Below are 45029 nucleotides of genomic sequence, written 5' to 3'. Positions count from 1 at the left end.
TTTTTTAAAAATTCTTGCACCGTGCAGGCTTGTTTGCTATACCTGTTTTTATTACAAACCGCTCTAATATCATTAAATTTTATAATTCTATACAACTCAAAACAAATTCAAGTTTTATTTATTAGTTTCCGTGAGTACTCTTACTTTAAGATATATAATTCTATTTATTACTCTATTTTCCTTCTAAGAATAAAAAAAATATATAAAATAAACACCAATGGTTCCCGAATCGTTGTAGCACCTTTTATTCCTAAGTCGTCACAAGTAAAAACACCACAAACTTTTATTGTTTGTGGCGTTTAATAAGAAAAATATGATTTGTTGTCTAACATTTTTTCAACAAATCAATTATTTTGAACAGTTTTATTCAAGCTTTCCATATTCAGTAATGAATTTTAAAGTTGCACATAATGTAAAAGCATCTGTAATCTTGCCCTCTCTAATCAAATTCATCAATTCATTCAAGCTACATTCTACTGCATCTATAATATTTTCTTCTGATTGAAGTTTATCATATGAAAAGGTGGTATCCCATGCAATATAATAATCAACCATTTCATCAGATATACCATTATTTGTTGCGATTGAACCTAACGACTCAAATCGTTCAGCAGTACCTCCAATTTCTTCAAGTAGTTCTCTTTTAGCTCCATCTAAAGATGATTCTCCCTCTTCTACAAAACCTCTTGGGAATTCTATTGATAATTGATTAATTCTTGAACGAAATTCTTTGATTAAAATTATTTTTTTATCTTTTGTAACAGGAACTATAACTGCTCCACCCTTGAGTGCTTCTATATAAATGATATTATTTTCATCACAAACACGATAATAACCATTCTTATATACTTCTTTTTTCAAAAGAATCCACCTACTTTAATTTATTAATTTGAAAAACTTCATTCATATCATCTAGAACAGTATTAGGGTTACTTCTTATTGTTCGTTTTACATTACGGTTAGCTTCTATTGATTTAATTCCATAATCTGATGCAATTCTATCAGTTAAAGATTTCCCTGTCATTTGTACACCTTTTGCAATCAGATAGTCAATAGGTATACTTGCTATATTTCCAAGTGGTGCTATACCTATTATCAAACTAACAACACCGCTTGACACATTTTCTGCTTTTTTTGATATTTGGATCTTAGTATGAAGTTTTTGGATTTCTTGATGATTAGCAGAAATCATATTTGGAATTAGTTGATTACACATCTCACAATATTTATAAAAGGTGTTCTCCATATTTTTTGAATCATTCTCTTTAATGCTTTTTAAATAAGTTTTAAATTCTTGTGTATTACGAATTGCTAATATGTTTTCAAATTTTAGTTGATTAATTATTGCAGAGTAAAATATTAATGGTTCATCTAAAGTTAATGTTTCCTCAGAAAACAAATCTTCTGGCTGTAAAATCCCTCCCTTTGAATCTTCTCTGTAAAAAAATACTTTTTCAGGTGATAATATTTCATTTGATAATAATCGTTCTGGATAAGCGGCAGAAATATGAAACATACTAGGCAGGTTAAAATTATATACAATGTCTGCGTGTTGCATAATCATTTTTGAATTTTTTGTAGCCATCCCAAATTTCTCATTTGCTTGATTATAAATTTCCTGTCTCGTTAAAGTATTTTTCTCTTTTAAATTTAAGATGACATCTTTCCAAACTTCACTTTCATTATCACTTAGAGCAATTGTATTATGCGAGTCTAAAATATGCTTAGAAAAGTTAGATGATACGTTGGATAGTTTCCATTTTAAAGTACTCTTAAAATTATAGTTATTTAGTATTCGCTTTATCGTATCATCTTCAATATTATCATTTAAAGTTTTACTATCTTTGTAGGAATATAACAGATCCTGTATATCTTTTATTTCTTCTCTCATAGTAAATGCTATTATACCTTTTTTAAAATAATCCAACCCTTGTTCTTCTAAGAAAAATTTGTGTAGATTTTTATTATTTACTATAAATGCATCTGGAATAATGATTCTATCATATAACAAAACATAAAATTTAATTAGATTCTTAAATTTTTCATAAGAAATTCGTTCTATAAATACATCATCTGCAAAAATAAAATATACATCTTTTAAATTTCCCATTACACATTTCCCTTCTTTATTAAAATTTAGTTTAAAACACGTTTTATATTAACTAATAAATTTATATATATAATAACATATTTTTCAAGCTGTTTATTTCTCCTAAAGGTATATTCATTCCCCAATCAATTCATATTATATCGAAATATAACATGATTGTCTAATATATCTATTATAACCGTCCCCAACACTCCCACCTTTAACATGGTATAATAAACTAAAACAGAAAGGATGTGTTTTTGTGAGTTTAAGATTTATCTACGGAGGAGCTGGAATGGGGAAAAGTACGTTCTGCTTAAAGGATATAGAAGCTAGAAGCATAACGCAAAAGGAAAAACCCCTAGTACTTTTAGTTCCAGAACAATTCTCCTTTCAAGCTGAAAAGAATCTTATAAAAGTAGTTGGATCCACAGGAATAAAAAACATCCAAGTACTTAGTTTTAATAGACTCGCCTACAAAGTTTTTAGTGAAGCTGGAGGCATAACTAAGAAACCTATGGATGGTTCAGGAAAGGCAATGCTAATTCACAGCATCCTTCAAAAAAACTTAGACCAGTTTAAGGTCTTTAGTGGAGCTGCTAGGCAAAAGGGCTTCGTGGATAATGTAGCAGGAGCTATCACAGAGTTTAAAAAATATAATATAACCCTAGAGGATTTAAATAAGGTAAAAGAAAATTTAGGAGAAAGTCCACTGTTAGTAGATAAAATAACGGATTTATCCCTTATATATGATGGATTTGATAAGGCACTAAGTAAAAATTATATTGACCCAGACGAGGATTTGACAAGGCTTTATACTGCCCTTGAAGGCTGCGATATATTTGATGGTGGGGAATTTTGGCTTGATGAATTTACAGGCTTTACGCCACAGCAATATGGAATCCTTGAAATGCTATATAAAAAGGCTGAGAGGATAAATATAACACTGCCCCTAAAAAGCTCAGCACATTCAAAAACTATAGAGGACTCGGATGCTTTTTATGCTATAAAGGTTACAGAAAATAAATTAATAGACCTTGCAGAAGAAACAGGTACTAGTTTTGAGAAACCTGTAGAGCTACAGGATAGTAAAAATCATAAATATAGTGAAAACGTGGAGCTAAGATTTTTAGAGCAAAATTATTTCGCTTTTCCATATACTAAAAGAACGCAGAAATGTGAAAATATAAAAATATTCAAAGCACTAAATGCATACTCGGAAATAGAGCATGTGGCGGTGGATATCTTAAGGCTATGTAGAGATGAAAGTATAAGATTTAATAAAATAGCAGTAGTAACAGGAGATTTACCTTCCTATGAAAAGCTAATTAAAGCTATATTTACTGAATACAATATTCCCTTATTTATAGATAATAAAAAAGACATAACAAGTAATCCATTAATTGTGCTTATAACTGGAGCTGTGGAGATCTTCACTAAGAACTTTAGCTATGAGGCGATTTTTAGATATCTTAAAACTGGCCTTTTGGATATAGAGAAAGAGCACATAGATATCTTAGAAAATTTCATAATAGCAACAGGAGTTAAGGGCAAAAAGAAATGGACAGAGCCAGAGCTTTGGCAGGAGAAGATAGAATACTATTTTAGAGACTATTACCAAAGAAAAAAAGAAGAAGCTCAAGAAGAAACACAAGAAGCACAAGAAGCACAAGAAACACAAGAAACACAAGAAACAGAAGAAGCACAACAACCAGAAAAAGAGACGCAAGATCAAAAAATAGAAGCTACAATAGAAATCCTAAATCACACAAGACATCTTGTAATAGAGCCACTGCTAACGCTTAAGGAAAAATTAAAAGGCAAAAACACCACCACTAAAATCTGCACAGCCTTATTCGAATTTTTAGAAACCATAAAGGTATATAAGACTATAGAAATATGGATAGAAAATTTCAAGAAGAATGGCGCCCAGGCAGAAGTCACAGAGTACAGTAAAATATGGAACCTAGTAATGGAACTTCTAGATCAGATGGTAGAAGTTATAGGCGATGAAACGTTAACCCTTGAGGAATTTGCATCGGTTATGTCCCTGGGCTTTAGTAAACATAAAATGGGACTTATCCCACCAGCACTTGATGGAGTGTCTGTTAGTAGCGTAGACCGTGTAAAAAGTCATGACATAACTGTCTTATATATTATAGGGGTAAATGATGGAGTGTTCCCAAAAGTAAGTAGGGAAGAGGGGATATTTACAGATGGAGACAGAGTAATTTTAAAAGAAAGTGGAATAGAAATAGCAAATGATACTAAAACGGAAGCTTTTAATGAACAGTATTTAATCTATGCAACCATAACTATTCCAAGTAAATATTTAAATATAAGTTATCCAATTGGAGATTATGAAGGTAAAACTCTAAGGCCTTCCATTATAATATCTAGGTTCAAAGCCTTATTTAAGGGGTTAATAGAAGAAAATAATATAGTAGAATATAGTGGCGAGGACCAAAATACACTAACTGATATTGAAATGCATAAGGTTTGTGCTAAAACTCCCACCTTTAACGGATTAATCTTCGCCCTTAGAAAATACTTAGAAGAGGGTCATATATCTGATATGTGGGTTCAGGTTTATAAATGGTACCAAAACCAACCTGAATTTCGAGAAAAGAGTAACAGAATGTTCGAAGGTTTTGATTATAAGAATGAAGTAAAAATGCTAGAAAAAGAAAAAGTGCACTTGCTTTATGGAGAAAAAAACTATTTTAGCGTATCTAGGATAGAAAAATATGAAGAATGTCCCTTTGCATATTTTGTGCAATATGGCCTAAAAGCAAAAGAAAGAGAGACTTTTACCTTTTCATCCCCAGATCTGGGTAGCTTTATGCACAGTGTGCTTGATAATTTTTCGAAACTTGTGGATAAAAGTGATAAAAAGTGGGCGAATCTCGAAAAAGATTGGTGTGAAGAGAATATCGCAACCATAGTAGAAACGGAAGCATCGGGAAATTCAAGTGGGTATATATTAAACAGTTCTCCAAGATATAAGTATTTTACTGAAAGATTAAAAAGAGTTTTAAAGAGAACTATCTATGTAATAGTTGAGCAAATGAAAAATAGTGGCTTTGAACCCTTTGGCTATGAAGTATCCTTTGGAGTAAAAGACGGAGATTATCCACCGATACCAGTAGAACTATCCACAGGGGAAAAAGTAAATCTAGTGGGCAGGATAGACAGGGTGGATAAATTAATAACTGAGGGAGAAGAATTTTACAGGATAATAGATTATAAATCTGGTAATAAGGACTTTAAACTCTCAGACGTATATTATGGACTTCAAATACAGCTACTTACTTATTTAGATGCTATGCTGACAAATGAAAATAAGATGTCAAAAGAGCCAGTTTTCCCAGCAGGTATTCTGTATTTCAAAATAGATGACCCAGTAATAAAAGCTAAGAATAATTTAGATGAAGAATCACTTGAAAAAGCTATAATGAAAGCGCTGAAAATGAAGGGCCTTCTTTTAGCAGATACAAAGATAATAAGAGAAATGGATAGAAATATAGAGGGGGCATCTCTAGTGGTTCCCGCCTCTATTAAACAAAATGGTGATTTAGGCGCAAATTCCTCAGTGGCAACTGCGGCTCAGTTTGAAACTCTACTGACCCATGTAAAGGAAAACCTAATAAACACTTGCGAGGAAATGCTAAGTGGGGATATAGAAATAAAGCCCTACAAGAAAAAGACTTTCACTCCTTGTAGCTATTGTAAATATACGTCTATTTGCCAATTTGACGCTACTCTTAAGGAAAATACTTATAAGATAATAAAGGATAAAAAAGATGCGGAAATTTGGGAACTGTTAAATTCAAAGGCTATCCCGGGGAGTGGAGAAAAGTTAGAAGCAAATACTTTGGAGGCGAGGAAAAATGACAATTAAAGGTTCAGTAGATAACAAGGAAATACCAGCAAAAGAAGAAGCAGTTGCAGAGGTTGCCTGGACTCCGGACCAAAAAAGTGCAATAACAACTAGAGACTGTAACCTTCTAGTAGCAGCTGCGGCAGGTTCTGGAAAAACAGCGGTACTAGTTGAGAGAATAATAAAAATAGTAACAGATGAAGCTAGGCCAACAGATATAGATAAGCTCTTAGTAGTTACCTTTACAAACGCCGCTGCTTCAGAAATGAGAGAGAGAATAGCGGAGGCAATTTCAGTGGAGCTTCATAAAAATCCAGGAAGTAAACTTCTTCAAAGGCAATTAACTCTACTCAATAAATCTAGCATCACAACAATTCATTCCTTTTGCCTAGAAGTTATAAGAAGTAATTTTCATGTAGTGGATTTAGATCCGAATTTTCGAATAGCGGACACCACAGAAGCGGTTCTTCTAAAACAAGAAGCATTAGAAGAGATGTTCGAAGATAGATATCTATCCTTAAGTGATGAAAATAAAGAGGAGAACTCTACTTTCCTACAACTAGTGGAAGCCTATAGTAACAACAAGGAAGATTTAGGGCTTCAATCAATAGTTCTAAGTCTATATAATTTCGCCATGAGTGCTACAGACCCAACAAAGTGGTTAATAGATAAAGCCGAGGACTTCAACATAAAAGAAGGTTACAATTTTAGTGACACTCCTTGGGCAGCGGTTTTAATGAGAGATCTTAAAACAGAATTAAAAGGTATAGAAAAAGTAATGATAAAAGCACTGAAAATTGTAGAGGGAAATGAAGCTATAGAAGTTTACGCTGATGCTTTTAAAGAAGATTTAGCTAATATATCAGATCTTTTAAGTGCGGCAAATAATAGTTTTGAAAATCTAGCAACCACTTTTGAACTCTTAACCTTTAAAAAACTTCCGACCATAAGGGGATGCAAGGACAAAGATAAACAAAAGATGGTGCAGGACATAAGAAATAAAGTGAAAAAACAATTACAAGTCGCGCAGCAGCAGATAAGCAGTGCATCATCAAGCGAAGCTTTAGAAGATATAAAATCTCTTTACCCACAAATGATGGAGCTATCACAACTAGTTATAGATTTGCAGGAAAAATACAGACAAAAGAAAAAAGATAGGTCCATTATAGATTTCAATGATTTTGAACACTTTTGCCTTTATATATTAACCAAAAGGGATGAGACAGGCGAGGTAGTATTAGATGAGGATGGGAAACCAGAACCTTCAAAAGTTGCCCTGGGGCTTCGATATAAATATGAAGAAATCTTAATAGATGAATACCAAGACAGCAACATGGTTCAGGAAACTCTATTAAATATAATATCCAGAGAGAAATTGGGTACGCCAAACCTATTTATGGTGGGCGATGTAAAACAGAGTATATATAGATTTAGACAGGCAAAGCCAGAACTGTTCTTGGGTAAATACAATAGTTATTCTAAAATAGATGGGGATAAAAAGAGAAAAATAACACTATACAAGAATTTTAGAAGTAGAGAACCAGTTATTAACGCAGTGAATTTTATCTTTAAGCAAGTAATGTGCAAAAACATAGGAGAGCTTGACTATACAGATGAAGAAGCACTAAATTTAGGAGCACACTTTAAAGACAACAAGGATGGATCAGAAGTAGGTGGCGCCGTGGAGCTACATCTCATTGAAAAAGCAGCTCCTGAGCTAACAGAGGATAGCTTTGATAATGAAGAGGGTGAAACAGGCGAGGAAGGCACAATAGCTGAGGAGGAAACTCCAACTAATATTGAACTGGAAGCTAGAATTGTAGCAAAAAGAATAGGAGAACTCATGAACAGAGATGTGATTCATCCTTTTAAGATATATGATAAGAAAATCAAAGATTACAGATTTGTGGACTTCAAAGACATTGTAATATTACTCCGTGCCACCTCAAACTGGGCACCTTCATTTTTAGAACAGTTGAAGCTTGAGGGAATACCTGTTTATGCAGATACGGGCACAGGATATTTTAGCACTATAGAAATTCAAATAATAATGAGCTTTCTACAAATTATAGATAACCCAAGACAAGATATCCCTATGATTTCAGTACTACGTTCTCCAATAGGTGGTTTTAATTCTGAGGAGATAGTAGACATAAGAATAGGTCAAAGAGAAATGAACTTTTACGATGCCATGGTAAACCTTGAAAAGACAGGGGGAAATGTGAAGCTAACAAAATTCATGGAAAAGTTAAACCACTTTAGGGAAATTCAATATTATATGCCCATAGATGAATTCATCTGGCTTCTTTATACTAGCACTGGATATTACGGTTATGTGGGAGCTATGCCGCAAGGAGTCCAAAGACAAGCAAATCTACGAGTGCTGTTCCAAAGGGCTAGGCAGTACGAGGAAACTAGTTATAAAGGGCTATTTAACTTTATAAATTTTATAAACAAGCTAAAAGTAAGTTCTGGGGACATGGGTAGTGCCAAGACACTGGGGGAAAATGAAAATGTAGTTAGGATAATGAGTATTCATAAAAGTAAAGGGCTAGAATTCCCTGTAGTGTTTCTAAGTGGTGCAGGAAAAAACTTTAACCTAATGGACATAAATAAAAGCATATTATTTCATCAGGAATTAGGCTTTGGTCCAGATTTCGTAGATCCAGTTAGAAGAATCTCCTATCCCACAGTACTAAAAGAGGCGCTAAAAAAGACTATAAGGATAGAAAGCCTTTCAGAGGAAATGAGAGTTCTATACGTAGCCTTCACAAGAGCAAAGGAAAAGTTAATAATAACTGGCGCAATGAGAAACATAGAGAAAAATTTAATAAGAATGAGCTCTGTGCTTTCGGAAAGCGGTGAAAAGCTTGGGGAATATGAGATATTAAAAGCCAAAAGCTATTTAGATTGGATAGTCCCTGCGGTAATAAGACATGAGGATGGAAAGATGCTAAGGCAGCTAATAGGAATAGATGATAATAGTGCAAACCTATTAAAGCATCCCGCTAGCTTTGAAACCAGGTTCTGGAATAGGGAAGAAGTAACAAACAATCAAAAGGTGATAGATTCGGTAAGGATTAGTACAGTAGATAAGTTAACCTGGCTTAATGAAAGTGAAACCCAACAGGAACTCCTAGATGCTATTGATAAAAGATTGGGCTTTACCTATAAATATGAAATGTCCACAAAAATGCCTACAGTACTTACAGTAACAGAACTTAAAAGAAAATATAATCAAGAGATTACAGAGGGTCCCTCGGATAATATGTATATGCCAAGACTTATTGTGAAACCGAAATTCTTAGAGGGGACAAAAGGTCTAAGCCCAGCTGAAAAAGGAACCGCTATGCACGCGGTTTTGCAAAGGTTAGATTTAACTAAGGTGGGAAGCATACGTGAAATTAAGTCGCAAATTGATGTTTATATTGATAAAATGTTAATTTCAGAAGAAGAGGGTAAATCAGTGCGAATAGAAAAACTGGTGAAGTTATTTAAAACTCCACTAGGTCAAAGAATGGTAAGTGCATACGGTCAAAATAAGTTAAAAAGAGAAATTCCCTTCCATATAGAAATAAGTTCTACAGAAATAGATAAAACTCTGACCAAAGATATTTATGGAGAGGAAAAAATAATCCTTCAAGGAATTATAGATTGTTACTTCGAGGAAAATGGAGTAATAATACTAGTGGATTATAAAACTGATAAGGTAGAAAATGGTGAGGTTAGTCTTATTATGGAGAAGTATAAGTCTCAGTTAGATTATTATGCAAGGGCGCTGAATCAAACACTTGAAACGCAGGTTAGCGAAAGATATTTGTATTTGTTTGGCATAGATGAAGGGGTGAGGGTATAAAAATTCTTCTGCGTGGCTTGCAATGCGAGCTTGAAACGTGAAATTACATTTGAAATTCTAAACTTTTGCTCATGAAAACTTCTCTATCACTCACATTCGCCTTCCTGGCTCAGGTTCGCTACCCCTCCGTCCTGGAGGGGTTACGAGAAGTTTGCATTGGCAAAAGAAGAATTTCTAAATGTAATTTCAATGTTTCTGCGCCTCGCATTGCAAGCCACTGCGGAGAATAGTTCATACTTGGATATATGTGTAAGACCAAGAAAGTAGCGGAACATTCGCCGTCCTGGCTCAGTTCGCTAGCCTGCCGTCCTGGCAGGCTTACGAGAATTTTGCATTCGCAAAAGAAGAATTTCTAAATGTAATTTCAATGTTTCTGCGCTTCGCATTGCAAGCCACTGCGGAGAAAGTTCATACATTTACGCAATATATGTCAAAATGGATTGTAATATACGTACCTATCTGCCACAGGGATAGGGAGAAAAGATATGGTATTATTATATTGTAAATGGAGGTAAAAATTATGAAAATATTTTTGTATTATTATTTGGCTATTAATTTATTTGGAGTGTTTATAATGTATTCAGATAAGCAAAAGTCACGAAAAGGGAAATGGAGAACTCCAGAGAATACGCTTTTTGCTATAGCTTCTGCTTTTGGTGCTTTGGGCATTTTTATAGGAATGCGTATGTTTAGACATAAAACAAAGCATAATAAGTTTGTGGTAGGAATACCTTTAATACTGGTAGTTCAGCTGTTTATATTTTTTAAATACATTTATAGTAGTCTGTAAGTTCCATAATTTATGGCTTGAAATTTATAGTCTTTTTAGGGTACAATAAAGGTAAGATTATGCAGATATATATTAAGAGGTGGTAATAGTATGGATGATAAGATGTTTGAAATGATGGAAAAGATGTATAGTGAGGTTATAGGCATAAGACAGGATTTAACTAGTGTAAAAGAGGATGTAAAAGGTCTGAATATCAAAGTTGATAAAAACACTATGTTACTAGAGAATTTAACTACTAAATCTGAAACTATAGCAGAAGTACAAAAATCACATATGGAGCAAAATGAAAATGCTCATAAGGATTTAGTAAAAAACCTTATGAGTGAAAAAATTGAAGTTATAGAATTGGCAGTAAAAGATACCTCAAAGGATGTTAAAGAAATAAAAAATGGATTAATAAATGTGGAGATAATAACAAGTAGCAATTGGAATGAAATTGCAAAGTTAAAAGCAATAAAATAAGAAAAAGGTGGTAATTGTGTGGAAGATAAGATGTTTGAATTAATGGAGAAGATGTATAGTGAGTTTTCTTCTTTTAAAACTGATGTAACTAATGAGTTTAAAGGCATAAGACAAGATTTAACTAGCGTAAAAGAAGATGTGAAAAGTCTGAATGTTAAAGTTGATAAAAACACGCTGGAGTTAGAGAGTATAAATAGTAAAATCGGAGTATTAGCTGAAGTTCAGCAGAATATGATAGTGCAAACTGAAAAGCAAATAAAGGAAGCTATAAAACCTATTTGTGAAGATATAAGTGTAATTAAAGGTGCAGTAAAAAATATTTCGAATGATGTTGTAGAGCTAAGCGATAAGATTGAATATATTGGAATGAAAGAATTCAATAATGAACGTGATCTTTTTATGATGAAAAAGAAGCTTGCTCAATAAGACTTAAATTTTCATGCCTGTGTATAACTATTCTGATAATATTAATAATTCCTCATAAAATATGGGCATATTAGTGCTTTATGGCTTGTTAGGTGTATAAATATAAAAAGTTATCCACTTTTAGTGGATAACTTTTTGTGAATTGTGGATAAATTTATAATTGTCTGAATATAATTTATAGTAAAATGTATCTTTTTAAATGAAAGTAGGCTTGTCCAGTATGGGTAGCTAAACTACATCAAATTGATAAGAAATTAAATTTTAATTTGTAGAGAAAATTAAGCCTACTGGTTTAAAATACTGTGATGAGTAATATATTATAACAATGAAGGTGAAAGTATGTAGGAATGTGATAGATAGTATATAATGAGTTTTACAGACTCTCAGTTTATGTAATGAAAAATTTCCGTGAGCAGGCCAGGACGGCCTGTTAGCACTTCTGAGACAGGACGTCGAATAAGTGCGTTAGGAAATTTTTCATGGAATAAGCTTAGAGTCTGTTAACGAATGCTCTACTATCAGAACATCCTACATGCCGAACCCTCATGTGCACAATAAATTATGAGGTGATTCTATGTTGAAAGATTTAAAAGAACTTGTTAGGAGAGCTATTGATGATGATATTACGGCTCTGGCAGCTCAGGTTACTTATTATTTATTGTTATCCTTTTTCCCTTTTCTACTCCTGCTACTCAGTATGCTGGGATATAGCGATCTAAAGAGTGATGATGTACTAGTATATTTAAGCCAAATAATGCCACAGAGTTCTTTTGATTTAATTTATACTACGGTTATAGATGTGTTTGATTCAAAAACTGTGAATTTACTCTCAATAAGTTTGATAGGTTTAGTTTGGTCAGGGTCTAGTGGTTTTAGGGCTATTATAAAGGGACTTAATAAAGCCTATGATGAGAAAGAAACAAGAGCTTACTGGAGAACGTTACTTATATCTATATCATTTATGATAGGACTTGCGCTGGTTATTATAGCGGCAGTAGCTTTAGTTGTATTTGGTCAAACCTTAGGTGGAGTTTTTGTAGACAAATTTAATGTGTCTAGTAATTTTATATTAAATTGGGATATTATAAGGTACTTGGTGACTTTATGTGGAATGGTATTTATTTTTGCAGCACTGTATCATTTTACTCCTTGTAGGCGGCTTACCTGGAAAGAAGTAATGCCTGGAGCTACGTTTAGTACACTCGGTTGGTTGATTTCTTCACTCGGCTTTGCATATTATGTGAATAATTTCAATAATTATTCTAGCGTGTATGGAGGCATAGGTGCGGTTATAGTGCTTATGTTGTGGTTGTATATTACTTCTATTATAATTCTTTTAGGCGGGGAGATTAATGCGCTATTAGCCTTTGAGAGGGAAGGAAAAGAAAAACCAAGGTGTAAAAAGTATTAATGAAATCAGGAGATAAATCTTCTGATTTTTTTGCGTGTATTATTAAGGAAGGAATTTCCTGAGGTAACCTTTTTACTAACTTCATAAATTGTAGCACCTTCCTGACTATTGCCTTCGCAATGATTATTTTTTGCTGCGGAATTTGTTGTACCTTTTCCAGTTGTTGAATTATAACCAAATATTACACCTTGACTACCACTATTTTTCAACATATTGTTTGAGAAGTGATATTAGTTGCATATAAGAAGTAAACATGCCCACTTATTTGCTCATGGGTATAGCCATCAAAAACTTTGGGGTTATCGAAGTTATTGTTATGGATTGTAATATAAGATGAATCGTCATCTATTAAAATTCCATATTTGCGTATATCGAAGGAGTAGAGATTGTAGTAGAAGGTTCTACGACTAGTTCATCAGCATTTGTATTAGTTATAAAATAACTAATAGTTGTTAAAGAAATTAATATTATGAGTGCGATAATACATTTATTGAAATTATTTTTTAGCATTGGGTTAACTCCATTTAATTATATAGTATTACATACAAATTATATGTCTTAATATGAGTAAACACAAACAAACTTTGCATAAAATCAATATTTAGATGTAATTATTGTGTTATAATGTATTAAATAGTTAGACAGCTAGAAATAAAATTTTATTATATTGAATATGATGTTGAATGATACAAAGAAAATTATGCGAAAGTACGATTTTTTATTACATATGAGGCAAGAAAATTAAAAGGTTGTACTAAATTGGTTTTAATTATATAATAATAACGCAGAAGTTAATAAAAGTTAGAAAGATGCAATGGAAAATGAATGTGTTAGCATAAAGTTCATATTTGGTAGTGATTTATTGGGGATGGGACATAGGATAGAGATGTTGAGAAAGATTAACAGAGGGGGAACTTTCAATGCAACAATTGGAAAGAAGTTCAAAAGTAACTCAGGTGGAGATTGCTCACGAGTATGACAAAAATCTAGGGTATTTTGGAATTAAAAGAGTAATTGATATTATAGGGGCTTTATGTGGGATTATATTAATGGGTCCACTTATGATTGTTGTTGGAATTTGGATTAAGATAGGTTCTAAAGGGCCTGCTTTTTTTGTTCAGAATAGAGTTGGACAAGATGGCACTGGATTTAGAATGTATAAATTTAGGTCTATGTGTTCAGATGCAGAGTATCTTTTGGATAACCTTCGAGAAAAAAATGAAATGACAGGACCTATGTTTAAGATTAAAGAAGATCCGAGAGTAACTAAAATAGGAAGATTTATAAGAAGAACAAGTATAGATGAGTTACCTCAGCTATTTAATATATTAAGAGGGGAAATGTCAATTGTAGGTCCAAGGCCAAGTCTTCCTAAGGAAGTAGCACAGTTTACATCGTATCAAAGATTAAGGTTAATTGCTAGGCCTGGGTTAACTTGCTATTGGCAGGTTAGGGGTAGAAGTAATGTTGGGTTTGAAGAGTGGATGGAAATGGATGTTGAGTATTTAGAGGATAGAAGTACGATGGTTGATATAGGACTTATATTTAGGACTGTTGGAGTGTTGTTTGGGGATAAGACGGCGAGTTAAGATTTGAGTAATTATAAATTATTGGGGGATGGGATACATATGTTATGTGCATTAATAATGGCAGGAGGAAAAGGAACTAGATTTTGGCCTTTGTCTACGGAACAAAAGCCAAAACAGTTTTTGAAGCTTGTTGGTGAAGATACAATGATTCAAATGAGTGTAAAAAGATTAGAAAAACTTATACCTATTGAGAGAATATTTATAGTGACGGGCATGCGTTATACTGACCTAGTTAAGGAACAGTTACCTGATTTACCTCATAGAAACATTATCGTAGAGCCAGTAGGAAAGAACACAGCTCCTTGCATAGCACTTTCAGCGTTTCACATTAATAAAATATATGAAGATGCTACAATAGCAGTATTGCCCTCTGATCATCTTATAAAAGATGAACAGAATTTTTTAGAAGTATTAAATTCAGCCGATGAATTTGTAAGCAACAATAATGAAGCTATAGTAACTATTGGTATGAAACCAGATAGACCGGAAATAGGTTATGGATATATAAATTACGGATATAAGCGGTGTGATATAAATGGATGTGCTGTGCGAGAAGTTAAAAGGTTTGTAGAAAAACCTGATTTACATAAGGCAGAAGAGTATTTACAGAATGGGAATTATCTCTGGAATGGCGGAATGTTTATTTGGAAAGCAGCAAATATTTTAAAACTTACAGAGAAATATTTGACAAATACATATGAGGTTTTAAGTGAAATAGCAGCTACTTGCGCAGAAGATTATAATAGAGTATTACAAGAAAAATATATTGATTTAGAAAGCATATCTGTTGATTTTGGAATTATGGAAAAAGCAAAAGACATATACGTTATTCCAGGAGATTTTGGATGGGATGATATAGGGACTTGGGAAGCTGTTGGTAGGTATAGAGGGAAAGATGCTTCTAATAATGTAAGTATGGGGAATGTAAGAAATTTTGATGGTAGCAATAACGTTATTATTAGTAATGGTAAACCTATTGTGATCTCAGGACTTCAAGATATATTTGTAATTGAAAGTGATGATATGATATTAGTTGGGAAGAAAGATGGTATGGAAAGTTTAAGAGAATTAAAAAATAGAATTAGTTAACATAAAGGATATTAACAAGGGGGAAGATACATGAAAGGTATTATATTAGCAGGAGGATCAGGAACTAGACTGTATCCTATAACTAAATCAGTGTCGAAACAAATATTACCTATATATGACAAACCAATGATTTACTATCCATTGTCAGTTTTAATGCTTGCGGGTATAAGAGATATATTAATAATATCAACTCCAAGAGATATTGGAAGTTTTGAAGAACTATTAGGTAATGGAAGTGAAATAGGAATTAGTATACAATATGCAATTCAATCAGAGCCAAGAGGACTTGCAGAAGCGTTCATAATAGGAGAAGAATTTATAGGAAATGATAAAGTAGCTTTAATACTTGGAGATAATGTATTTTATGGACAAGGGTTTTCAGAAAGGCTTGAAAAAGCTGTTAAAAGAGAAGAAGCTACTATATTTGGATACCACGTAAGTACTCCGAAAGATTTCGGAGTAGTAGAATTCGATGAAAATAATAATGTTATGTCTATAGAAGAAAAACCACAGAATCCAAAATCAAATTATGCTGTGCCAGGGCTTTACTTCTATGACAGTGATGTAGTAGAAATAGCTAAGAATGTTAAACCGTCAGACAGAGGAGAAATTGAAATAACAGCTGTAAATAATGAATATTTAAAAAGAGGAAAATTAAAAGTTGAATTATTAGGAAGAGGAATGGCTTGGCTTGACACAGGAACACATAGAGCTCTGTTGGAAGCAACAAATTTTGTTGAAGCTATTCAAACAAGACAAGGTCTATTTATAGCATGTATTGAAGAAATAGCCTACCGAAAAGGATATATTAATGCAAAGCAGTTGAGGGAACTAGCAGAACCACTTATGAAAACTGAATATGGACAATATCTCTATAATATAATTGAATTAGAGAGAGATAGTATGTCATCAAAAGAAGCTGCAGCAACATTGGAATAATAGAAAGCTATAATAGAAAAGAAACATTGAAAAACTGAACATGCTATGAAATACAAAGGAGAGTAAACATATGAAAACTTATTTAGTTACTGGTGGAGCGGGATTTATAGGAGCGAATTTTGTAATCTATATGTTAAATAAATATTCAAACATAAAAATAATAAATTTAGATAAACTTACATATGCAGGAAACCTAGAAAGCCTAAAAAGTATTGAAACTAACCCGAATTATATATTTGTTCAAGGAGATATATGTGATAAGGACATAGTGAATGGATTATTTGAAAAATATGATATAGATTACGTAGTGCATTTTGCAGCAGAGTCTCATGTGGATAGAAGTATAAGAGAACCAGAATTATTTGCTATGACTAATATTATAGGCACAGTAAATCTTTTAAACGCAGCTAAGAATGTATGGGAAACAAAAGAAGGCTTTAAACAGGGAAAGAAATATTTACAAGTATCTACAGATGAAGTATATGGTTCACTTGGAGATACAGGATATTTTATGGAAACAACACCCTTAGATCCTCATAGTCCATACGCATCAAGTAAAACAGGTGCAGATTTAATGGTAAAAGCATACTCAGATACATTTAAAATGCCAATTAATATAACAAGGTGTTCAAATAACTATGGCCCATACCAATTTCTAGAAAAATTAATACCACTTTTAATTAACAATTGTTTAAACCATAAAGATTTACCTGTGTATGGTGATGGATTAAACGTAAGGGATTGGTTATATGTAGAAGATCATTGTAAAGCTATAGATATGGTTATAAATGGAGGAACAATAGGAGAGGTTTATAACGTTGGTGGGCATAATGAGAGAACAAATATGCAAATAGTTAAAACTGTTATAGAATATATAAATGGAAATGTAGATAAAGAAGTTACTAAGAACTTAATAAAGCATGTAGAAGATAGAAAAGGTCATGATAAAAGATATGGAATAGATCCAACTAAGATAAAAGAAGAATTAGGATGGTATCCAGAAACTACATTTGAAGTTGGAATAGAGAAAACTATAAAATGGTATTTAGATAATGAAGAGTGGATGAAGAATGTGACTTCAGGAGAGTATCAGAAATATTATATGAAAATGTATCAGTAATATAATAAGAGAATAAAGATATTAGATATAAGTTGAATATAGATTGTATAGTATCTCCAAAAATATCAGAAAAAATAAATAGAGTAGCTAAAAGACTAAGTTCTCGCCATTGGATGATATGAATTACTAGGAATATGGAGGGTATTACATGAAAAAAGCACTAATAACTGGAATAACTGGACAGGATGGGTCTTATTTAACAGAGTTTTTATTAGAAAAGGGTTATGAAGTTCATGGAATAATAAGAAGAGCCAGCTCTTTTAATACAAAAAGGATAGATCATTTATTCAATGAGCGTGAAATAGGTAATAAAACATTATTTTTACATCATGGTGATTTAACAGATTCAAGTAACTTGAATAGATTGATAGAAAAAATAAGGCCAGATGAAATATACAATTTAGGAGCTCAAAGTCATGTGCAAGTGTCCTTTGATGTTCCTGAATATACTGCAGATACGGATGCTATGGGAACTCTTAGAATATTAGATGCCTTAAAAGAAAGCGGAATAAACTGCAAATTTTATCAAGCGTCTACATCAGAGCTTTTTGGAGGAATTCCAGGAACAGCTCCACAAAGTGAAAAAACTCCTTTTTACCCAAAGAGTCCTTATGGAGTGGCAAAGTTATATTCTTATTGGATCACTATAAATTATAGAGAATCTTATGATTTGTTTGCCTGCAATGGAATACTTTTTAATCATGAGTCGCCAAGACGTGGAGAGACTTTTCTTACACGAAAAGTAACTAGAGCTGTAGCTGGTATAATGGCAGGGAAACAAGAAAAACTTTCACTAGGTAATATGGATGCTAAAAGAGATTGGGGATATGCAGGAGACTATGTAGAAGCTATGTGGTTAATGCTTCAACAAGATAAACCTCAAGATTATGTTATAGCAACAAATGAAACTCACACAGTTAGAGAATTTGTTGAACTTGCGTTTAAAGAAGTAGATATAGATATAGTATGGAAAGGTACAGGAGTAGAAGAAAAAGGATACGATAAAGTAACAGGAAAACTTTTAGTGGACATAAATTCAAGATACTTTAGACCCGCTGAAGTTGAACTTCTTTGGGGAGACAGTACAAAGGCAGAAACGGAACTTGGGTGGGAGAGAAAAGTAAGTTTTAGAGAATTAATTAAGATGATGATAGATGGAGACATGAGAGAAATAGCTGGAATGTCATTGGGTCAATATTTAGAAGCAGCAACTACAAAATAGTTGGGAGTGATACACATGGAGAAGAACAGTAAAATATATGTAGCAGGTCATAGAGGATTAGTTGGCTCAGCTATAGTTAGAAACTTAAAAGAAAAAGGATATACGAACATAATAGGAAAAACTCATAGTGAATTAGATTTAATGGATCAAAAATCTGTTAGAAGTTTTTTTGAAATAGAAAAACCAGAATATGTGTTTCTAGCAGCAGCGAAGGTTGGTGGAATAGGGTCTAACAGTACATATCCAGCTGATTTTATTTATGAAAACATGGAGATGCAAAATAATATTATTAAAGCATCACATGATTTTAAAGTTACAAAGCTTTTGTTTTTAGGAAGTTCTTGTATATATCCTAAGAATTGTCCGCAACCAATTAAAGAAGAATATTTGCTTTCTGGATATCTTGAACCAACAAATGAAGGTTATGCAATAGCTAAAATTGCAGGACTTAAAATGTGTCAGTTTTTTAAGAGGCAGTTTGGTGACGATTTTATAAGCTGTATGCCAACTAATCTTTATGGGCCTAATGATAATTTTGATTTGAATAATTCACATGTTATGCCTGCGCTTATTAGGAAGTTCCATGAGGCTAAGGTTAGTGATAGTCCTTTCGTAGAGGTTTGGGGAAGTGGAAAGCCACTTAGAGAGTTTTTGTACGTGGATGATATGGCTGATGCTTGTGTTTATTTGATGGAGAATTATGATGGGGAAGAGCATGTTAATGTTGGAACTGGGAAAGAGGTTTCTATAAGAGGATTGGCTGAGATGGTTAAGGAAGTTGTTGGATTTAGAGGCGAACTTAAGTTTAATAGTGAGAAGCCGGATGGGACTATGAGGAAGCTTTTGGATGTTGGTAAGCTTGAGGGGACTGGATGGACGTATGGGGTTGAATTAGAGGATGGAGTTAGGGAGAGTTATGAGTGGTTTAGGGAAAATTATAAGTAATTAGTTTTAATAGGGAAAGTGGTGGGATATAAATGAAAATAGTTGTAGCTGGTACTGGATATGTAGGTTTAGTAACAGGTGTTTGTTTATCAGAAGTTGGACATAAGGTTACCTGTGTAGATATAGATGAAAATAAGGTTAGTATGATGAAAAAAGGAATTTCGCCTATATATGAACCTGGGCTAGAAGAATTATTAAAGAAGAATTATGAAGCTGAAAAATTAGATTTTACTACTGATTATTCAAAGGCTTATAAAGATGCGGATGTTATATTTATAGGAGTTGGAACACCAGAAAGAGAAGATGGGTCAGCTAATTTAGATTATGTATTTCTTGTAGTTCAGCAAATAGCCGAAAATGCACAAAATGATTGTTTGGTTGTATTGAAATCTACAGTACCTATAGGAACTAATGATAGAATTGAAGAAATTTTAAAGCGTAATTTATTGAGCAATATACATATTGAAGTAGCTTCAAATCCTGAGTTTTTGGCTCAGGGAACAGCAGTTAGAGATACTTTACATGCTAGTAGAATTGTAATTGGTGTGGAGTCAGAAAATGCTAAGAACATACTAACTCAAGTTTACGAACCTTTTAATCAACCAATAGTTGTAACAAAACGAAGAAGTGCTGAAATGATAAAATATGCATCAAATGATTTTTTAGCACTTAAAATATCTTATATGAATGAAATAGCTAACTTTTGTGAAATAGTTGGTGCAGATATAGAAGATGTTGCTAAAGGGATGAGTTATGACCCTAGAATAGGTGATAAGTTCTTGAGTGCTGGTATAGGTTATGGTGGTTCGTGTTTTCCAAAAGATACTAAAGCACTTCATTGGCTAGCTAATGATCATGGGTATGAAATTAAAACTATAAAAGCTGCTATAGAGGTTAATCAAAATCAGAAATACAAGTTGTTTAGAAAAGCTAAACAAAGATTTGGAAGTTTAAGAGGAATGAAGGTAGCTGTTCTTGGATTAACATTTAAACCTGGAACTGATGATCTAAGAGAGGCTCCTTCTATACCAAATGTAAGAAGGTTATTAGATGAGGGAGCAGAGATAGTAGCTTATGATCCTATAGGGATTGACAATTTTAAAAAGTTGTATCCAAATGGAGTAAGTTATGTTAATAGTCCACTGAACGCATTAAAAGATGCTGATATAGCATTTATATTTACAGAGTGGAAAGAGATAATAGCAATTGATCTAGCTGATTATGTGAGTTTTATGAAAACAGCGATAGTGTATGATGGAAGAAATTGTTATGATGTAAAAGAGGTAGAGAAGTATGAGATTGATTATTACTCTGTGGGTCGTAAAGCGGTTGAAGGATTGAAATGTAAAAATGGTATATTACAGGTTGCAGTTGGAGTAGTTGAAGACAGAAGTTCTTAATAATCCTCACTACTAAGTATTAACAGAGGGGTGCAATAGATGAAAAGCAAAGGTAGTCAGAAGAATGGTTTAAATCGTATAATCAATACAGGCCTAAAAATTGCAATGATTGGTCATAAGCGCATTCCGTCCAGGGAAGGTGGAATAGAAATTGTTGTAGAAGAACTTTCCACGCGCTTGGTTGCAGCAGGGAACACAGTTCACGTCTACAATCGTAAAGGGCATCATGTTTCAGGTAGTTCTTTCGATAGGAAATCCAACGGGAACATTTCTGAATATAAAGGTATCAAAATTATAACTATACCTACTTTTAAGAACGTAAAATTAAATGCTTTTGTTTATTCAGCTTTAGCAACATTCCGCGCTTTGTTCGGACGATATGATTGTGTACATTACCATGGAGAGGGTCCATGCGCAATGTTATGGCTGCCACATCTGCTTGGTATAAGAACGGTGGTAACGATCCATGGTCTTGATTGGCAGAGAGCTAAGTGGGGTGGTTTTGCTACTAAGTACTTAAAATTTGGTGAGAAAATCGCGGCTAAGTATGCAGATGAAGTAATAGTACTTTCAAAGAATGTCCAGCAGTATTTTTTAGATACATATGGGAGAGAAGTTAAATTTATACCAAATGGTATTGAAAAACCAGAAATTAGGGAAACTGATGTTATATCTAAGAAATGGGAGTTAAAGAAAGATGAGTACATATTGTTTTTAGGAAGAATCGTTCCTGAGAAAGGGCTCCAATATCTGATTGATGCTTACAAGAGAGTAGACACATTGAAAAAGTTAGTAGTTGCAGGAGGAAGTAGTCATACTGGTGACTACATGGTTGACATAAAAAGAAAATCGGTTGAAGATGGTAGGGTGATTTTCACTAATTTCGTTCAAGGTGAGGAGCTCGAAGAACTTTACAGCAATGCTTATCTGTATGTGCTACCTTCAGATTTGGAAGGTATGCCTATTAGTTTGTTAGAGGCAATGAGTTATGGAAATTGTTGTTTGGTATCGGATATTCATGAGTGTAAAGAAGTTGTGGAGGATAAGGCTGTTACTTTCAAAAGGTCCGATGTAGAAGATTTGAAAGTAAAGCTAGAATGGCTTATTGATAATGCGGATATTGTTGGACACTATAAAAGTTTGGCTTCTCAGTTTGTCTGTGAAAAATATAAATGGGATACTGTGGTTGAAATGACCAAGAAGCTTTATCAGAAATAATATGAGAGAGAGAAGAACAATGAAGATATTAATTATAAGAAACTATCCTAATTATATGGATGTTCAGTTTAATACATATAATATTCAAGAAATTGGACTTGCTAAAGCATTAGTTCGAAAAGGGCATATTTGCGATATCGTTTTTTGGGCTGATAAAGAGGAAAGGATAATAGATTATGTTTTTGAGCATGATAAACATATAAATGTTTATTATCGTAAAGGGAAAAATATTCTGAAAAACGCTATATACAATAATCTTGATTTTTTAATTCAACAATATGACGTAATTCAGCCATGTGAATATAATCAATATCAATCATGGGTATTAGCTAAAAAATATCCGGATAAAACGGTAATTTATCATGGCCCTTATTATTCGGAGTTTAATAAAAGATATAATTTGATGAGCAAAGTGTTTGATATATTCTTTTTAAAACGATATATAAAACTTGGTACGAGGTTTATAGTGAAGAGCAATTTGGCACAGAAATTTTTGATTTCTAAAGGAATAAGAGAAGAAAATATAAAGGCTGTTGGTGTTGGTGTAGATTTAGAGGCATTGTCTACAAATAAGGAGAAAAACATACCAGATTTTATTGATACAATGGAAAGTTTTAAAGATGGATTAGTTCTTTTGTACGTTGGTAGATTAGAGGAACGTCGAAACATTTCATTATTATTTGATATTCTTAAAAAGGTTTCATTGATGGAGAATAATGTTCATTTATTTATGATTGGTAATGGAAATGATGAATATGTTAAAAAGTGTATGGAATACGCTGATGAAATTGGTGTTAAACAATTAATTCACATAATTGATAAAATGGAACAAAAATATCTTTCGCTTGTATATACAAAGGCGGATTGTTTTTTACTTCCTACCGAATATGAAATATTTGGTATGGTCCTATTAGAATCTATGTATTTTGGTGCAATAACAGTGACAACAGAAAATGGTGGCTCAAACATGCTAATTGAAAACGAAAAAAATGGGTTTATTGTTCGATCTAAGAATCCAACAGAGTGGGCTCATCATATATGCAATATATATAATGATAAAGATTTGACTAAAAAAATAAAGCTAGGGGCTCATAATACAATTATGAATTTCTTCACTTGGGATGTATTATCTGAAAAAATCATTCGAGTATATGAGTCTTTAAAATAGAAGTAGTTTCAAGCTTTTTATAAGAAAGGAAAAACAATATGAAAATATTATTAGTAAACAAATTCCACTATCTTAAAGGTGGCTCTGAGACTTTCTATTTTGCATTAGCTGAAATTCTTAAGAAAGCAGGGCATGAAGTAATTTATTTTGCAATGCAGGATGAAAAGAATTTTGAATGTAGTGAATCTGAATTTTTTGTTTCAAATGTGGATTATAACAAAAAAATGGGAGTAATTAAAAAAATTTTAAATGCATGTAAAATATTTTATTCTTTTGAGGCGAAAAGAAATATTAAGAAATTAATTGAAAAAGAAAAGCCTGATATAGTTCATTTGGGCTTAATTCATAAACAAATAACTTTTTCAATAATAGGTGTCATAAAAAGATATAATATTCCGATTGTGTATAGTGTCCATGATATGATTTTAGCATGCCCTTGTTACACTATGTTATCCCCACAAGGTACCTGCCAAAAGTGCATTGATAAGGGTGTAATCAGTTGTATAAAAAAAAGTTGTGTAAAAGGTTCAAAAGTAAAAAGTATATTAGCGGTACTTGAAAACAGATTTATTAAGTTTAATAATTATTATAATAAAATAGATGTTTATATTTCGGAATGTGAATTTTATAAGCAAGTATTAAGTAAAGCTAATTTTACGAATTCACCCATTGAATGTATTACGAATTTTTTACCTCCGTCCAAGTCAATTGAATTGAATATAGTGAATGGAGAATATTTTCTCTATTTTGGAAGATTTAGTAGAGAAAAGGGAGTATTAACTTTGATTTCAGGCTATAAAAAGTCTGGATTAAATATTCCATTATTTATAATTGGAGGTGGACCGGAAGAGGGTATCGTAAAAGATTATGTTAGGAAGAATAACCTATCAGATAGAGTTAATTTCCTTGGGTATGTGTATGGGAGCCAAATGGAAGAATATATACGCAATAGTAAGGCTATTATAGTGCCATCTGAATGGTACGAGAACTGTCCATATTCTATAATAGAGTCAATGGCTAAAAGTAAAATTGTTATCGCTAGTAATATTGGTGGTCTTCCAGAACTTATAGATGATGGAGTTAATGGTTACATGTTTGAATCTGGTAATGAAAATGCATTGTGCGGTGTTCTCAAAAGGGTTTCAATGTTGGATGATCAAGAGTTTGAAAGAATGAGTGTATTAATATACAAAAAGGCAAAAATAACTTTTGATGGTGATATCTATTTAGAGAAATTGATGGGAATTTATAAGCGCCAACTGAATTTATAATTAATTTTGAGGGGGAGAAATATGAATAAAACATTAATTAAAATTTTGGAATCCTGGGCGAATACGGAAGGTAATATAAACTCTACATCTGACCTTTTAGAGTGGATTGGAAATCTAAATAGAACCACATATGTGAATATCAATGAATGTAGTATATATAAAAGTGATTTTTGGTTTTATGATGACTATAATGGGGAAGTTTCGAATCGTAAACGGAGTTTCTTTTCAATCAAAGGAATGCGTCGTTTTCAAAATGAAAAATTTATATCTGAGCAGCCGATTATAATACAGGCTGAAATTGGATATATTGGAATAGTATGTAAAGAAATTGATGGTGTAATGAACTTTCTTATGCAGGCTAAGATAGAACCGGGAAACGTGAATTGTGTACAAATTTCGCCCACCATTCAGGCTACAAAAAGTAATTTTACAAGAGCGCATGGAGGTAATCTACCTAGTTATTTAGAATACTTTGAAAGTTCTACGAAGTACAATGTTATCTTTGATCAGATTCAGTCTGAACAGGCTTCACGTTTCTATAAAAAAAGAAATCGTAACATGATTATGGAGGTTACAGGTAGCTTAGAAGTTTATCCAAACTTCAAGTGGATGACTCTTGGCCAGATCAAGAAGCTGATGGAGATTGATAACCTTGTTAATATGGATACACGAACAGTTCTTTCAGGTATTCCATTAATGACTACAAGGTTTACTGAGAAGGAAATGACGTATATAGAAACTTTATTTACTGATAAAGAATTTTTCAAGTCAGCATTCAAAACTAGACCCGCTTCATCAATAATAGATATATACCAGTATGTGAATAATTATAAAATGTTTCAAGATATTGAAATAGCCACGGTGCCACTTAGTCAGTTGGTTGACTGGAAGATTGATGAATATGGAATAACATGTAAGAAACAAGCTGACTTTATGGTGAGGTATTATGACATAGCAATTTCTGGAAGAGAGGTACAACAATGGGTGCAGCCGTTATTTAAAGCTATCGGCCAGGCAACGTTTGGATTGATTGTAACCGAGATTGAGGGGGTAGCAAAATATTTAGTAACAGCTAGGTCGGAAATCGGTTCTTTTGATATGTTGGAAGTCGGTTCGAGTATTCAGTTAGATCCTACACACTACGTGTATTATGATAATTCTATTGAAAAAGTTTTCAGGAAAAATCTTGAAAACAAGAAAGGTATTCTATTAGATGTAATGCTTTCAGAAGAAGGCGGTCGATTCTATCATGAACAGAATCGAAATGTAATTATGAAACTTGATGCAAAAGAATTGGGAGAACTCCCTAAGGGATATTTCTGGGTTGATTATAGTACTTTAAATTATATGATTCAGATTAATAACTGTCTAAATATTCAATTGAGGAACCTATTATCACTATTGAATATTTAGACAGTTGTTTTAAAGGTAATGTTTTTTTACAGTATGTTGAATTAATTTTTTATTATAGAGAGGAAAAGTGAAATGATAAGAATAGGTGTTATTTGTCCGTCAGAAATCGCGTTACGCAGATTCATGCCAGCACTAAAAAGTACAACAGAATTTGAATATGTAGGAATTGCTGTATGTACCGTAGAAGAAAGATTTGGAGAGAAAACTTTAGATGTTCCGCTAGGAGTAAGAAAAAGTGTACTTAAGGCCGAACATGATAAAGCAGCATCATTTGTCGAAGTATACGGAGGTAAAGTTTTTGATGGCTATCAAACAATTGCTACTTCTGATGAGATTGATGCACTCTATATTCCGCTTCCTCCGTCATTGCATTATAAATGGGCGAAGATTGCTCTTGCAAGTGGTAAGCATGTATTAATTGAAAAACCTTCCACAACTGACGTAGCAACATCAGTAGAGCTGGCTATATTAGCAGAAGAAAAAGGACTTGCTCTTCATGAGAACTATATGTTTGCTTTCCATGACCAGTTAATAGCAATCAATGAACTGGTTGAGAGTGGAGAAATTGGTGGAATAAGGGTATATAGGCTTTCCTTTGGATTTCCAAGAAGAGCGGCAAATGATTTCAGATATAATAAAGATCTCGGTGGTGGTGCCTTAATGGATGCCGGTGGGTATACTATTAAATACGGATCGATGCTTCTTGGGAAAACAGCAAGAATTGCATATGCACAACTGAACTATATTGATGAATTTGAAGTTGATATATACGGATCTGCTGTGATGGTTAACGATAAAGGAACTACAGTTCAAATTTCTTTTGGTATGGACAATGACTATAAATGTGAACTCGAAGTATGGGGTAGCAAAGGGTCTTTGACTGCAGGGAGAGTTTTCACGGCGCCAGTTGGATTTGTTCCTCAAATGAGCATAAGAAAAGAAAATACAGATGAAGTTAGAAAACTTCCTGCTGATGACACTTTCGAAAAGTCTATTTTGAGATTTCAGGAGTGCATAAAGAATAAAGATGTAAGAAAAGAAAACTATCAAGTACTTGTTAAGCAGGCTACGTTGATAGACGAATTTTTGAGAATGGCTAGGAAGTAGTTCTGTTGGAGAAGGTTTTGTATAAATGTTGGGAGAAAACTTATGGATTGTAAATTAATTTATTTCAGTCAAGTGAATGAAGAAGATGGTAGTATTGTGTTTATGGAAGGCATGAAAGAAATTCCTTTTGAAATCAAAAGAGTATTTTACATTTTCAGCACACCGAAAGGTGCGACAAGGGCAGATCATGCAAACAAAAATACCGACTTTGTTTTAATTAACGTTTACGGTACATCAAGTATTGAAGTAGATGATGGAATAAAAAAAGTAGTTTTCGAACTGTCATCTCCTAACGTGGGGTTATATATTCCACATATGACATGGATGAAAACATATAATTTCTCTTCTGATTCTGTTCTACTAGCTTTGGCAAGCAGGCAGTATGAAAAAAATCAATACTATGAAGATTACAAAGAGTTTTGTGAAACCATAATTTAATCAAAGAATAGCGGGTGAGATAATATGAAGAAGATAGTGATAATAGGAGCTAATAGCTATATCGCAAGAAACATTATTTATGTACTTATGCAATCACCGGAATTATACGAATTATCCTTGTACGATAATAAAGAATGCCAGATTGATAATCTTGAGAATTACAAGAGTATTAACATTCTTTCCAAAGATGCTGTGAAAAATATCAGTTTTGAATGCGATGTGATTTTTATGTTTATTGGAAAAACAGGCAGCGCTGATGGTTTTGATAACCCAGATGTTTTTATAGATATCAATGAAAGAGCATTGCTTAATGTTTTAAATGAATACAGAGTACAGAAATCAGCGGCTAAAATTATATTTCCTTCAACAAGGCTTGTGTTTAAAGGAAAGCATGGCAAACTCAAAGAGGATGCCGAGAAAGAGTTCAAGACGATCTATGCTATTAATAAGTATGCTTGCGAACAGTATATTGAAATGTATAGTCGTGTGTATGGAGTTCAGTATTGTATTTTTAGAATTTGTATTCCTTACGGAACGCTCATACCTAACGCTTCATCTTATGGGACGGCTGAGTTCATGCTGAGTAAGGCAACTAAGGGTGAGAATATTACGTTGTATGGAGATGGTGGTGTAAGAAGAACACTTACTTATATGGGTGATTTGTGTAACAAACTTATTGTGGGCGGACTTTCAGAAAAATGCGTAAATGATGTTTTTAATATTGGTGGCGAAGATTATAGCCTCTTAGAGATGGCTACAATGATTGCAGGAAAATATGGTATAGAGATCGAATTTATCCCATGGCCAGAAGTAGCTTTGAAGATTGAGTCTGGAGATACAGTTTTTGATTCTGATAAATTAGATCTTATTCTAAAAATTAAAGACAAAAAATGTTTTAAAGAATGGTGTTTAAGCCGATAATTTATAAAGCTTATGTTAGTTAGTACAATTATAGTGTAAAGGGAGGGGAAAAATCATGACTAAAAGAACACTTTATGGAACTGTGATCATTACTTATCGTTGTAATGCACATTGTAATATGTGTGACTGTTATAAAGATCCGACTAAGCAGAGTGAAGAAATTACATTAGAGGACATAAAAAAGTTACCAGAGATGGCTTTTACTAATATTACAGGTGGAGAACCTTTCATCAGGACAGATATTTCTGAAATTGTAGAAGAACTGTACAAGAAATCTGACCGTATTGTTATTTCTACTAATGGTTATTTTACTGATAGAATTATCGATCTATGTAAAAAATTTCCTAAAATTGGTATTCGTATTAGCATTGAAGGACTTCAGAAGACAAACGATACAATTCGTGGTATTCCAAATGGATTTGAAAGAGCAAATACTGGATTAAATACTCTTGTGGAAATGTCTCATCCTGATGTTGGCTTTGGCATGACAGTCCAGGATATGAACTGTGAAGATCTTGTTCCTCTGTATGAATTATCTAATAATCTGGGTATGGAATTTGCAACGGCTACGTTGCACAATTCTTTCTATTTTAGAAAAACAGATAATAAAATTTCTGATAAATACCATGTGGCACAGAATTTTGAAAAATTGATTAATGAACTACTTAAAAGTAATTCTCCAAAAAAATGGTTTCGTGCTTATTTTAACCACGGACTTATTAATTACATTTACGGAAATAAAAGATTACTTCCTTGTGATATGTCGGAAAATGCTTTTTTCATTGACCCATTCTGTGATGTTATTCCATGTAATGGAATGGCAAAGAAAGCTGTTATGGGCAATTTGCATGAACAATCTTGGGATGAACTATGGAATGGCGAACAAGCTAATGAGGTTCGAAAATGCACAAAAAAATGTGATAGAAACTGCTGGATGATTGGAAGTGCTTCTCCGGCTATGCATAAATACATTTGGATTCCCAGCTGGTGGGTTTTTAAGCATAAGCTTTTGAAAGGTGGTAAATATAGTCTTAGTGAGAATAGGGTTATACTAAAACCAAAAAATAAATAAGTATGTATTTACATATATAAGGAGGATTATGCTAAATTTATTATATAAATTAGTAACACCATGGGGAAAGTCAAATAGAACACAGATATTAAAAAATCGTGTACTTGGGAGAGTTGCAAATTTGATATATCCAATATATTGTATACTGAATCATCCAACTAAACTTTCTGAGTCATTTGGACAACCTGAAGTAATAGTTTCATTGACATCTTTTCCGGCTCGGATTGATAAGGTTAATTTATGTCTAGAGAGTATTCTCAGACAATCACACCCAGCAGATAAAGTTATATTATGGTTAGCGAAATCTCAATTTAAGAATAAAGAATCTTTACCTAGGAAACTTTTAAATCTTGAAAAAATTGGGGTAGATATTAGATTTTGTGAGGATTTAAAATCATACAAGAAAATATTTTACACCGCTAAACTTTATCCAAAGGATAATATTATTACGGCAGATGATGATGTTCTTTATCCAGAAGATTGGATTGAAAAGTTGATTGATACACATGATCAGAATCCAGAGTGTGTATGTTGTTATCGTGCAAGTGAAATAGTAGTAGATAATGATTATAATATACTTCCATATAAAGAATGGAGGCCAGATGGCATTAAGGGACCATCATACCATCTTTTACCTACAGGAGTTGGAGGAGTATTATACCCATCATTATTTTTTGAAAATGTCGACATAAATTATGAAGTGATAAAAGAAATTTGTCCAACTACGGATGATTTATGGTTAAAAATAGTTTCTCTTATAAAAAAGAAAAAAGTAGTTAAAGTTAACTTATATACTAAAGAGTGGTTTACAATTAGGCGTTCACAGGATGTAAGTTTGATGGATATCAATGTGGATGGGAATTTAAATGATATTGCATTTGGCAAACTGATAGATTTTTTTAATATTAAATTTGGAGAATATAAAGATGAATAAACGGGATATAAATAACATAGATAGTAGTAGACAATTATGTGGTGAAACAATTTTTATTGTACTAATGATAATTGGAATGTTTTCTCGCCAATTGAAAGTGACTTCGGTTTCAGGAGTAGAATCATATTTCACAGCGCTTTTGTTGGTCGCATTGGGTTTTGCTATATTTGAAATTATAAGAAAAAAATATTCAAGACGCGAACTGTATATAATAGCTGGTATATTATTATTTTTTTGTATAATATATATTATTAATGGTAGACAAAATGAATACCTTTTAATTAATATTATTGCAATCATTACTGTAAAATCCATTGAACCGTCTAGATTTGTTAAGCTACTGAGAAATACTTATGCAATTTTATTTTTCATGTTATTTGTGTTCCTAAAGATGGGACTTATTGAAAATACAAGTGTGTCAAAAGGAACTTCTTCAGGAATTTGGATTACATGTATAGCATATGGGTTTCATCATTCTAATACATTTTATTGGATGTTTTATATATTGGTATCTTCGTATGTATATTGTAGATTTTACCGACTGAAAACAATTGAAATCATTATAATTATATCAGTAAGCTTCTATTTCTATACAACAACTTTTTCAAGAGCAGGGTTATTTTGTATTGTTATGCTTTTGCTATTTCGTTGGTTATTATTAAAGGTTAATATTTTAAAAGTAAAAATTATTAAACTATTATGTACATATTTATATGCCTGCTTGTTTTTACTTTCATTAGTTTTTAGTTTGGTAAGTAATAATAATAATAATAAAAATTCTCTAATAATGCAAATAAATTATTGGACAACGGGGAGGTTTACAATTGCTGCAAATTATTTGCAAGCTTATAAATTGAATTTTTTTGGACGTGATGTAACCAAAACACTCCCATTTGATAATATGTATATGTTTGTTATTCTTTCTTTTGGTTTAGTTACGGCTATAATTCTTATAATATTATATACGAAACTATGTCGTTATCTTATGGATGAAAATCTTTATGCAGAACTATGTATAACAATAATCTTTGCTGTATACAGTATTTTTGAAAGCCAATATACAAATGTATTTTATAATTATTCAATTATATTTTTTGGGTATCTAATATATACTAATACTAAATGGAAGAGTACATTACCAAATGTTGTGAATAAATTTAAGGAGAACAAATTATGGAAGCGATGATATCTATAGTAACTGTTTGTTATAATGCACAAGATTCAATTGAAAAAACACTCAAATCGATTTTAGAACAAAATTATAATGATTATGAATACATAATTATCGATGGAGCATCAACAGATAATACATTATCTATTATTAATAGATATATTCCTCTGTTTAAAGAAAGAAAGATTTTAGTCAAATTGATTTCAGAGCATGATAAGGGGATTTATGATGCCATGAATAAGGGTGCGGAATTAGCACGTGGTCATTGGATTAATTTTATGAATTCAGATGATATTTTTTTTGATGGTAATGTTTTGAAAGAAGTTTTTTCAAACGATTTAGGTAGTTTTAATGTAGTATATGGGAGAGCATTATGGGAAACGAGTAATGGCATTAGTGAGTTTACGACACGCGCATCATGGTATTTGAAATATAAAAAACCATTTTATCATCAGGCAGCTTTTGTGAAGACAAAATTGCAAAAACAATATAAGTTTAACCTCAATTATAAAATAAGTGCAGATTTTGATTTTTTTCAAAGACTTTATTTGAAAAAATATAAATTTTTAAAATTAGATTATATAGTTGCAGTTTCATCTGATCATGGAATTTCTAAGGATGTTAGAAATATCAATAAAATATATAAGGAAGATCAGCTTATTATAAAAAATAATGGAGTTAACATTTTCAATTCTCCGATACTGTTGGTGTTTAATTGGAAGAAACAAAAGGAAATTAATAATAAATTAAAAGCAAACAAGTTTGAGAAATTTCATTAAATATGAAGCAAGGCGTCCAGGGTTTGTGAAGTTTTAGTGAACAGTATGTGAACGACCAAGGCGTAGGCTATGCAAAGATGGAACATCTGATGCGAATTTAGAAGCGCAGAAATTAGGTTGAAAAGTTAGAAAGCTAAAGGTAAGTCTCGAGCAATGGTCCACGGGGCAAAGGAACAAATTACGAACGAAAGAGTGGAAAGGCTGATATAAATGGATATTTGATGCAAATAAAGAAGAAAAAAAGGTTAGTTAAAAAGTTAAAGGTTTAGGAAAATAGAAACAAAAAAATTAGCGATAGCAATAGAGGTGAATTACAAGTAGCAACTCTTTATTACACTTCAAATATCCAAGAAGACCTAGATAATAGCATGAAAAAGGGGATAGGAGCAAAAAACGGTGAAAATGGTGTATTTAATATGAATGAATATGGAAATAAATTTGGATGGAAAACCAGAGGGACACCTAGAAAGTTTTTGAATGTAAGTAAACTTGAAGGTAGTGGATTAAAACATAAAATAGAACTTAGGGGAGAGATTAAAGAAGCATACAAAGGCGTTGAAAAAAAATAAAAGTATGGAGATGAATTAATATGAAAGCAGTGATATTAGCAGGTGGGTTCGGAACAAGACTAAGTGAGGAAACAAGTTTAAAACCAAAACCAATGGTTGAGATAGGAGAAAAACCAATTTTATGGCATTTATTAAATATTTATTCACACTACGGAATAAATGATTTTGTTATATGTTGTGGATATAAAGGATATGTTATAAAAGAATACTTCGCAAATTATTTTATGCATATGAGTGATGTTACTGTTGATTTAAAAAATGGGGATATTGAGTATCATAATAGCAAGGCGGAACCATGGAAAATAACCCTTGTTGATACTGGATTAAACACAATGACAGGTGGCAGGGTAAAAAGAATAAAAGATTATGTTGATAATGAAACGTTTATGCTAACTTATGGTGATGGCGTAGCAGATGTTGATTTAAACAAATTATTAGAATTACATAAAAGTAATGGTAAAATAGCTACAGTAACAGCAGTACAACCTTCGGGAAGATTTGGAGCTTTAACTATAGACAGTAGTGCTAATGTAAAAAGCTTTATTGAAAAACCTGCGGGTGATGGGGCATGGATAAATGGAGGCTTTTTTGTCCTAGAACCTGAAATTTTTGATTATATTAAAGATGACAGAACAGTTTTTGAAAAAGAACCACTAGAAAATTTAGCTAAAGAAAATAAACTAAATGCATATAAACATAAAGGATTTTGGAAACCTATGGATACATTAAGAGATAAAAATGAATTAGATGAATTATGGAATAGTGGGAAAGCAGCGTGGAAACTATGGGATTAACAGCATTAGTCACTGGTGGTACGGGTTTTATTGGATCTAACCTTATAAAAGAACTATTGGAAAAAAATTGGATTGTATATGCCTTAGTAAGAAAGAATTCAAGCTTAGGATATAAGAGATTAAAAGGTGTAAAAAATATCAAATATATATATGTAGAAGAGTTGTTTAAACATAACTATAAAGAGCTTGACGAAGTTGCATTAGATAATGAAGATATTGCGAAGACTTTACCTCAATTTGATATATGCTTTCATCTTGCAGCTTATGGGGTAGATTATAGACAGCAAAATGTTAATGAACTTATTGATGGTAATATAAAATTCACACTGGATGTTCTTAATTTTTGTAAAGATAACAAGACTAAAAAGGTAATTAATACAGGCTCATGTTTTGAATATGGATTAAATGAGGGGAAAAAAATAAATGAGGAAGATAAGTTAAATCCTCATTCGTTGTATGGTTCAGCCAAAGCCTCTAGTGTAATTATGGCAAATGCTTATTCTGAAAAGAATAATATTCCCTTAGTTACAGTTAGACCATTTGGTATATTTGGAGAAAATGAAGGATTACATAAATTTGTTCCACAACTTATGAAAGCAGTTATATTAAATGAAAATATGGAAATGACTAGTGGAGAACAAGTAAGAGATTATTTGTATATAAAAGATTTAGCAGAAGCTTATATTGCCATAGCTTTAACAGATCTTCCACTTTATGAGGCTTATAATGTTTGCTCAGGAGAAGAAGTTAAAATAAAAGATTTAGCAATTAAAGTTGCAGAAATTGCAAATGATAGTTTAAAATCATTTAATCTCGGAGCTGTTCCTTATAGAAAAAATGAAGTTATGCATTTTGTAGGAGACAATTCGAAGATAAAGAAATATACTAAATGGGAGCCTAAATACAATTTACAACAGGGATTAAAGAGAACCTATGAATGGTATAAAGTTAATTGGAGGAAATATAATGAATCAGTTTAATAATATATATAAAGGTAAAAAAGTACTTGTAACTGGGCATACTGGTTTTAAAGGGTCTTGGATTTCAATATGGCTTAAAAATCTTGGAGCAGAGGTTATCGGATATTCCTTGGATGCTCCAACGGAACCATCAATGTTTGAAATATGTAAACTAAATGAGAAGATTACAAGTATAATTGGGGATATAAGAGAAGAAAAAAAATTAAATGAAGTTTTTGAAAAGTACAAACCTGAGATAGTCTTTCATCTAGCTGCACAACCGTTGGTAAGACTATCATATAAGTCACCAAAAGAAACATATGAAATAAATGTTATGGGAACGGTAAATGTACTTGAAGCAGCTAAAAATTCAAGTAGCGTCAAAGGTGTAGTTGTTATTACAACTGATAAATGCTATGAAAACAAAGAATGGGTGTACGGATATAGAGAAACAGATCCTATGGGTGGATACGACCCATACAGTTCTAGTAAAGGATGTGCTGAACTGATTGTTTCATCCTATAGAAATAGTTTTTATGATGAAAGAGGTATAGGATTGTCCTCTGTAAGGGCAGGTAATGTAATAGGTGGAGGAGATTGGGCAGAAGATAGATTAATTCCTGACTTTGTAAGATCAGTTTCAGAAGAAAAATCAATAGTTATAAGAAATCCTATTGCAACAAGACCTTGGCAGCATGTGTTAGAACCTCTGTCAGGTTACTTGTGGCTTGGTTCAGAAATGCTTAAGGATGCAAAGAAATATAATAGTGGTTGGAATTTTGGACCTAGGGATACAGATGTGCTAAGTGTAGAAGGTATACTAAAACTCTCAATAAAAGCATGGGGCAAAGGAAATATAGAGTTGGAAGAAAATGCACAACCTCATGAAGCTAATTTATTAAAGCTTGACATAAGTAAGGCAAAGGCTCATTTAAAATGGCATCCAGTATATGATGTTAACAAAGCAGTAGATAGAACTATACAATGGTATAAGAATTATTATGGAAATAAAAATGAAAATATGTATGAATATACTTTAAAGCAAATAGTGGAATATGTAGAAGAAGCAAAAATACAGAATCTGATGTGGAGTGAATAAAATGAGTGATATAAAATTTAATGAAGATTTTGCAAGAAACGAAATATTGGATAAAGTTAAACAGTTTCATAAAGATAAAAATGCAGGAAAAAAATTTATAGCTGGTGAAACATATATACCAGCAGCAGGTAAGGTTGTAGATGAAGATGACTTATCAAATTTAATAGATGCATCTCTTGATATGTGGCTTACTTCAGGTAGATATGGAAATGAATTTGAAAAAGAGTTTCCTGAATTTATAGGATCAAAATTTTGTTCGCTTGTAAATTCAGGTTCATCCGCAAACTTGGTAGCAGTGGTTGCCCTTACATCTCATAAACTAGGGCAAAAGAGATTAAGGCCTGGGGATGAAGTTATAACTGTAGCAGCTGGATTTCCAACAACAGTGGTTCCTCTTATTCAAAGTGGCCTTGTACCAGTGTTTGTAGATGTAGAACTTGGTACTTATGATGTAAAAGCAGAAGATTTAGAAAAAGCTATATCAGACAAAACCAGGGCTATTGTTATGGCGCATACCTTAGGAAATCCATTTAATCTAGCTAAGGTTATGGAACTAGCTGAAAAACATGATTTGTGGGTAATAGAAGATAATTGTGATGCATTGGGTGCAAAATATGATGGTAAGTATACGGGAAACTTTGGACATATATCCACATTTAGTTTTTATCCAGCACACCATATGACTATGGGTGAAGGTGGAGCTGTTGTTACAAATGATGCTAAATTACATAATATTATACGTTCAGTAAGAGACTGGGGAAGAGACTGTATATGCCCACCAGGGAAAGATAACATATGTGGCAAACGATTTACTCAACAGCATGGTGAATTACCTGCTGGATACGACCATAAATATGTATACTCTCACTTTGGATACAACTTAAAAGTAACAGATATGCAGGCAGCACTTGGAGTATCACAACTTAAAAAACTACCTAAGTTTATAGAGAAAAGAATAGATAACTACGAAAAACTTTATGAAGGACTAAAACAATTTGAAGAATATTTAATTTTGCCAGAACCTACGGAAAATAGTGAACCTAGTTGGTTTGGGTTTACTATAACTCTTAAGCAAAATGATAAGTATGATAGAAACAGCCTTGTAAAGTTTTTAGAAGAAAGAAAAATAGGAACAAGATTATTGTTTGCAGGAAATATATTAAAACAGCCTTTATTTACGGAAAATGAAGTTAGCTATAGAGTAGTTGGGGATTTAACTAATACGGATATAGTTATGAATAATACATTTTGGATAGGAGTTTGGCCAGGAATTGATGATGAACAGATTGGATACATTATAGAACAATTCAAATCATTTTTCACCAAATAATAGTTGAAGGGAGTCCTTATTTATGAAGTTTCTTATTACCGGTGGCTGCGGTTTCGTAGGAAGTAATTTAGCAGCAGAAGTTATGAAAAGAGGAGAAGAACTATATGTCTTCGATAATCTTTTTAGAAATGGAGCAGAAAAAAACTTAAATTGGCTTAAAGAGCAAGGAGAGTTTACTCATATACATGGAGATATAAGAAATTATAATGATGTGGAAAATGCAATAAAGAATTTAAAACCAGATGTAATATTTCATCTAGCAGGACAAGTTGCAATGACGACATCAATTGAAAATCCACGACTCGATTTTGAGATAAATACTATGGGAACGCACAATCTACTTGAAACTGTAAGAAAATATTCACCTAAAACTATAGTAACATACTCATCAACCAATAAAGTTTATGGAGATTTTGAAGATTTAGAATATGAAGAAACAAGTACAAGATATAAACTTAAAGATTATCCACAGGGATTTAATGAAAATACAGGATTAGATTTTCATTCTCCATACGGATGTTCAAAAGGCGCGGCGGATCAGTACCTTTTAGATTATCATAGAATGTATGGGTTAAATACAGTGGTATTTAGACATTCTTCAATGTATGGTGGGCATCAATATGCAACTTATGATCAAGGTTGGATAGGTTGGTTTTGTCAAAAGGCTATTGAAACTAAGTTAGAAATGATTAAAGAATCATTTACTATTTCAGGTAATGGTAAACAAGTAAGAGACGTGCTATATGCTGATGATATTGTTAAATGTTACTTCGCAGCAATAGAGAACATAGAAAAAACAAAAGGACAAGTATTTAATATAGGTGGAGGAATAGAAAACAGCCTTTCATTACTTGAACTTTTTAATTTACTAGAAAAAAGGCTTAATATAAAATTAAATTATAGAGAAACTCCATGGAGAGAGAGCGATCAAAAAGTATTTGTTGCTAATAATGAAAAAATAACAAAATTTACTGGATGGAAACCGATGGTTAGCAAAGAAGAAGGAATTGAGCGAATGCTAAGCTGGTTAGAAAAGTCAGTTTACTGAAGGAGAAAAAAAGTTGAGGGCTAAAGTACAAAAAATATCAGAAATAGATGGTGGTAGTAGGAGTAAAAATGTAAAGACAAATATATCTTTAAGTTTTATATTTAAAACTATAAGCATAGGAATAAGTTACTTACTTATTCCTATGACAATTAGTTATTTGAATTCAGAACAATATGGAGTGTGGATGACTCTTTTAGCAATAATATCATGGATGAGTTTTTTTGATATAGGACTTGGAAATGGATTGAGAAATAAATTAACAGAATCATTAAGTAAAAATGATATAAAAAGTGCTAAAGAATATGTATCTACAGCTTATGCAGCAATAAGTGCTATTGTAATATTTATATTTATAGTATTAATGATTATAATACCAAGTTTAAATTGGAATAAGATATTTAATACTAATACACTTAATAATAGCGTATTTATAGAGCTTGTTATAATAGTAGTATGCTTTTTCTTATTTAATTTTGTATTATCTCTGTGTAATCAACTTTTTCATGCAGTACAAGAATCCGCTTTTACAGGCATAGGTATGTTGTTAATGAATTTATTTTCATTAATAAATCTTTTAATATTAAAGCAAATAAGTAGTGGTGATTTAGTATATATTGGCATAAGCTATGGGTTGGCTATGGTCACTTCTAGTATGATTTTAACTACATATTTTTTCATACGCCATAAGAATTTATTACCAGAACTAAAATTAGTAAGAAAAAATAGAGTGAAAGATATATTAGGTATAGGAATTAGATTCTTTATTATTCAAATTGCAGTAGTAGTAATATTTACAACAGATAACATGATTATAACTCAAGTATTAGGACCAGCAGAGGTAACTTCTTATAATATCGCAAAAAAGTTGTTTAGTGCGGTTATAGTTGGGCATACAATAATTGTTACACCATTGTGGTCAGCTTATACAGAAGCCTACCTTAAGGGAGATATAGCGTGGATTAAAAAGTTGTTAAAAAAATTAAACCTATTAATGATTCCTATAGTAATATGTGTTGGGATTTTAGCGTTACTATCAGATAAAATTTTAAAGGTTTGGATTGGAGACAGTATAATTTTCCCTAAATATCTAATAGGTTGTATGGCATTGTACACACTTATATCTGTGTGGAATAATATATATTCATATTTCTTGAATGGTGCTGGGTTTTTAAATTTATCTATGTATGTATCAATAATTGCTGCTATAGCAAATATACCCTTATCTATTTATTTCTCTGAAAATATGAATTTAGGAAATCCAGGGGTGATTTTAGGGACTATATGCTGCTTATTACCTGGAGTAATATTGGGACCTATTCAAACTATATATGTATTAAATAAAAAAGAAGGTGAAAAAACAAATGGATTCTTTAGTTAGCATACTTATTCCAACATACAACAGAGCAATTTTTTTGGAAAAGTGTATAAAATCTGCATTGAATCAAACTTATGGTAATTTAGAAATAATTATTTCGGATAACTGTTCAACCGATAATACTGAAGAAATAGTAAGTAAGTATAATGATACTAAAATAAGGTATGTAAAAAATTTTAGGAATATTGGACCAATTTTAAATTGGAAAAATGCATTAATGAAATCAAAAGGTAAATATTGTGTAATTTTATGTGACGATGATTATTTCATTGATAATGAATATGTACAAAATGCTATTAACCTATTTACTAAAGATAATTCTATAAATTTAGTAATAACAGATTGTGTATTGGGAAGAAAACAACAAGTTAGCACTAATATAAGTTTAAAACAGGTTACTGATGGAAAAGAATTTTTACGAAATTTTTGGAGTAAGAATTATCACATACCAGTAATTAGCAATGTTTTTATAAGAGAAGAGGCAATGAAAATTAATGCTTTTAGTAATAATTCTATATTATATTCAGATATAGAATTATGGTTAATGTTGATGTGTAATGGTAATGTAGGATATATAAATAAACAAAGTGTTTACTATAATTTTCATGATGACAATATAGTAACTAATATGGATTTAGATACAATAATAGACAATTCAAGATTTATTTTGAATTTAAGGTTATTATTAATAAAAAATAACATCATGAACCAAAAAGATAGTAAAAAGTTAATATATGAAATAGTTAATAGGTATATTTTATTTGTGAATAGTATATATAATTTTAAAATTGATATAAATTTGTATAAAAAAATATTAAATATAATAGATATACATTTAAATTATTATTATTATTTAAATCTCAAAGGCAAGTTAATTAAAAGAAGTGTTAGTAGAAAATTACACAAATATTTAAATTAAGAAATGGGAGATAATTATGGACCAAAACATTAAAACAAGTATTCTTATACCAGTATACAATAGGGAGAAAATAATCAGTGAAACAATCGAAAGTGCTTTAGCTCAGACTTGTAAATCCATTGAAATCATAATCGTCGATAATTGTAGTACAGATAAAACATATGAAATATGTCAAGAATTTGAGAAAAAATATGATAGAATAAGTGTTTATAAAAATAATGAAAATATTGGTCCAGTTAGAAATTGGTTAGAATGTTTAAAATATTCTACTGGGGAATATATAAAATTTTTATGGTCTGATGATTGGATGGATAATGATTTTATCGAAAAGACAACTGAGCTTCTAGACAAGGATAATGAAATAGCATTTGTTTACAGCCCGGCTTGGATAGTTTATGAAAATAAACAAAAATTGGCATTCAACGTTTTTAATGTTGATAAAATATTTAATTTTAATATATTTGAAGAGTTATCAATACTTGGTGGTAATGTTCCAGTTTCACCTGGGTGTGCAATATTTAGAAAAAAAGATGTAGTTCAAAATTTAATGGTGGAGATACCTAATGAAGATAGTTTGATTTTCAATAAATTTGGGGCTGGAAATGATCTATTATTATTTTTATTACCATTACTTGAATATAAAAAGATTGGTTTTGTTTATTCTACAAGAAGTTACTTTAGAGTACACAAGGACTCTTTCACATGTAGTAATAATTTAGGGTTATATTATGATTGGGCAAGACTATATTATTTAAACAAGAAAAAAGATGAAGAGATAATTGAAAAATTTAAAACTAATATGTATCTTAAAAGTTTAAAACATAAAGAGTATAAAAAGATAAATAAAAGTATTGTAAGTAGTATAAACTATATTTTTCTAATTAAAAAAGTAATTCATAAATTATTTTTTTAACACTTTGAATAAAATATAATCTTGTAACTTATAATAAATATTTACATATAAGATTGAGATAAATAAAGAAAATGATATTAATTAATCAAATTTAAAACTCAAGCAAAAGGAAACAGTCAAATAGCAAGGAACTAACTTCCAGCCATCTCCTAGTAGCAAGCCCAGACCAGGCCTCGCAAGGGCGATGGGGGTTGTGAATTTTCAGTGAACAACATATGCGGAGCAAAACGAAGATGGAACAGCTGATGCGAGATGAGTAGAATTGAAGTTGTGGTGAAAATTTGAGAAAAGAATAGAAAAAAACTTGGCGATAGCCATGGAGGTAAAAGCACTTCCTTTAAATTTTTATTGTAGCAATAAAAAACAAGGGAGTGTTATTATTTGTAAGAGATGGAACACATACCGTTACCTAAAAAAACAGCTCCACATTATTCTGTGAAGCTGTTTTTAATAAAATTCTTCTTTTGCAATTTTCTTTATGTAATTATACTGTTTTCGAATAAGTTTCTTAAATTCAGGGTCTGATAGCTCATTATATATAGCAATGCCTTCTTCATAAAGACATTCATATATCAATTCACAATAATCATCATCTTCTCGATGAATTTTTTTGTATCGCTGTTCCAGCTCATATGGAAAATCAAGAGTATATGCTATATCGTCGATTTTACAACTAAGAAACTCTTTTGTCATATTCATCATATAGTCAATATTAGGCTGACTCACTGCAATGGTCCTCCTTTTGGGTTATTTCTGTCTCTGCTGTAGTTATTCTGCATTCAAGTTGTACCTTATCTGCCCAGGGCAAATATTCATAAAGCACAGAGGGATTTGATGCAAAATTAATATTGGGCAACTTTCTCAAGAGATATTCAAGATATTTATAAGCATCCAAATTATTGGTTGCTGCCGTATTTATAATGCTAAACACAGTAGCTGACGCATCTGCTCCCGCACAGAGATTCCGCAGAGATAAAGATAAACCCGCTGAAAGTGTTACAAATCAATACTTTCAGCGGGTTTATCTTTTTTCACCGATTTTTTTTTGTAATTGTAAGTTAAATTAGCATATTTTGTGAAAAATGGACAAAGAAATAACATCCCCTTATAATATAGTTTGCACACCGAAAAAAAGGAGATGTTACTATTTTTAGATTCAAATTCCAACAAAAGAAAAAACTATTAGAAAGTGAATTCAAAAAATCAAAGAAATTTTTAAAGTATATTAAAAGAGTATTTCATTTTTATGATATTGTCAAGAATCAAAAGGATTTAAGGGAAAAGCATATGATCAAAAGGATTTAAGGGAAAAGCAAGATGTAAATACAGGTGTGATTTTTATGATTTTATTTTGGGGGTTTGTACTTAGGGTAGAGAGTTTTAATAGATTAGGGAAGATGATTAATTATGGTGTTTTCACCCCATTATTTCCTAAAAGAACAAAATTACCAAGCATAGATACAATCGCTCGTACTTTAACAAAATGGGATCTAGAAGCCTTAGAAAAAAGCTTTCAAACTATAAATTCTATATTAGCTAAAAATAAAACTTTTAAAAAAGGAACTATAGATGGCTATACAGTATATGCCTTTGATGGAAGTGATATTATAAATAGTGGCGAAAAAAGAAAATGTAACAATTGTGTACTTATGAAAAATAAAACAGGCTATCATTATGTTCATAAAACAGTTGTAGCAATGGTTATTGGCAGTGAGATAAATTATATTATTAAACAAAACATGTTGAAAGTTGAATCCGAAAAAATAAAAATAAATAAAAATACATATAAAGAACACATTGTAACCAAATCTGAAGGAGAACACACAGGCGCTCTTACATTACTCAAAGAGCTTCCATCGTGGATAGATACTATTGTTGGTGATTCGCTATATTTTACTGCCCCCTTTTTCAAGGCTGTATTGCATTCAAGAAAACATGCTGTTATAAGATTAGAAGATAAAACAAGAAGCATTCATAGAGAAATAGTGCATTTTGCTCAATACCATTCTTGCAATGATAGCTTTATATATAAGGTGAATAATGTAAAAACAACCGTATCCTATTGGTCTAAAGATACTAAAATAGAGGATTCAACTATACCTAAAAAATATACTGATATAAGAATATACAAGTTTACAAAAGTCATTGAATCCACTGTACGAGGTGAAGAAAATTATTCGTTTAGAGAGATTTTTATAGGCACAACAAATAAAAACATGAATCCAAAAACGATACTTAAAATTGTTCATTTGAGATGGAATATTGAAAATTCATGTTTTCATCAACTTAAAAGCTACTGTAATTTGGGACATTGTTATAAATATGATCCAGTAGCTATAGAGTCGATTTTAAACATAATGTTCATGGCTTATAATTTGATGCAAGCATTTTTATTTAAGAGATTTAAAAACTTTAAGCAGCAGTTTTCAAAAGGCAAAACTACAATAAAGTGGTTTATAGAAGAAATACTATTTGAGTTAATAATACTGAGTTTTTTAATTAAATATACCTTTGTCGAAAGAGCTTTTTTAGATACAGAATAAATTGTTAATGCTGTATTTTGTGTAGTAAATTCTCATTTACTCCTCAGCAGTGATGACTTTTCTTACTAACAAAATATTTTACAATTGAATAAAGGTTATTTTATGGGGAAGGGGAGTTATATTCATTTTTAAACTTTATTTTAAATTCCATTTGGTAAATTAGTTATTATAAGTAAAAATACCCTTTATAATTTTTTATAGAGTATTTTTACAATTTAATTGTAAACTGTTTGCGGAATATCTGGGAAAGCACGGCTTCTTCTGTAATTTTAACTAGGTTATCTATTCCATTTTGCTGGAGGGATAAGAAAAATGTAGATGCATTATGAGATTCTGTATAAATGGTAGTAACCTTCTTGCCATGTTGATTTTCTGCTTTACAGTAATAGTCAATGACGGATTTGAATTCCGATGACAATAAGGGATAACCTCCCCTTTCGAAAAGTTTATGACCGTGTCTACTGTATGGGTATCTTCCATGGGTATCAAACTGCTCGATTTCCTCAATAACCCTATGTGTTAAGGTAGTTTGTCGTAGAGAAAAATACAGTATAGTCTTTACGAGAGAAGAAATATAGCATGGTGAGTAAAATTGGATACACTGAAGAAATAAAGAAAGAAGTGATTGCAAGAGTAACTGGTTCTGAAAAAGAAAGTATTACTAAAGTTTCTCTAGATAAAAAAATAAACAAAGGTACAATATATAAATGGATAAAAGAAGCCGAGGTAAAAGAAGGAATAAAGATTTTAAGGCTAAATGGTGATTGGAC

Annotated in this window: 42 protein-coding genes; 35 read left to right on the top strand and 7 right to left on the bottom strand. The window is 31.7% G+C overall.

Annotated elements, in window-relative coordinates; genetic code table 11:
- Positions 1-363: 363 nt before the first annotated feature.
- Both JJD95_RS07545 and JJD95_RS07540 read right to left on the bottom strand, forming a co-directional pair.
- Positions 364-861 carry an NUDIX hydrolase gene (locus JJD95_RS07545; RefSeq protein WP_291641931.1) on the bottom strand — a complete coding sequence of 166 codons (498 nt, stop codon included), beginning with the start codon at positions 859-861 and terminating at the stop codon, positions 364-366.
- 10 nt (positions 862-871) lie between these two features.
- Positions 872-2110, bottom strand: a complete 1239-nt coding sequence (locus JJD95_RS07540; protein ID WP_291641929.1) for a hypothetical protein — start codon at positions 2108-2110, stop codon at positions 872-874.
- 241 nt (positions 2111-2351) lie between these two features.
- Between JJD95_RS07540 and JJD95_RS07535 the strand changes: the two genes are divergently transcribed.
- The 6 genes from JJD95_RS07535 (at position 2352) to JJD95_RS07510 (ending at position 12914) form a co-directional block, all read left to right on the top strand.
- Positions 2352-5990, top strand: coding sequence for a PD-(D/E)XK nuclease family protein (locus JJD95_RS07535; protein ID WP_291641927.1), 3639 nt, complete (start codon positions 2352-2354; stop codon positions 5988-5990).
- Entirely contained in the window at positions 5980-9825 is a 3846-nt protein-coding gene (gene addA, locus JJD95_RS07530) for a helicase-exonuclease AddAB subunit AddA (RefSeq protein WP_291641925.1), read from the top strand. The genes JJD95_RS07535 and addA overlap by 11 nt, the downstream gene beginning before the upstream one ends.
- A gap of 520 nt (positions 9826-10345) precedes the next feature.
- Positions 10346-10615 (top strand): DUF1294 domain-containing protein, encoded by a 270-nt coding sequence (locus tag JJD95_RS07525; RefSeq protein ID WP_291641923.1) that lies wholly within the window; start codon positions 10346-10348, stop codon positions 10613-10615.
- 90 nt (positions 10616-10705) lie between these two features.
- The gene (locus tag JJD95_RS07520) at positions 10706-11077 is read left to right on the top strand and encodes a hypothetical protein (RefSeq protein ID WP_291641921.1); all 372 of its coding nucleotides are present in this window, start codon (positions 10706-10708) and stop codon (positions 11075-11077) included.
- Between the two features lie 18 nt (positions 11078-11095).
- Positions 11096-11503 carry a hypothetical protein gene (locus JJD95_RS07515; protein WP_291641919.1) on the top strand — a complete coding sequence of 136 codons (408 nt, stop codon included), beginning with the start codon at positions 11096-11098 and terminating at the stop codon, positions 11501-11503.
- A gap of 574 nt (positions 11504-12077) precedes the next feature.
- The gene (locus JJD95_RS07510; RefSeq protein ID WP_291641917.1) at positions 12078-12914 is read left to right on the top strand and encodes a YihY/virulence factor BrkB family protein; all 837 of its coding nucleotides are present in this window, start codon (positions 12078-12080) and stop codon (positions 12912-12914) included.
- A 5-nt stretch (positions 12915-12919) separates the two neighbouring features.
- Here the strand turns inward: JJD95_RS07510 and JJD95_RS07505 are convergent, their stop codons facing one another.
- Both JJD95_RS07505 and JJD95_RS07500 read right to left on the bottom strand, forming a co-directional pair.
- A complete protein-coding gene (locus JJD95_RS07505; RefSeq protein ID WP_291641915.1) occupies positions 12920-13126 on the bottom strand; it encodes a hypothetical protein in 207 nt (68 codons plus the stop codon).
- 136 nt (positions 13127-13262) lie between these two features.
- Positions 13263-13424: a hypothetical protein gene (locus JJD95_RS07500; protein ID WP_291641913.1), complete on the bottom strand. Its 162-nt coding sequence runs from the start codon at positions 13422-13424 to the stop codon at positions 13263-13265.
- 410 nt (positions 13425-13834) lie between these two features.
- Between JJD95_RS07500 and JJD95_RS07495 the strand changes: the two genes are divergently transcribed.
- The 27 genes from JJD95_RS07495 (at position 13835) to JJD95_RS07365 (ending at position 41716) form a co-directional block, all read left to right on the top strand.
- Positions 13835-14503, top strand: coding sequence for a sugar transferase (locus tag JJD95_RS07495; protein WP_291641911.1), 669 nt, complete (start codon positions 13835-13837; stop codon positions 14501-14503).
- A 39-nt stretch (positions 14504-14542) separates the two neighbouring features.
- Positions 14543-15592, top strand: a complete 1050-nt coding sequence (locus tag JJD95_RS07490; RefSeq protein ID WP_291641909.1) for a mannose-1-phosphate guanylyltransferase — start codon at positions 14543-14545, stop codon at positions 15590-15592.
- A 30-nt stretch (positions 15593-15622) separates the two neighbouring features.
- Positions 15623-16531 carry a glucose-1-phosphate thymidylyltransferase RfbA gene (gene rfbA, locus JJD95_RS07485; protein ID WP_291641907.1) on the top strand — a complete coding sequence of 303 codons (909 nt, stop codon included), beginning with the start codon at positions 15623-15625 and terminating at the stop codon, positions 16529-16531.
- Positions 16532-16601: 70 nt separating this feature from the next.
- Positions 16602-17651, top strand: coding sequence for a dTDP-glucose 4,6-dehydratase (gene rfbB, locus JJD95_RS07480; RefSeq protein ID WP_291641906.1), 1050 nt, complete (start codon positions 16602-16604; stop codon positions 17649-17651).
- Between the two features lie 148 nt (positions 17652-17799).
- Positions 17800-18873, top strand: coding sequence for a GDP-mannose 4,6-dehydratase (gene gmd / locus JJD95_RS07475; RefSeq protein WP_291641904.1), 1074 nt, complete (start codon positions 17800-17802; stop codon positions 18871-18873).
- Between the two features lie 15 nt (positions 18874-18888).
- Positions 18889-19818 (top strand): GDP-L-fucose synthase, encoded by a 930-nt coding sequence (locus JJD95_RS07470; protein WP_291641902.1) that lies wholly within the window; start codon positions 18889-18891, stop codon positions 19816-19818.
- A gap of 32 nt (positions 19819-19850) precedes the next feature.
- Positions 19851-21218 (top strand): UDP-glucose/GDP-mannose dehydrogenase family protein, encoded by a 1368-nt coding sequence (locus tag JJD95_RS07465; RefSeq protein WP_291641900.1) that lies wholly within the window; start codon positions 19851-19853, stop codon positions 21216-21218.
- Between the two features lie 39 nt (positions 21219-21257).
- Positions 21258-22436, top strand: a complete 1179-nt coding sequence (locus JJD95_RS07460) for a glycosyltransferase family 4 protein (protein ID WP_367114788.1) — start codon at positions 21258-21260, stop codon at positions 22434-22436.
- 19 nt (positions 22437-22455) lie between these two features.
- Positions 22456-23604, top strand: coding sequence for a glycosyltransferase family 4 protein (locus JJD95_RS07455; RefSeq protein ID WP_291641898.1), 1149 nt, complete (start codon positions 22456-22458; stop codon positions 23602-23604).
- A 38-nt stretch (positions 23605-23642) separates the two neighbouring features.
- Complete coding sequence (locus JJD95_RS07450) at positions 23643-24875, top strand: glycosyltransferase (protein WP_291641897.1); 1233 nt, start codon at positions 23643-23645, stop codon at positions 24873-24875.
- 21 nt (positions 24876-24896) lie between these two features.
- Complete coding sequence (locus JJD95_RS07445; RefSeq protein ID WP_291641895.1) at positions 24897-26288, top strand: NDP-hexose 2,3-dehydratase family protein; 1392 nt, start codon at positions 24897-24899, stop codon at positions 26286-26288.
- 72 nt (positions 26289-26360) lie between these two features.
- Positions 26361-27395, top strand: coding sequence for a Gfo/Idh/MocA family oxidoreductase (locus JJD95_RS07440; protein ID WP_291641893.1), 1035 nt, complete (start codon positions 26361-26363; stop codon positions 27393-27395).
- A 42-nt stretch (positions 27396-27437) separates the two neighbouring features.
- Complete coding sequence (locus tag JJD95_RS07435; protein ID WP_291641891.1) at positions 27438-27833, top strand: FdtA/QdtA family cupin domain-containing protein; 396 nt, start codon at positions 27438-27440, stop codon at positions 27831-27833.
- A 24-nt stretch (positions 27834-27857) separates the two neighbouring features.
- Positions 27858-28754, top strand: coding sequence for an NAD(P)-dependent oxidoreductase (locus JJD95_RS07430; RefSeq protein WP_291641889.1), 897 nt, complete (start codon positions 27858-27860; stop codon positions 28752-28754).
- A 55-nt stretch (positions 28755-28809) separates the two neighbouring features.
- Positions 28810-29826 (top strand): radical SAM protein, encoded by a 1017-nt coding sequence (locus JJD95_RS07425; protein WP_291641887.1) that lies wholly within the window; start codon positions 28810-28812, stop codon positions 29824-29826.
- Between the two features lie 28 nt (positions 29827-29854).
- Positions 29855-30760, top strand: a complete 906-nt coding sequence (locus JJD95_RS07420; RefSeq protein WP_291641885.1) for a glycosyltransferase family A protein — start codon at positions 29855-29857, stop codon at positions 30758-30760.
- A complete protein-coding gene (locus JJD95_RS07415) occupies positions 30753-31946 on the top strand; it encodes a hypothetical protein (protein ID WP_291641883.1) in 1194 nt (397 codons plus the stop codon). Before JJD95_RS07420 ends, JJD95_RS07415 begins: the two co-directional genes overlap by 8 nt.
- Entirely contained in the window at positions 31934-32710 is a 777-nt protein-coding gene (locus tag JJD95_RS07410; RefSeq protein WP_291641881.1) for a glycosyltransferase family 2 protein, read from the top strand. Before JJD95_RS07415 ends, JJD95_RS07410 begins: the two co-directional genes overlap by 13 nt.
- A gap of 368 nt (positions 32711-33078) precedes the next feature.
- A complete protein-coding gene (locus JJD95_RS07405; protein ID WP_291641879.1) occupies positions 33079-33279 on the top strand; it encodes a hypothetical protein in 201 nt (66 codons plus the stop codon).
- Positions 33280-33299: 20 nt separating this feature from the next.
- Positions 33300-34073: a glucose-1-phosphate cytidylyltransferase gene (gene rfbF / locus JJD95_RS07400; RefSeq protein WP_291641877.1), complete on the top strand. Its 774-nt coding sequence runs from the start codon at positions 33300-33302 to the stop codon at positions 34071-34073.
- Positions 34064-35053, top strand: a complete 990-nt coding sequence (locus JJD95_RS07395; protein WP_291641934.1) for an NAD(P)-dependent oxidoreductase — start codon at positions 34064-34066, stop codon at positions 35051-35053. The genes rfbF and JJD95_RS07395 overlap by 10 nt, the downstream gene beginning before the upstream one ends.
- Positions 35040-36131, top strand: a complete 1092-nt coding sequence (gene rfbG, locus JJD95_RS07390) for a CDP-glucose 4,6-dehydratase (protein WP_291641875.1) — start codon at positions 35040-35042, stop codon at positions 36129-36131. Before JJD95_RS07395 ends, rfbG begins: the two co-directional genes overlap by 14 nt.
- Position 36132: 1 nt before the next feature.
- The gene (rfbH, locus tag JJD95_RS07385; RefSeq protein WP_291641873.1) at positions 36133-37461 is read left to right on the top strand and encodes a lipopolysaccharide biosynthesis protein RfbH; all 1329 of its coding nucleotides are present in this window, start codon (positions 36133-36135) and stop codon (positions 37459-37461) included.
- Between the two features lie 22 nt (positions 37462-37483).
- Positions 37484-38509, top strand: a complete 1026-nt coding sequence (locus JJD95_RS07380) for a GDP-mannose 4,6-dehydratase (RefSeq protein WP_291641871.1) — start codon at positions 37484-37486, stop codon at positions 38507-38509.
- Positions 38510-38522: 13 nt separating this feature from the next.
- Entirely contained in the window at positions 38523-39887 is a 1365-nt protein-coding gene (locus JJD95_RS07375) for an oligosaccharide flippase family protein (RefSeq protein WP_291641869.1), read from the top strand.
- Entirely contained in the window at positions 39871-40803 is a 933-nt protein-coding gene (locus JJD95_RS07370) for a glycosyltransferase (RefSeq protein WP_291641867.1), read from the top strand. The genes JJD95_RS07375 and JJD95_RS07370 overlap by 17 nt, the downstream gene beginning before the upstream one ends.
- A 16-nt stretch (positions 40804-40819) precedes the next feature.
- Positions 40820-41716 (top strand): glycosyltransferase family 2 protein, encoded by an 897-nt coding sequence (locus JJD95_RS07365; RefSeq protein ID WP_291641866.1) that lies wholly within the window; start codon positions 40820-40822, stop codon positions 41714-41716.
- 447 nt (positions 41717-42163) lie between these two features.
- On the opposite strand, the gene JJD95_RS07360 is transcribed toward JJD95_RS07365, so the two are convergent.
- A complete protein-coding gene (locus JJD95_RS07360) occupies positions 42164-42442 on the bottom strand; it encodes a hypothetical protein (protein WP_291641864.1) in 279 nt (92 codons plus the stop codon).
- Positions 42429-42647, bottom strand: coding sequence for a transposase domain-containing protein (locus JJD95_RS07355; protein ID WP_291641863.1), 219 nt, complete (start codon positions 42645-42647; stop codon positions 42429-42431). Before JJD95_RS07355 ends, JJD95_RS07360 begins: the two co-directional genes overlap by 14 nt.
- A 409-nt stretch (positions 42648-43056) precedes the next feature.
- Between JJD95_RS07355 and JJD95_RS07350 the strand changes: the two genes are divergently transcribed.
- Entirely contained in the window at positions 43057-44259 is a 1203-nt protein-coding gene (locus JJD95_RS07350; RefSeq protein WP_291641861.1) for a transposase, read from the top strand.
- Positions 44260-44467: 208 nt separating this feature from the next.
- Here JJD95_RS07350 and JJD95_RS07345 read toward each other — a convergent pair whose 3' ends face one another.
- Positions 44468-44677 (bottom strand): hypothetical protein, encoded by a 210-nt coding sequence (locus JJD95_RS07345; protein ID WP_291641859.1) that lies wholly within the window; start codon positions 44675-44677, stop codon positions 44468-44470.
- A gap of 161 nt (positions 44678-44838) precedes the next feature.
- On the opposite strand from JJD95_RS07345, the gene JJD95_RS07340 reads away from it, so the two are divergent.
- Positions 44839-45029, top strand: a 191-nt coding sequence (locus tag JJD95_RS07340; protein WP_291641858.1) for a hypothetical protein, incomplete at its 3' end; no start/stop codon positions are given.

Origin of the sequence: Clostridium sp., assembly GCF_016650035.1 — a bacterium.
Taxonomy (GTDB): domain Bacteria; phylum Bacillota; class Clostridia; order Clostridiales; family Clostridiaceae; genus Clostridium_AD.
The sequence above is the reverse complement of the archived record's forward strand: the minus strand, read 5'-3'. Positions and strand labels throughout refer to the sequence as shown.

Coding starts and splice junctions, on each gene's coding strand:
- JJD95_RS07540 (WP_291641929.1), bottom strand. CDS start 2,110: ATGGGAAATTTAAAAGATGTATATTTTATTTTTGCAGATGATGTATTT.
- addA (WP_291641925.1), top strand. CDS start 5,980: ATGACAATTAAAGGTTCAGTAGATAACAAGGAAATACCAGCAAAAGAA.
- JJD95_RS07525 (WP_291641923.1), top strand. CDS start 10,346: ATGAAAATATTTTTGTATTATTATTTGGCTATTAATTTATTTGGAGTG.
- JJD95_RS07520 (WP_291641921.1), top strand. CDS start 10,706: ATGGATGATAAGATGTTTGAAATGATGGAAAAGATGTATAGTGAGGTT.
- JJD95_RS07510 (WP_291641917.1), top strand. CDS start 12,078: ATGTTGAAAGATTTAAAAGAACTTGTTAGGAGAGCTATTGATGATGAT.
- JJD95_RS07505 (WP_291641915.1), bottom strand. CDS start 13,126: ATGTTGAAAAATAGTGGTAGTCAAGGTGTAATATTTGGTTATAATTCA.
- JJD95_RS07500 (WP_291641913.1), bottom strand. CDS start 13,424: ATGCTAAAAAATAATTTCAATAAATGTATTATCGCACTCATAATATTA.
- JJD95_RS07495 (WP_291641911.1), top strand. CDS start 13,835: ATGCAACAATTGGAAAGAAGTTCAAAAGTAACTCAGGTGGAGATTGCT.
- JJD95_RS07490 (WP_291641909.1), top strand. CDS start 14,543: ATGTTATGTGCATTAATAATGGCAGGAGGAAAAGGAACTAGATTTTGG.
- rfbA (WP_291641907.1), top strand. CDS start 15,623: ATGAAAGGTATTATATTAGCAGGAGGATCAGGAACTAGACTGTATCCT.
- rfbB (WP_291641906.1), top strand. CDS start 16,602: ATGAAAACTTATTTAGTTACTGGTGGAGCGGGATTTATAGGAGCGAAT.
- gmd (WP_291641904.1), top strand. CDS start 17,800: ATGAAAAAAGCACTAATAACTGGAATAACTGGACAGGATGGGTCTTAT.
- JJD95_RS07470 (WP_291641902.1), top strand. CDS start 18,889: ATGGAGAAGAACAGTAAAATATATGTAGCAGGTCATAGAGGATTAGTT.
- JJD95_RS07465 (WP_291641900.1), top strand. CDS start 19,851: ATGAAAATAGTTGTAGCTGGTACTGGATATGTAGGTTTAGTAACAGGT.
- JJD95_RS07460 (WP_367114788.1), top strand. CDS start 21,258: ATGAAAAGCAAAGGTAGTCAGAAGAATGGTTTAAATCGTATAATCAAT.
- JJD95_RS07455 (WP_291641898.1), top strand. CDS start 22,456: ATGAAGATATTAATTATAAGAAACTATCCTAATTATATGGATGTTCAG.
- JJD95_RS07450 (WP_291641897.1), top strand. CDS start 23,643: ATGAAAATATTATTAGTAAACAAATTCCACTATCTTAAAGGTGGCTCT.
- JJD95_RS07445 (WP_291641895.1), top strand. CDS start 24,897: ATGAATAAAACATTAATTAAAATTTTGGAATCCTGGGCGAATACGGAA.
- JJD95_RS07440 (WP_291641893.1), top strand. CDS start 26,361: ATGATAAGAATAGGTGTTATTTGTCCGTCAGAAATCGCGTTACGCAGA.
- JJD95_RS07435 (WP_291641891.1), top strand. CDS start 27,438: ATGGATTGTAAATTAATTTATTTCAGTCAAGTGAATGAAGAAGATGGT.
- JJD95_RS07430 (WP_291641889.1), top strand. CDS start 27,858: ATGAAGAAGATAGTGATAATAGGAGCTAATAGCTATATCGCAAGAAAC.
- JJD95_RS07425 (WP_291641887.1), top strand. CDS start 28,810: ATGACTAAAAGAACACTTTATGGAACTGTGATCATTACTTATCGTTGT.
- JJD95_RS07420 (WP_291641885.1), top strand. CDS start 29,855: ATGCTAAATTTATTATATAAATTAGTAACACCATGGGGAAAGTCAAAT.
- JJD95_RS07415 (WP_291641883.1), top strand. CDS start 30,753: ATGAATAAACGGGATATAAATAACATAGATAGTAGTAGACAATTATGT.
- JJD95_RS07410 (WP_291641881.1), top strand. CDS start 31,934: ATGGAAGCGATGATATCTATAGTAACTGTTTGTTATAATGCACAAGAT.
- JJD95_RS07405 (WP_291641879.1), top strand. CDS start 33,079: ATGAAAAAGGGGATAGGAGCAAAAAACGGTGAAAATGGTGTATTTAAT.
- rfbF (WP_291641877.1), top strand. CDS start 33,300: ATGAAAGCAGTGATATTAGCAGGTGGGTTCGGAACAAGACTAAGTGAG.
- JJD95_RS07395 (WP_291641934.1), top strand. CDS start 34,064: ATGGGATTAACAGCATTAGTCACTGGTGGTACGGGTTTTATTGGATCT.
- rfbG (WP_291641875.1), top strand. CDS start 35,040: ATGAATCAGTTTAATAATATATATAAAGGTAAAAAAGTACTTGTAACT.
- rfbH (WP_291641873.1), top strand. CDS start 36,133: ATGAGTGATATAAAATTTAATGAAGATTTTGCAAGAAACGAAATATTG.
- JJD95_RS07380 (WP_291641871.1), top strand. CDS start 37,484: ATGAAGTTTCTTATTACCGGTGGCTGCGGTTTCGTAGGAAGTAATTTA.
- JJD95_RS07370 (WP_291641867.1), top strand. CDS start 39,871: ATGGATTCTTTAGTTAGCATACTTATTCCAACATACAACAGAGCAATT.
- JJD95_RS07365 (WP_291641866.1), top strand. CDS start 40,820: ATGGACCAAAACATTAAAACAAGTATTCTTATACCAGTATACAATAGG.
- JJD95_RS07350 (WP_291641861.1), top strand. CDS start 43,057: ATGATTTTATTTTGGGGGTTTGTACTTAGGGTAGAGAGTTTTAATAGA.